This window comes from Chryseobacterium sp. PMSZPI (assembly GCF_002835665.1).
In the GTDB taxonomy this organism is placed as follows: Bacteria; Bacteroidota; Bacteroidia; order Flavobacteriales; family Weeksellaceae; genus Chryseobacterium.
The window spans coordinates 115,343-173,013 of sequence record NZ_PIZV01000002.1; the positions used below are offsets into that span (position 1 = coordinate 115,343).

Consider the following 57,671-nt stretch of genomic DNA (forward strand, 5'->3'; position numbering starts at 1 on the left):
TTTTTTAAGAATTATTTTGTAAAATCAGTGAGAAAGGGTTTCAATAGAAATGGATTTCAACTCGTTTTCATAAAACACCACCCCCATTGGGTTTTAGTCAAAATCAAAACTTAAAATTTCCGCGATAAACTTATCCTCACACTTTGTCATCCCGTAGGAATCCAGGTAGCATTATCGACACTTTGATCTTTCAAATTAAATATAAATTTTGTGTATATTGTTCTTTATCCATTTAGATCCTTTCAGGATGACAGCTATCTGGCTATATCAATAAATACTCATGAAAATAATAAATGGAATCGGTTTTATAATTATAAACGGTAAATAATAATAGCTACATCAACATTCAATAGGAATGGACTTTAGTCCATTTATCAAAAGATTAAATTCAGATTGGCTTTAGCCAAAACCTAAAATAAAATTTATAGTAAAAACCGGACAATTTCCTTGAGTTATGAAATTAGAATATTAAAAAAGGTTGTTTCAATTTGAAACAACCTTTCTCGTTTTTATGCATTCTGCTTAATTCGCTTAGCAGACATATTCAGAAATCGTTTGACAAGGAAAACAGCAGATACTGTCAGTCCCAGCCCCAAGGCAATCCACATTCCAAACGCTCCCATTCCTAATGTTACACAGAAAAAATATCCTAAAGGAATAGTAATTACCCAGTAGGCAATAAAAGTGTAAATAGACGGTATTTTAACGTCCTGTAGACCTCTCAACATTCCCAGAGCAGTTACCTGGATTCCATCAGAAAGCTGGAATAACGCTGCAATAATCATCAGTTTTGAGGCCAGAGTAATCACTTCTATTTCTTCTTTTTTTGTGAAGAAAGTTGGCAGTATATTTCTACCCAAAATAAATACCAGTCCACAAATACACATGAAGATAAATGCTATTTTTAAATTGTTGATTCCTACTTTTCTGAGTTCAACAAAGTTTTGCTCACCCAATTTTCTTCCGATCATTACAGTAGACGCTACACTGAACCCAACACACAAGTTGAAAGTAAATGAAGCCATACTTAATGCGATTTGGTGAGACGCAATATCGTGAGCAGAAATCAGTCCGCAGATAAATGCTGCCCCTGCAAAAGCCGTTACTTCAAAAAACATTTGTAAAGCGGTAGGTAGTCCCAATCTTACCATTTTATCGAACATTTTCTTTGAGAAAACCTGAATCTTCAATGAAAAGTCTTTGATATAACGTCTGGTTCTTTCTTCTTTAAGCAATACAAAATAAAGGAAAACTACCATGAATATTCTGGAAATCAGGGTTGCTAAAGCAGATCCTTTTACTCCCATAGGAGGAATTCCCCAAAGTCCTTTAATAAATACATAGTTTAAGGCTATATTGATGATATTGGCAATAATCGTAGCCTTAGTTACTCCAATGGTGTAAGATAATCCTTCCGAAACCTCACGAAGTGTCTGAAAAGCCATAAACGGTATCATACTGACTACCATGATGCTTAAAAAGCTTACCGTATCCGGAATAATCTTAGCCGGCTGCCCGGAATGATAGAGCAGAGGCATTCCCAAAAGTAAAATAACCATAAGAAGAACTCCCACTGTCATATTGATGACAAAGCCATGACTGAAGACTGAGTTAATAGTCGCATGATCTTGTTTTGAGTGGGCTTCCGAAACCAAAGGAGGTATCGCAAATGAAAACCCCAATGCTAACACGAAGATTGAGAAAAACACGGCATTACCTAATGAAACGGATGCTAAAGCATCAGCACCCAGAAGTTTTCCGACAATAATATTATCGAATAAATTTACTGAAACTTGCCCCACCTGGGTTAACATCACAGGTAGAGCCAAAGTCAGGCATTCTTTTGTATACTGTTTGTTTAAAAAATTCATAATATTTTAAGATTCATATAGTTTATAATTCAAAATAGATCAAAAAAAAATTTGCAGTGGGTACTGCAAATTTTTTATAGTATTGTCAATAATAGCTTTATTATTTCCTTACAAAACTTGCAACGTCACTTTCAGAAACAGAATTTCCACCAAGAATGATCAATCTTTCCACAACATTCCTTAATTCTCTGATATTTCCGGTCCATGAAAGTGCTTTTAAAGCATCAATAGCTTTATCGTCAAACTTTTTCACAGCGGTACCGTGTTCATCGGCAATCATTCCGGAAAAATGTTCAACTAACAACTTAATATCATCTTTTCTGTCATCCAATGGCGGAACATAGATTTCAATAACAGAAAGTCTGTGATAAAGGTCTTCTCTGAACTTTCCTTCTTCAATTTCTTTCTGCATATTTTTATTGGTTGCCGCAATAACTCTTACGTCAACTTTTATTTCTTTATCGCTTCCTACAGGAGAAACCTTGCTTTCCTGAAGTGCTCTTAGTACTTTAGCCTGAGCGATAAGGCTCATATCACCAATCTCATCCAGAAAGATCGTTCCTCCGTTAGCCTGTTCAAATTTTCCTTGCTTGTCCTTGATAGCTCCGGTAAAAGATCCTTTTACGTGCCCGAAAAGTTCAGATTCAATAAGTTCAGATGGAATAGCGGCACAGTTTACTTCTACCATTGGGCCTCTTGCACGTTCACTTTGATTGTGAATGGCATGAGCTACCAATTCCTTTCCGGCACCATTAGGACCTGTAATCAAAACTCTTGCATCAGAAACAGCTACCTTTTCGATCATATCCTGAATTTTCTGTAATGCAGGAGAAGTACCAATCATTTGGTATTTTTTATTGACCTTTTTCTTTAGGGTTTTGTTTTCAGTCTGAAGATTTTTGTTTTCTTTCTTTAATGTTTCTTTAGCCAAAGCATTTTTCACACTGGTGATCAGTCTGTTGATATCAATTGGCTTGGAAATAAAATCATATGCACCCTCTTTCAAGCAGGAAACGGCAGAATCTATGTCTGCGTGACCGGAGATCATAATAAAAGTAGTTTCAGGTTTCAATGCAAGACTTTGCTTTAAAAGCTCAGTTCCTGAAAGTTTAGGCATTTTAATATCAGAAATCACCAATGCGAAATCTTCTTTTTCTACCTGTTTGTAACCTTCCAGGCCGTCTTCGGCGATTACAAATTCATAATCTGTGAGTTCATCAGAAAGAATACTGTGAAGTACTCCAGAGATTGCTTTTTCGTCTTCTACTATAAGGATTTTTTGCATAGTTGCAAATTTAAATTTTTTGTTTCAATTATTAGCAAAAACCATACCTAAATATTCTATTTTGAGTAGTCTCTTCTCCCAAAAATTGCGGATCCAACTCTCACGGAATTAGCGCCACACTCAATAGCTAATGGGAAATCATCACTCATTCCCATTGATAAGGTTTTTATCGTTTTAAGTTGATTTAATTCATCAAAAAGACCTTTTAATGTTAAAAATTCTTTTTTGACTTGTTCTTCATCATCTGTAAAAGTGGCCATTCCCATTAAACCGGTGATTTCAACATTGGGAAACTTTCCTTCTCTATACTCCTGAAACAGATTTTTAGCTTCCGAAATTTCAAGACCAAACTTAGTATCTTCTGCTGCAATCTTTACTTGTAGCAAAACCTTAATTGTCCTGTTGTTTTTGCCTGCTTCCTTGTTGATGTCTGCCAATAATTTTTCGGAATCTACACTTTGGATCGTGTCTATAAAAGGAGCGATATATTTGACTTTGTTGGTTTGTAAATGCCCGATCAAATGCCATTGGATATCCTGAGGAAGGATAGGGGATTTCTCCATCAATTCCTGCACCTTATTTTCTCCAAATACTTTTTGTCCTAAATCATAGACTTCCTGTATTGCCGGAGCCGGATGTGTCTTTGAAACGGCTACGAGCTGTACTCCTTCAGGAAGTTGATTCTTTATAGATTGATAATTTTCTTGAATGCTCATAAATGCAAATTTCCGAAATTTAGTTTAAGGTTCAAAGTTTAAAATTTAAAGTTATTGAAATAGAAATTTTAATCTTTTACACCCAGTCCTTATTTTCTTTATCTTATATTCCTGAATTAATTCAGCACCTCATTGATTTTCGGATATTGAGAAATCTTCTTAAAAACAAACTTATTGCTTTTCTGCAGTTTCTCTATAAACAAGTCCAATTCGTTGATAGAGTCTGCATCCCTAAGATATTGGTCGTGAGTAAGAAAGACAAGGTGTCTTGAAGTTTTCTCAAGATCATTTAAAAAGATACTATCCACTTTTTTCAACATGAGTTCATGACTTCCTTTTAAAGTCATTTTGTGAGTAGGGCGCCATTCCAGATCCCAGCCGATCACTTTATATCCTGCATTTTTAAGACCATTTGCTGCAGCTGTGGAACTCTTAATATCGGTTATGTTAATATTGTTAAGTCTCCAGATATTTCTGCCTGGAGTTCTGGCGATCTTATCAGTAAGTTTCAGGCTGTCTTTTGCAACATCAAAATCACGTACCACAGCATCTGCATTTTTATAAAAATCTGTGTATTTATTGTGAGCATGAGTGAAGCTATGATTGGCCAATTCAATTAAAGGATTTTGTTTCAGAAGCTCTAAGTCGTCTTTTTGTTTTTTACTTCCATAGGCATGCTTACCTACTAAAAAAGCTGTTGCGCATACATTCCTTTTGTCTAAGATTTTTAAAAGATTTTCCGTACCCTGGTTAGGGCCATCATCAAAAGTAAGGTAGATCACTCTTTTATCCGTGTCTACGCTTTCATCGTCCATCTTGGGGACTCTTTCTGCGGCAGGATGTTCTTGTGAACTGAGTTTATCGTTCACTTCATTCTTGAAATTACAGCTGTTCAATAAAACTGAGGTTGCACTCACCAATGCAAACATCCCGAGAAAAGTCTTATTTTGTGACTTTCCCGCAAAAATTTTTCTCATAAAGATAAGGGGAATTTAATTTGTTAAAAACCGTTAAAAATATCAATTGAATGTTAACAAATTACATGCCATGTTTTAATATGTTTTTTGTTTTTAAGATTATTTTAAGAAGTTTATTTTAAAGCTATTTTTTGTGTATGATTGGATTGTGGTGTTATGTTTTTGTTTTCTGTAATTTTTAACATTTATAAATGTGAAAACGATAGTTTTTCTCTATTCTCTTTGAGATTGGGATATTCTTCCTTTAATTGGGAATTATTTTATTTTTAACAAATTAAAAAAAATGCTGAACTTGAAATTGGAAATAGTGCTGCTATTTTAATATTTTCTTTAAATACATTGCGTTTTTAATGGCAGCGATTCCCCAGGTATTATTAAAAAAGATAAAACTGGTCCTTTGGGCGCTCTTAATTTTTTCAGCAAGTTGATCTAAAAAGTCCGGATTGTATTCTGACTTGTAAAGAACAGGCTTACCATGTAGTCTGTAATAAAGTATTTGAGGATGATTGATGATCATATCTTCCGGAAGGTCGCCGGGAAAGTTTACTCCTGAAAAAACAATATTTAAATCTTCCAATATTTTAAAAATTTCTTTTTGCCACCATGATTCGTGGCGGAATTCTATAACATTAAGAAAATTGAAATCTAAATTTTGGGTAATCAGTTTTAAGTTTTCCGGAGTGTTTTTAAAAGAAAGGGGAAGCTGGTATAAAAAACCTGAAAGTTTATGTTGAAGATGATTTTGAATGTGCTGACAAAATAGGCTAATGTCTTCTTTAGAATCTGTAAGACGTTTTTGGTGGGTAATGGCTTTTGGTATTTTAATGAAAAACCTGAAAGAATCGGGAGTTTCATCATGCCATTTTGAAAGTGTTCTAGCGGTAGGAATTCTATAAAATGTAGAATTGATTTCTACAGCATTGAAGGTATCAGCGTATAGAGAAAGAAAATCTTTACTTTGGGCATTCTCAGGATATAAAGACCCTTTCCAGTCATTATTGTAAAATCCCGAACATCCTATGTAAAGATTTTCTTTTTTCATATTGCTATTATATATCCAGATCTACAGAGTTTAATCTTAATGAATTCAGAATGACCGATAATGAACTTACGCTCATAGCGGCGGCGGCAATCATTGGAGATAAGAGAATTCCAAAAAACGGATACAATAATCCTGCCGCAACCGGAATTCCCAATACATTATATATAAAAGCAAAGAATAGGTTTTCTTTAATGTTTCCAAGAAGTTTTTCACTTAATAGTTTGGCTTTTGCTACTCCTAAAATATCTCCTTTTAGCAGAGTGATTTCAGCACTTTCAATAGCGACATCCGTACCGGTTCCCATGGCAATTCCGATATCTGATTGAGCGAGAGCAGGAGAGTCGTTGATTCCATCTCCGGTCATTGCTACAATCTTACCTTGTTGTTGGAGTTTTTTTACCTCGTTCAATTTATCTTCAGGAAGACAATTGGCTTTAAAATGTTTGATTCCCAACTCATCGGCTACGGCTTTAGCGGTATGCTCGTTATCTCCGGTCATCATTACAATATCAATGCCTTCACTCATTAGTCGTTCCACTGCTTTTTTAGAACTTTCTTTAATTTTATCTGTAAAACTGATGAAGCCAAGTACATTTTGATCCTCTGCAATATAGGAAATCGTATGAGCTTTTGATTGTACTTCTATGGCTTTCTGTTTCAACGTATCCGGAATTTGAATTTGATGAGAAGTCAATAAACTTTCATTGCCCAGATAAGCTGTTTTACCATTGATATTTCCTTTTACTCCTTTTCCTGAAATGTTCTCAAACTGATCTACTTTTTCGGCCGGAATATTCTCCTCTTTGGCTCTTTTGATAACAGCGTTGGATAGAGGGTGTTCAGAATTTTGATTCAATGAAAAAGCTAATTTTAAAATCTGATTCTGATCTTGATTGTTTACTGTTTCTATATGTTCTACAGAGGGTTTCCCTTCTGTTAATGTCCCGGTTTTGTCTGTAATCAGAACATTGATTTTATTCATTTGTTCAAGAGCTTCTGCATTTTTAATCAAAATACCATTTTTGGCACCTTTACCAATTCCTACCATTAGAGACATAGGTGTTGCAAGTCCAAGTGCACAAGGGCAGGCAACAATCAAAACTGCTACAGCATTTACAAAGGCAAATAAACTTCTTTTCCCTTCAGGTCCAAAAAACTGCCATGCAATAAAGGTAAGTACAGCAATAAGAATTACGACCGGAACAAATACTTTAGAGACTTTATCTGTTAGTTTTTGGATAGGAGCTTTGCTTCGGCTGGCCTCATTCACCATTTTAATAATTTGTGAAAGAAGAGTTTCATCACCTACCTTTTCAGCTTTCATGATGAATACCTGATTTCCATTAATGGTTCCTGAGGATACTTTGTCGTCAACATTTTTTTCAACCGGTACGGGTTCACCGGTAATCATGCTTTCATCAACAATAGAATTTCCTTCTGTAATTTTACCATCGACCGGAATTTTCTCACCGGGTTTTACTTTGAGTAAATCACCAATTTTTACCTGGGAAAGCAAAACTCGTTTTTCTTCACCATTTACAATAAGATTGGCTTCGTCAGGGGAAAGGTTCATCAACTCCTTGATGGCATTTCCTGTTTTTTTATGAGCGGCAGCTTCCATCAACTGACCTAAAATGACAAGCGTGAGAATCACACAGACCGCTTCGAAATATAATGGGATTTCGTGATTATGACCGCGAATTTCATGGGGAATAATATCCGGAAAGGCTAGCGCTACAATGCTAAAAATAAAAGCGGCGGCTACTCCTAATGCAATAAGACTGAACATATTGAGGTTCCATGTTTTGAAAGATATCCAGCCTCTTTTTAATAAAAACCAGCCGGAATAAAACATAACCGGAAGGGTTAAAGCAAGCTCTATGAATCCTTGAATCTGATGTGAAAAAGGAAAATCAATAAACATTCCTCCCATTGAAAGAATAAAAACAGGAATGGTAAATGCTAAAGAGATAAAAAACTTCCTTTTTAAAATAGTATAGGTTTCATCTTCCTCATCGTCACCACTGTCGGGCATTCTTACGAGATCCATTCCGCAAATTGGGCAACTTCCCGGTTCATCACGAATGATTTCCGGATGCATCGGGCATGTGTATTTTGCCGTTTTCTTTTCAGGGTATTTTACAAGGTCCATTCCGCAGACCGGACAACCAACATTAGAGTCATACGTTTTATCTCCTTCACAATACATTGGGCAATAATATTTGCCTGCCATTTCATCGGTTACTTTAGGAGCTTCATGATGATGGTGATTATGACTATGTGAGTGTGAATGATTATGATGATGAGAATGACTGTTTTTTACAAGGTCTTCGGTAATCTTTTCCAGATGCATATGGCAAACCGGGCAATCGCCTTTTTCGTTATAAACCTTGTCACCTTCACAAAACATGGGGCAATAGTATTTTCCGAGACTATTTTTAAAGCTTTCAGGAAGGTTGGTGGCTGAATAGGCAGGTTTGTGGTTAGGATCTTTTGCCAGTTTCTCTTCAATTGGAACTAAGTACATATTGCATACAGGGCATCTTTCACCTTGTTTGAAATATACTTTATCGTCTTCGCACTCCATGGGGCAATAATATACGGAAGATGGAGATACCCGATCCTGAGGTTTTACAAAAGCTTTTTCAGGGCTATTGGGATCTTCGAGTTTATATTTTCCTATTTCTGCTAAGGCATCATTTAGAACAGAAAGTTGTACTTCATGATCAGAAGTAATCGTTGCTGTATTATTTTCCAGATTGACATCGGCCGTAACTCCGTGAACACTGTTTAGTTTTTCCGAAATTTTTTTCTGACAACCTGAACAAGTCATGCCAAGTATTTTATACTGTTGTTCCATGATTCTTAAATTTATACTACAAATTTCCAAAATGGAATGCTAAGGTTGTTATAAATTTAAGGATAATAGTTATAGAATTTGGGTGGGAGGGTTTGAGAGTGTTAGAGTGGCGGGGTTATAAGATTTTGCTATACTATAAAAATCTTTCGCTCAAACACTCAAACTCTCCAATTTAACTATAGGCTGTCTAATGATTTTCTATTATGGTCTTTCAGTTTTTTAAACTCGGTAGGAGTGAATCCTGTAGTATTGCGGAATTGAGTAGATAGATGTTGAACACTTTTATAGCCCAGTTTTCCTGCGATTTCGGTAAGATTGAATTCGTTATACAAAAGAAGTTCTTTTACTTTTTCAATTTTTTGAAGAATGAAGAATTGTTCCAGAGTAATGTTCTCATTCTGGGAAAACGTCTTTGAAAGTGAACTGTAATCTTTATGAAGTTTTGAACTTAAAAATTCAGAAACGAGAAAGTCTTCATCAATATCAAGTTCTCTGATTTTAACAATAATCAGATTTTTTATTTTTTCAACAAGCTGATGGGTGGAGTCCATAATTCTTTCGAAGCCGGTATCCAATAATTGCTTTTCTATCGATCCCATTTTTTCGGGAGCTACTTCGGATTCTGTTTCAACTTCACCTAGTATAACAGACTTTATTTTGACATCAGCTCTGTTAAAAATATCTTCAACTGCAGCAATACATCTACTGCAGACCATATTTTTTATGAAAATTTTCATAGTTCGCTGTTTAGTCTGTCTTTTACAAATTCAATTTTGGTTTTTCCGTGTGGAGCAGGGTTTCCATCGGCATCCAGATTTACCATTACGATTCTTTCAACAGTAATAATAGTTTGGTGAGTCATTTTATTTCGCACATCACATCTTAACGTAATGGAAGAAGATCCAAATTGAATGGCCTCAATTCCGATTTCTATAATATCTCCTTGTTTGGCTGAACTTACGAAATTGATTTCTGAAATAAATTTAGTTACCACTTTTGTGTTTTCCAATTGGATAATAGCATATAAAGCTGCTTCTTCATCAATCCACTGCAACAATCTTCCTCCAAAAAGTGAATGATTAGGATTCAAATCTTCGGGTTTTACCCATTTTCTAGTATGATAGTTCATATTTTAATAATTTGCAGTACAAATTTAATGTTAAATACTGGTGTAATCAAGAAAATCATATTCATTGATCCAAAAAGAAGTATTCATTTTCTCAATCATTTTCTTTTGGAGCGCATTGCTTTTGTTTTATCAACCGAAGGATCATTTAAAAATTGTTGATATTCCTTACTTTCTATGGGAAATAAAGCAACCTTACCTTCCGAATTATGATGAAACCCGAATCCGTATCTTTTGGCTAATGGGGAAGAGCGAAGGCATGCTTGGCCTTTGGAAAAGAACTTTTCTCTTTCTTCCTGTTTTTCATTTTCAGAAATATCATTTTTTATGGCATAACAATCAAAAATAATATCATCTGAAGAGTACTGATAAGGATTCTTACTGATTTTTTCATACTGAAGTGTAGCTATTGTTTTTTCTTTCTTTTCAGGAGGTATTTGTGCCTGAGAAGCAGGGCAGTCCTCTGCGACTTCAATGAGTGTGTTGGTGTAATTGGTAGTATGTTGTTTCATATTAATAGAGTTGGGTTATAAAAAAATCTGAATCACAAAGATCCAGATTTTTGAAGTAGGTTTTATTCTTTATATTCTAAAATTTCTCCCGGTTGACAATCCAGCGCTTTGCAGATGGCTTCAAGAGTACTGAAACGGATTGCTTTTGCTTTGCCTGTCTTTAATATGGAAAGATTGGAGAGCGTAAGGTCCACTTTTTCGGAGAGTTCATTCAATGACATTTTTCTTTTTGCCATAATCACATCTAAATTTACTATAATAGGCATGGCTTATATTGTTAATTCATTTTCAGATTGTATTTCTATTCCTCTTTTAAATACCTGGGCAATAATAAAAATTATACCTCCAAAAAACAAATATTCCGATCCGGAACCTATAAAATCATATACATTGTCTAATGTAACTTCCTTTTTTAGAAAATCTTCGCTATAAGAAATAGTTAATAAAGAAATAATACCGATGGCTAATGAGGAATAACTGATTTTCGTGATGAGTTTCATGATAGCTTTGCTGAAAGGAGCTTCCAAATTAAGTTTCTGGAAAATCCGGATGACAAGATAAGCCAGATAAGCTTTGTATCCTGCCAGGAAAATAATAAAAAACATCATCAGTTTATATGAATATATATTGTATTGATAAAGCTCATATAAATTAAGTCCTTCATAAAGGTTTTGGGCTCCTTCAGGGTTAATAATTGTCATTATGAATGTGAAGGTCAGGGCGCCGGCTTTAATGCATGAGCCAATAAATATTATCCAGGTGATAACGTTCAAAATAGAAAGAATTTTTTTAGTTTTCATATTGATTGTATTTTTATTTAAATACAAATATCAATAAAAATTTATTGAAAAACAATAAATTTTTATTCTTTTTCAATTATGTCGAATAGAGGGACTCAACATAATGTGAGAAATACTTAAAAAAAGCTTTGATTTGAAATTTTTAATTGTATCTTGCATACGTTTATATTTGGAATCAATATTTGTTCATTAATTTATGTTGTTTTTCTTTTATATACCAAATTTTTATTAATTTTTTAATTTATTTAAAATGAACATTTTTGTTTCAAACATCAATTACGCAACTAAAGAGTATGAGTTGCACGATCTATTCGCAGAATTTGGTGATGTATCATCAGCTAAAATTGTAACAGACAGAGAAACTGGTCGTTCCAGAGGTTTTGGTTTCATTGAAATGGGTGATGAAGAAGGAAAGCAGGCTATTGAAGCTCTTAATCAAAAAGAATTCAACGGAAAAACATTAAACGTATCTGAAGCTAAGCCAAGAGAAGAGAAGCCAAGAAGAAGCTTCGACAACAACAGAGGTGGAGGTTATGGTAACAACAACAGAGGTGGTGGTTACGGTAACAACAACCGTGGTGGTAACGGCGGTGGAAATCGTTGGTAAAAATATAAAGCGGCTTTAAAGCCGCTTTTTTTATTATTAATCTTTCTTTTTCTTCTTTTTCTTGTCTTTATCCTTATCCTTGGTTTTACCTTTTTTCTCTTTTTTAGGATTCAGGACTTCTTCAGCATACTCAAACTTAGGCTCTTCCACTTTTACTGCAGGCTTAATTTCAATTTTAAGATCAAAGTATCCTTTTAAATCATCCTGTGAAATTAATTTTTCATTAAATAAAAATTCAAGAATTTCTTTTCCTGAATCATTGAAGAAATTATGGGAAAGTTCTTTTAACAGGAATTTTTTATATTCTTCAAAAGGGACAAGTACTGTATATTTGAAAATCCTTCCTTCTTTTATGGTAGACAAATACCCTTTTTCAACCAGTATTTTCAAATAGGTCGAAACCGTATTTTGGTGTGGTTTAGGCTCCGGGTGCTGCTCCATAACGTCCTTCAGATAGAAAGATTCCATTTTCCAAAACAGCTTCATAAAGTTTTCCTCTGCGGCAGTAAGATGATTTATTTTCATAGAATTTCTTAATGTTGAAATTGAATATTGCAATAAAGATAGATAAAAGATACCAAAAAAGCTATTCCGGCTCCCATAAATACTTCTTTTACGGTGTGTCTCTTCAGAATAATTCTTGTAATTCCCACCAAAAAAGCTACTCCAAGCCATAGGAGACCCATTTTCCAGTCTAACGAAAAAAATAATGCAGCAACAAATATATTAAAGGCTGTATGCATCGAACTTTTAATAAACAGGTTGCTGATCTGAAGTGCAAAAAGAAGGATTAAAATAAAGAGCATGACCAAATCAAGGTATCCATTTCTTATATAATTAAAAATAAGATACAAAATGACACAGACAGCAATAAATATATATAAGGTTTTTCTCTGAACCCTGTTGGAGACATCCATATTGGTATATCTTCCTGTTTTTACATTCCATACCAGCCAGATAACAACAGGAACAATAACCATTAATAATACCGGAATAAAATAAAGCAAAGAGTCTTTAAGGTTATATTCTTTAATGCTCATATATATAAAGAAGATAAGCAGAGAAACTAAGGGATTGAAAAAATCTGAAATGATTTTCGAAACTTTGTGTAGTACTGAAGCCTGTTTTTCTTCCATATTAAAATTTAAAAATCAAATATAAGATTATAAGACCAGACAACATATTAAAAGACTTACAAAATTGTAGGAAGAAATCAGTAAAGCATCTGGTGATTTGGGTAATGAAATTGAAGACGGAATTTTGAAAACTATAGGTTTTTCTCCAAAAAAAGAACTGATAAAATAACCAAAAGGTGTGTTAACAATAATTAAAGATGAAAGAAGAATAGGGATAAAATGCAATGAATTTTTAATATCCCGGTCGTATTTATTATTTCACAGAAGCCACATAAACAGACTCCTTCCTTATATTATGCAGCAATAAAATATTGGGAAAAATGTTACTTTATGACAATTTCTAAGGGTCGAAAATTAAGAATAATCCGTTCGGCCTGCAAATAGATTTTACAGAAAAAACGAAAAGTTACTTATGCATACAATAAAAACAAAGTTTTTTTCATAATTTTGCTCAACTATTTCATCATAAAAAAGCAAGAGCTAACACATGAAAGAATTTTCTAAAGAGGTATACCTGAAGTGGTATGAAGATATGACAATGTGGAGAAGGTTTGAAGACAAATGCCGTTCTCTTTATCTAAAACAAAAGATCAGAGGGTTTTTACATTTGTATAACGGTCAGGAAGCGATCCCTGCCGGATTCACACATGCAATGGATTTAACAAAGGATAGTATGATTACTGCTTACAGATGCCACATCCATCCAATGGCGATGGGAGTAGATCCTAAGAGAATCATGGCAGAACTTTGTGGTAAAGCAACCGGTACATCCGGAGGTATGGGTGGATCTATGCACATTTTCAGTAAAGAACACCGTTTCTATGGAGGACATGGTATCGTTGGTGGACAAATTCCTTTAGGAGCAGGTATTGCTTTTGCAGATAAATATTTCGACAGAAAAGCGGTAAACATCTGTTTCTTTGGAGATGGAGCTGCAAGACAAGGTTCATTACACGAAACATTCAACATGGCCATGAACTGGAAACTTCCTGTAGTATTTGTTGTAGAAAATAACCAATACGCAATGGGAACTTCTGTAAAAAGAACTGCAAACCACGAAGATATCTACAAATTAGGATTAGGATATGAAATGCCTTGCCTTGCTGTAGATGCAATGGATCCTGAAAAAGTGGCTGAAGCTGCTTACGAAGCAATTGAAAGAGCTAGAAGAGGTGATGGACCAACGTTCATCGAAGCAAGAACTTACCGTTACAGAGGACACTCTATGTCTGATGCTGAGCCATATAGATCTAAGGAAGAAGTAGCTGTTCACAAGAATGATGACCCAATCGAATTGGTAAAACACAGAATTCTTGAAAACGGATGGGCTACAGAAGCTGAATTGGAAGCTATGGATAATAAGTCAAGAGACTTTGTGGATGAGTGCATCGAATTTATGGAAAACTCTCCATATCCGGAGGCAGAAAAAATCTATGAGTATGTATATGCTCAGGAAGATTATCCATTCTTAGATAAATTAGAAAACTAAAAAATAAAAATTAATTTGAAATTTGAAGTTTGAAATTTCTGAAATCTCAAATCTCAAATCTCGAATCTCAAATCAATATAAATTATGGCAGAAGTTATTACGATGCCCCGCCTTTCTGATACAATGACGGAAGGGAAAGTGGCGAAATGGCATAAAAAAGTAGGAGATAAAGTAAAAGAAGGAGATATTTTAGCTGAAATTGAAACTGACAAAGCGGTTCAGGATTTCGAATCAGAAGTAGAAGGTACTCTTTTATACGTAGGTGTAGAAGAAGGAGGTGCTGCTGCTGTAGATTCTGTTTTGGCAATTATTGGTAATGAAGGAGAGGATATTTCAGGATTAACAGGTGGAGCTGCTGCTCCTGGTGCTGGTGCTGAAGAAAAAAAATCAGAAGAACCTAAGGCTGAAACACCGGCTGCTGAACCTGCTGCGGCAGAAGTTCCGGCAGGAGTAGAGGTGATTACAATGCCTAGACTTTCTGATACAATGACGGAAGGTAAAGTAGCTAAATGGCATAAAAATATTGGAGATACAGTAAAAGAAGGAGATCTTCTTGCTGAGATCGAAACTGATAAAGCGGTTCAGGATTTCGAATCTGAATTTAATGGAGTATTATTGAAGCAAGGTGTTGAAGAAGGTGGTGCTGCTCCTGTAGATTCTGTATTAGCAATCATTGGTCCTGCAGGAACAGATGTTTCAGCGGTAGGAGCTCCAAAAGCTGCGGCTCAATCATCAGAAAAACCAGCTGAACAAAAAGCTGAAGTTAAGACAGAAGAAAAAGCTGCTCCGGCTGCAAACACTTCATCTTCTGACAGAGTAGCAATTTCTCCATTAGCTAAAAAAATGGCTCAGGATAAAGGTGTTGATATCAATAGTGTTCAAGGTTCCGGAGAAAACGGAAGAATCGTTAAAAAAGATATTGAAAACTATCAACCAAGTGCGAAGCCGACTGCTTCAGCTCCGGCTGCAAGTGCTGCTGCTCAGGTTGCGGTAAGCTTTGTTCAGGGAGAAGATACAGAGACTCCAAACTCACAAGTAAGAAACGTTATCGCGAAACGTCTTTCTGAAAGTAAATTCTCAGCTCCTCACTATTATCTAATGGTTGAAATCAACATGGATAAAGCAATTGAAGCTAGAAAAGAGATCAATTCTATTCCGGATACGAAGATTTCATTCAACGATATGATCATTAAGGCAACAGCTATTGCTTTAAGAAAACATCCACAAGTAAATTCAAGTTGGGCAGGTGATAAGATCATCCACAGAGGAAACATCAACGTTGGAGTGGCAGTAGCTATTCCTGACGGATTAGTAGTTCCTGTACTGAAAAATACAGATCAAATGTCTTACACTCAGATTTCTGCAGCGGTAAAAGATATGGCTTCAAGAGCTAAGAACAAAGGTCTTAAGGCTAACGAAATGGAAGGATCTACATTCTCTATTTCTAACCTTGGAATGTTCGGTATCGAGACATTTACAAGTATCATCAACCAACCCAATTCTGCCATCCTTTCAGTAGGAGCAATCATCGAGAAGCCAATCGTTAAGAATGGTCAGATCGTAGTAGGTAACACGATGAAGCTTTCATTAGCTTGTGACCACAGAGTGGTAGATGGAGCTACAGGTGCTCAATTCTTACAGACGTTAAGAACATATTTAGAAAATCCATTAACTTTGTTACTGTAATTTCTAAAGCATACATACTAAAACCTCCCAACTGGGAGGTTTTTTTGTTTTAATACAAATAATGTTAGTATAATGTGTTGTAAAATCGACAATATGTTACTATTTTTGAATCATGATTAAAGCAAGAAATATCCATAAATCTTATGGAAATTTAGAAGTACTGAAAGGAGTTGATATTCATATCAAAACTGGAGAAGTTGTTTCTATTGTCGGGGAATCGGGAGCAGGGAAATCTACATTATTGCAGATTTTAGGAACTTTGGATCATCCTACGAGCTCATCAAAATATGATACAGAAATTGAAATTGCAGGAGAATCATTTATCAACATGAATGATAAGCAGTTGTCGAAATTCAGAAACCAGAATATTGGTTTTGTATTTCAGTTTCATCAGTTACTACCTGAGTTTACCGCTTTAGAAAATGTTTTGCTTCCCACGAGGATTGCAGGTGCTAATGAGAGAGAAGCTATTGAAAAAGCTTATGCCCTTTTTGAGGATCTTAAAATTGAACAACGACTGAATCATAAACCCAATCAGCTTTCCGGTGGAGAAGCCCAGAGAGTAGCTGTTGCAAGGGCTTTAATCAATTCCCCGAAAATTATCTTTGCCGACGAACCAACAGGTAACCTGGATTCAAAAAATGCGGATGATCTTCACAGGTTGTTTTTTGACCTTAGAGATAAGTATAATCAGACTTTTGTGATTGTAACCCACAATCCGAATCTTGCTGAAATTACCGATCGTAAACTTGTCATGAAGGACGGAATGATTATAGAATAGCCGTGATGAGAGAGGCTGAGACTTATTATTTTCAAAAATTGAATCTGATACGACATGTTTAAAGTTTAGGCTGTCCGATGCTTTCTGAGAATGTTTAAAAAGTCGGCTGAATATATTAATCAATCAGTGCAACCCATTATTTTGTCTGCATTCTATTAATTCATAACTTCCTTCATAATTTATAATTCAATTCCATGCCCATAAAATTTCTTGCCGAAGACGATAGACCGAGAGAAAAATTTTTGCAAAAAGGTAAGAATTCACTTTCTGATTCCGAATTACTGGCTGTCATTATGGGAAGTGGAAGTAAGGACGAAAGTGCGGTAGAACTGGCAAGAAAGATTCTCGCTTCAGTAAATAATAATTGGCATCAATTAAGCTTACTTTCCGTTAAAGATCTAATGAAATTTAAGGGAATTGGTGAAGTGAAAGCTATTTCCATCATGGCGGCACTAGAAATCGGAAGAAGAAGATCAGGGCAGGAGATTCCTGAAAGATCAATAATTGGAAATAGTCATGATGCTTACTTAATTCTCAAAAATCAATTATCAGATTTAAGGACCGAGGAGTTTTGGGCAATTTTTTTGAATAATTCTAATAAAGTCATTCATATTTCACAATTAACGCAAGGGGGAATAAGTCAATCTATTGTTGATGTGAGAATATTATTTAAAATGGCTTTAGATCATTTTTCGACGGGTATTATCATCGCCCATAATCATCCTTCAGGTAGCTTAAAGCCAAGCAGGGAAGATCTAAACATTACTCAAAAAATAAAGGAGGCAGGGAAAACTTTAAGCATTCAGCTTTTAGACCATATCATTATTACACAGGAATCATATATAAGTTTCTCGGATACAGGATTGCTATGATTAGAAGATTGAAATATAATGAAATTGATTTTATTAAATATTCTCAATGCTTAGAAAATTCTGAACAAAGAAAATATTCTGCAACCAAAGATTTTCTGGATATTAGTTCGAAAAAGCAATGGGAGATTTTAGTTTATAAAGACTACGAGGCGGTAATGCCTATACCTTTTATTAAAAAGTTTGGAATTAAGTTTGTGATTAATCCTAAATTATGTCAACAACTGGGTATTTTTTCACCCAAAGAAAATAAGGAGCTTAATGATCTTTTTCTACAGTTTTTTCGGGAAAAATATAATATTTGGTATTATGCTTTTAATGATGAGAATAAGTTTACTGAAGAATTAAAGAGTAAAAAAAATTTTTTAATGTATCCGGAAAAATATGAGGTTGTACGTCAACGATATTCTCCTAAAAGAAAAAGAAAATTAAGGCTTGATGATGAAGTTTTACTCGATTCTCAAGTGAAGGAAGTAAGGATGGCAGATGCCCAAGGTTTTATTTCCGAAAGTCTTATTGGAGCAAAGGATGATGGGGATAAAAAAAGCTTTTTGGAAATTTTTAATGCTTTGGAGAATTCAGGACGCCTTAAGGTGATGGCTTTTATCTATAAAAGTAAGATCATCAATGTGATCGCAATGTATTTTGACGAAAGAACAGTTGCTCTTTTAGGATCATTTAATGATAAAGACTATGTGAAGTTATCCGGAGCATCAGTATTAATAGATAATATGATCAAAGAGACGATTGAAACTCATATTTTTGACTTTGAAGGAGGGGATTTACCCAATATGGACGAATTTTTCAGAGGATTTCGTCCGGAATTAAAGCCTTATACAGTGATTCAAAATTCTAAAAAGGATCTTTTAAAGCATCTTAGATTCTTTTAAATCCATAATATATCTGTTTGCTTATTTTGTTGTAAAATCTAAGTATTTGATAAAATATTTATTGCAAAACCTGTTATAGAAGGCATTATCTCAAAATAGTTTTTTTACATTTGCCTTTTTATAATTGTATATGAAAAAACGGGAAAATATTATAGTTTTTATTTTTTCAATTTATGTAGGCTTCATGTCATACTTTCTCTATACCCATCAATATTATAACGTTGATATGGAGGCTTATATGGGACTGATCTATAAAGCAGAGTTTCCCGATATGAAGATTGAAGAGATTCATCAAAAAGTTTATAGTGAACTGAAAGGTAAAAATCCTGGTTTTTCCGCAGAGGCTCCCGTAGATCCCAATATTGAGGAAGTGGCGAAAGGTGAAAGTACCTACTATAAAACCCTGGCAGAAAATCCCAAAGCGTATGAAGAGGAACTGCAACTATTTGTAGTAAAACCTTTCTATAATTTTATCAACTGGTGTTTTTTCAAGCTCGGTTTTCAAGCTTCTACATCCACATTTTTGATTTCAATTATTTCGTATGCTGCGATTCTTATGTTGGTTCTATGCTTTCTCATGAGAATTTTAAAAAATAATACACTTGCTGTTATTATAACGCTTTTGTTTTCATTATTTAAGCCTCTTTTAGAAGCAAGCAGACATGCATCTGCAGACTCTTTATCGTGTTTGTTACTTCTTCTAAGCTTTTATGCATTTACAATAAGAAAAAGTTTTTTTGGGGCAACAATCTTTGCCATGCTCTGTGTTTTGGCAAGGCCAGAGTATTTTATTTTTTATTCTTTGCTATATGCCTTCATCTTTTTATATAAAGCTAAGCTTCACATTAAGACACCACTATTAATTTTATCCTACGGATACATATTTTCGTCTTTCTTTTTAGTACAGTATTTTAATCAGATTGCATGGTCCACATTGTTTATGAACCAGTTTACACAAGTTCAGATTTATCCTGTGTCACAACCCGATGCATTTGACTTTTCTGCTTATTTACATTATATTAAAAGTAAAATTCTGTTTGAGTTTAATTCTTCTTATTTTCCAATTTTATTGCTGTTTTTAGTGATGCTGCTGGCCAATAACTTCTCTTTAACTAATAAAAAGAACCAGGCACAATATTTATTTTTTGCCATAATTTATGGTTCTGTCTTTTTAAGATTTTTGGTTTTTCCGTCATTGGTAAATAGAATGATGATCGGTTTTTATCTGTTAATTATCCTTGCGATGATTTATATCCAGAACTCTAAAGTGGATATCTTCAAAAACTCTTTAGAAGACGGAAAATAATTAGTAATTTTGCAACCTAAAATTATGGCGAATTTTTCAGAATATCTACCGTATGCCTTTGCATTGATTATTGCAATTCCTTTTTTGGTTTTGCTGAGACAATTTGTACATTCATATATTACGCTTAAAAATCAAGAAATCAAATTGCTTACGGTAAAATCAAATTCAGAGAATAAAGCACATTCTTATGAAAGAATGACCTTGTTTCTTGAAAGGATAAAACCATCCAACCTTATTCAGAAATTTGATAAAAAACTGGAAGTTCATGAATTTATTTTTCTTACAGAAAAGACAATTAATGAAGAGTTTGAATACAATTCTTCACAACAGCTTTATCTGACGAAAAATGCATGGAAAAATATAGTAGATTCAAAAAACGCTGTAATAGAATTGCTTCACAAAACATATGAAGGTATAAATGGTCATACTGATCTGGATGAGTTCAAGACCATTTTTATCATGAATTATATGGAGGGCGATGATTACATTGCGATCACGATTGAAGATTTAAGAAAAGAAATTTTAATTATAACTTAAAAAATAACAGATAAAATAATGATTCCAAATTTTAAAGCACATCCATGGCATGGAATTTCTGCAGGAGAGGATGCACCCAATGTTGTTAACGTATTTGTGGAAATTGTTCCTTCAGATACGATCAAATATGAAGTTGATAAAGAAACTGGATATTTAAAGGTAGACAGACCACAGAAGTTTTCTAACATTATTCCGGCTTTATATGGTTTTGTTCCTAGAACATACTGTCATAATGAAGTAATGAAACTTGCGATTGAAGCAGGTGCTGATGACGTAACAATGGGAGATCATGATCCACTTGATATTTGTGTATTAAGCTCTCACAATATTCACGCTGGTGGTTTATTGATGGAAGCTATTCCAATCGGAGGATTTAAAATGATTGACGGAGGAGAAGCTGATGATAAAATCGTTGCTGTAATGATTAATGATCACGCGTTTGGACACTTCAGAGATATTTCTGAATTACCGGAAGCTGAAGTAAAAAGACTAATGCACTACTTCTTAACGTATAAAAATTTACCGGATGAGCCTGCAAAATGTAGAATTCAGGAGGTATACGGTGCTGAGCATGCTAGAAAAGTGATTAAAGCTTCTCAGGCAGATTACGCTGAAAAATTCGGAGGATAAAATTCTTCCCACACATACAATAAAAAAGGATAAGCAGGTTTTTGCTTATCCTTTTTTATTAATTAAGCTTTATAACTCCATTTTCCGGCTTCAAACCTTATACTAAACCCATCCTATATTTCTGATTCTTTTGAGAATAAACATGGAACTGTCAATTTTTTTAATGCTTTGCTGGTAATTATTTATTATATTTAATTTTCTATTACCAAAAAAATATTAAACTATGGATCTATTTGTGTTAGTACCAATTTTTGGTGTTGTGGCTTTACTTTACACCTTTCTTCAAAGCAATTGGGTTAGTAAACAAAATGCCGGAAATGAAAAAATGAAAATCATCAGCGGTCATATTGCTGATGGTGCAATGGCTTTTTTAAAAGCAGAATACAAAATTTTAACCTACTTTGTTATTGTTGTTGCGATCTTGTTGGCTGTCATGGGATCTACTAACGCCAACTCCCATTGGAGCATAGGGATTGCTTTTGTTATGGGAGCGATATTTTCGGCATCAGCCGGCTTTATTGGGATGAAAATTGCTACCAAAGCGAATGTAAGAACAGCAGAAGCAGCAAGAACTTCACTTTCAAAAGCACTTAAAGTTTCTTTTACAGGAGGTTCTGTAATGGGAATGGGAGTTGCCGGGCTGGCTGTTTTGGGGCTTGGAGCATTGTTTTTGATTATTAAACAGATTTTTGCACCCGATGCAACTGTTGATTCCCATGAAATGGAAAGAACCATCGAAATTCTTACAGGATTTTCGTTAGGAGCGGAATCTATTGCCCTTTTTGCGAGAGTAGGTGGTGGTATTTACACAAAAGCAGCAGATGTGGGTGCTGACTTAGTCGGGAAAGTAGAGGCAGGAATTCCTGAAGACGACCCGAGAAATCCTGCAACTATTGCAGATAATGTGGGAGACAATGTAGGAGATGTAGCGGGAATGGGAGCAGACCTGTTTGGTTCTTATGTAGCAACTGTTTTGGCAACGATGGTATTGGGAAGAGAAACCATTTCGGATGACTCTTTTGGAGGCTTTGCTCCGATACTTTTGCCCATGCTGATTGCAGGAACAGGAATTATTTTTTCAATTGTAGGAACCTTATTTGTAAGGATTAATGATAATGATGGTGCATCAACTTCCAGTGTACAGAATGCCTTAAATTTAGGAAACTGGGGAAGCATTATTATTACAGCCATAGCCTCTTATTTTTTGGTGACTTATATTCTTCCTGAAACTATGGTGCTCAGAGGGCATGAGTTTACGAAAATGGGCGTGTTTGGAGCAATTATGGTAGGATTGGTTGTGGGAACCTTAATGAGCATCATTACAGAGTATTATACGGCTATGGGAAAAAGACCGGTTTCAAGTATTGTAAGACAATCTTCCACCGGACATGCTACCAATATTATTGGTGGACTTTCTGTTGGTATGGAATCTACTTTACTTCCGATTATAGTATTGGCAGGTGGGATTTACGGATCTTATTTGTGTGCCGGATTATATGGAGTTGCTATTGCAGCAGCAGGGATGATGGCTACTACAGCCATGCAACTGGCCATTGACGCATTCGGTCCTATTGCAGATAATGCAGGTGGTATTGCGGAAATGAGTGAACTTCCTAAAGAAGTTCGTGAAAAAACAGATATTTTAGATGCCGTAGGAAATACAACAGCGGCTACCGGAAAAGGATTTGCTATTGCATCGGCTGCTTTAACGGCATTGGCTCTTTTTGCTGCCTTTGTGGGGATTGCAGGGATTGATGGTATAGATATTTACCGGGCAGATGTCTTAGCGGGACTATTTGTAGGAGGAATGATCCCATTTATATTTTCTTCATTAGCGATTACAGCTGTTGGACAAGCTGCCATGGCAATGGTAGAAGAAGTAAGGAGACAATTTCGGGAAATTCCCGGTATTCTGGAAGGAAAAGCTCAACCGGAATATGAAAAATGTGTGGCAATTTCTACAGATGCTTCTATTAAAAAGATGATGCTTCCGGGCGCTATTGCTATTATCTCGCCATTGCTTATCGGATTTATTTTTGGTCCTGAAGTATTAGGTGGATTTCTAGCAGGAGCTACAGTAAGCGGTGTTTTAATGGGGATGTTTCAGAATAATGCAGGTGGAGCCTGGGATAACGCCAAAAAGTCATTTGAAAAAGGAGTTGATATTAACGGCCAGACGTATTACAAAGGTTCTGAACCTCATAAAGCTTCCGTAACAGGAGATACGGTAGGAGATCCATTTAAAGATACTTCCGGACCATCTATGAATATTCTCATCAAACTAATGTCAATTGTTTCATTAGTGATTGCTCCCACGTTAGCTGTTTTGCATAAAGATAAAATTGAAGCTAACAGAAAAGCTAAATTAGAAAGTTTGATGAGAGCTTCCGGCGGAGATTCTTCTGCGAATGTCGATCTTAAAACCGTTCCGTCAGGTCCAAAAGAAATCAAAGGACATTTGAATGAAAGTGGAGACTTTGTCTATGAAACAGGAAATATTCAGAAAATAAAATTAAATGGAGGCAAAACAGTTGCCTTGGGAGAGAATAGTCAGATCTATCAGCTGTATACAGGAATTAAACAAAAAGATCAATCTATTTTAGATCCTAATAAATGGTATACTATTGAAAACCTTTATTTTGAAACAGGTTCCAGTGACTTGAAAGCAGGCTACGAAATGCAATTGAATAATCTGGCAGAAATCTTAAATGCATATCCTGGTTTAAGGATAAAATTAGGAGGTTATACAGACAATACCGGTAATGAAGAAAGTAATCAGCAACTTTCCAACTTAAGAGCACAAACAGCCAAGTTAAAGTTATTAGAGTTGGGAGTATCCGCAGATAGGATTGAAGCAGAAGGGTATGGCTCTCAACACCCTATCTGTGAAGCTAATGATACAGATGAATGTAAAGCAAAAAACAGAAGGATTGATGTAAGAGTTTTGGCTCTGTAAAAGATCGATTTAATATAATCTAAAGCACTGCATTGGCGGTGCTTTTTTGCTTTGTTGGAAGAATGCAATGTGAAATAGAAATATTGAAATTATGTTTTTAAGGCGAAAAGACATTATCTATAGTAAAATTGATTATGCATATTTATTGCCACTAATTCACGAATGAAATTTTTGATGTAGAGTATCATTGGGATTCCTGCTGAATGAAAAATTGCATGAAGACGCAAAGATTTTTTCCTATAGATTGTAAATGGTTTTAATCATCATATCATTCTTTTTTTGAGACTCTCGCTGATCTGGCGGATTATGCAGATTCAAATATGGCTTCAAACCAAAAATGAGACAAAATGTTCATTTTAATCCATAATTAATTAATATTTAATGAGTTAATATTAATCATGTCGAATGGTGGTTTTTCAATATCAATTACAAAATCATACTTCCCATGCATATTAACATGCTACCAAGTCATTATAGAGCTATTTTTCATTAATTCTATATTCTCTTGTATCTTCTCTTTCTGTTCAATTTCGGAAAGTTTATTTGAGATAAAAAATATTATGTTTGCCAATAGAAAATAGTTTATATCAATATAGCTTAGACGTTAGTCATAGCTATAAAAATACCATAAGAATATGATTGACGCTAGTAAGACACATGAAAAAATTATAGTCGAAATTTTGACTGAAAGTTTCGAGAATGTTATGATTGATAATTCAATCAACTTTATTGTAGGTTTTGGAAAAAACAGGAAAAAAAAATTAAAAGGGCTTTTCACATACCAATTCAGAATGGCTTTAATGTTTGGAAAAGCATTTACTAATAATGACATAAATTCTGTTATACTATTTATCCATTCTAAAAAATTTACATTTAAAAGGCTGCTTTTAGAAATTCAATTAGCTTTTAATGTTATTGGAATAATGAATATTTTAAAAGTTTTAAAAAGAGAAAAGGTATTAAGAATGAACCATAGCAGTTCTGATTATATTCACTTATGGTTGATGGGGACAAGACCCTCGCAACAGGGCAAAGGAACTGGAACTGCATTATTGAGAGAAACTTTAGAATATTATAAAGAAAAAACAATCATACTAGAAACTACTGCCCGGGAAAACGTTATATTTTATCAAAAATCTGGATTCGAGCTTTTTGAAGAGAATCACGTTCTTAATTATCCACTTTATTTTATGAGACATGTTTAAGACACAAATTTCATTTTACTATACATTGTAACAGAAGAATTAAATATAAGTCGGTTAATACTTTTATCTTTATTTCTAGTATTTCTCTTCTTATTTTTATTTTATATTGCCAACAAAAAAATTAATACAATATTAAATGAAAAGCAATCTTTTCTGAGGTTACATGCTATTAATGGAGCTCAAGCTTACTATTCAAAAATCTTAATAATCTTAATGGTGAAACTTATTCATAAGAAAAAAATGGCAAATTAATTCTTAAAATTTAAACAGCCTCTTAGAACTTTACTTGTGCATAGTGTTAAGTGCTATCCTAGTTGAAAATCTCTGATTTTCTTGCGCCTTAAAAGCAGTATGTTTTCTTTTAATTCTTTGTGACTTCCAATCTAATAAAAACATATTATCATTATAGATTCTTTCTCAGATGCTCCAATGCCTGAATAATTATTTCATCTTTCTTAGCAAAACTAAATCTGATGTAATCTGAATTTTGCTTGGAGTTATAAAATGCGGAAAGCGGTAAACAGGCGACTTTTTTCTCAATAGTCAGCCATTTTGAAAATTCTGTATCAGACATTGTTTTGGAAATATTTCTGAAATTGACGACTTGAAAAACACTACCTTCTGCCTGTTGTTCTATGTATAAAGGTGTTTCCTTAAGCAGTTCATTAAAGATATTTCTTTTTCTTTGCATCATATTTTGATTGATACTCGGATCAAATATTTCCAGATATTTTGCTAAAGCATATTGAGCAGGAGCATTTGCACTATAAGAAATATACTGTTGGTGACACTGAAATGATGTTGTAAGTTCCTCTGAAGCGATCATATAGCTCACTTTCCAGCCGGATGTATGAAACATCTTACCAAAAGAGAAAATGCAAAATGTTCTGCTCTTAAGCTCCGGATGAAGAAAAGAGCTGTAATGTTCTGCACCATCATAACAATAAGTATCATAAATCTCTTCCGAAATTAAGTAGATTTCACGATTCTTTATCAATTCATACAACTGATTCCAATCGTCCTTTTTCCATATTTTTCCGGTTGGATTCTGAGGGGAATTAATAATGATTGCTTTAGTTTTTTCAGAAATATGTTTTTTTAAATTTTCCCAATTTACTGCAAAATTATTATCAAGATCATAATAGACAGGGATTCCTCCATTCATTACAACTGAAGGGCCATAGGTGTAATAAGATGGCTGGATGATAATAACTTCATCTCCTTGATTTAAAATTGATTTAAGTGCTGTATATAAAGCAAAGGTTGCACAAGGGACAATCGTAATCTCCTTTTGTTTCAAACGGATGCTATTTTTTCTTTTAAGATTGAAAGAAATAATATTTTCAATCAATAAAGGATTTCCGGCAAGAGGCTCGTATTGATGATGATTCAGCTCTGCAGATTCCTGCAGAAAGGTTTTCAGTCGTTCATCAATATCAAAATCGGGGAGTCCGAGGGACAGGTCAAAGCTTCCATGTTTTGTTGCTAACTCGGACATTTCCGTAAAAAAGGAATAATGAGTAAATCCATAAATTTGATTCATCAATTTTGCATTTATATCAAATATATGAAAAATAACATTTCACTAATGATTAAATAAAATTTGTTATTTTTAAGAAATTTATTTCTATATGAGAAAAATACTGATTCCGCTATTTGCTATTGCTGTAATGACCAGCTGTGGAGCGGTAAAGAATTCTGAAGGAACATCTTCACCATCTATTTCCACCTATCATGATAAAGCATTTTCCGATGCATATGCATCAATTAAAGCAGAGAACTTAAAAAGGAATCTATACGTCATTGCTTCTGATGAAATGGAGGGAAGAGATACAGGAAGCCCGGGGCAAAAAAAAGCGGGAGAGTATATCGTTAATTATTATAAAAATTTAGGAATTTCACATCCAAAAGCATTAGGGTCTTATTATCAAAAGGTTCCGTCTGACTTTATGAAAAAAAGAGGGGGAGGAAACCTTCCTGATTCTGAAAATATTCTGGCTTTTATTGAAGGAAGTGAAAAACCGGAAGAAATTGTTGTGATTTCCGGACATTACGATCACGTAGGAACAAAGAATGGTGTTGTTTATAATGGGGCAGATGATGATGGAAGCGGGACTGTTGCCGTAATGGAGATTGCGAAAGCTTTCCAGGAGGCAAAAAAAGCCGGGAAAGGCCCTAAAAGGTCAATTTTGTTTCTTCATGTGACGGGAGAAGAACATGGTTTATTTGGTTCTGAATTTTATTCCGACAATCCTGTTTTCCCATTGGCCAATACCGTAGTTGATCTTAATATTGATATGATTGGTCGCGATGATCCTGCCAACAGAGGTAAACAATATGTGTATGTGATTGGATCGGATATGTTGAGTTCTCAGCTGAAAGTAATTAATGAAGCTGCCAATAAGAAAACCAATAATCTGGAATTAAATTATAAATATGACGATCTTAATGATCCTGAACAACTTTATTATCGTTCCGACCATTATAATTTTGCAAAACATAATATTCCGGTTGCATTTTTCTTTGACGGAATTCATGAAGATTATCACAAGCCAACAGATAAACCTGATAAAATTGATTATCCGCTTTTACAAAAAAGGGCACAGCTTATTTTTACCACAGCATGGGATATTGCCAACAGGGCAGAAAGAATTATCGTTGATAAAAAATAGTGTGAACCGTAAAGTATCCATTCTTAGAAATGGATAATCCAATAAAAAAATTGCCACAAATACATACTTAACAGTGTTTTCGTGGCAATTTTTTATGAATGTATAAAATGAAAATTCAACAACAAATTTCTTTTATTTTTGTGAATAGGTTGTCGTTTTTGATTTTTTAATTTGAAATATTTACTTGTATTGAATGGATGCATTAGGCTAATCATTATTTTTACTTTAGAATGATAATTTGTTCTTTGTAAATAAGGGAAGCTTTTAAACGAAAAGTAATTTTTAATGTATTATTTTATAATATGTAAAGGAGTAGGGATAATTTATTAGATTTAGAAAAAATATTTTGTATGAAAAAATTACTTACTCCGTTATTATTTCTGGCTCTGATGGCTGGCTGTGGCACATCTGATAATTCTGATGAAACTTCATCTTCCGCAAACGACAATGGATTTGCAAATGCTTATAAAATGATCAGAGCAGAAGATTTAAAGAAAAACCTGTATATTATTGCTTCTGATGAGATGGAAGGAAGAAATACAGGAAGTAAAGGCCAGAAAAAAGCAGGTGAATATATCATTAACTACTATAAAAATTTAGGAATTTCATATCCTAAATCTTTAGGTTCTTATTATCAAAAAGTGCCGGCAGCGTTTCTGAATCAAAATGGCGGAAATCTTCCTGATTCTGAAAATATTATGGCATTCATTGAAGGAAACGAAAAACCGAATGAAATTGTGGTGGTGTCTGCTCACTATGACCATGTGGGGATCATAAATGGAGTAATATATAATGGTGCAGATGATGACGGAAGTGGAACTGTTGCTGTTATGGAGATGGCAAAAGCATTTCAGGAAGCTAAGAATAAAGGAAAAGGCCCTAAAAGATCCGTATTGTTTCTTCATGTAACAGGAGAAGAATATGGTTTGTTTGGTTCCCTGTATTATACTAAGAATCCTGTCTTTCCATTGGCTAATACTGTGGTAGACCTTAATATCGATATGATTGGTCGTGATGACCCTGCTAACAAAGGAAAGCAATATGTGTATGTAATTGGATCGGACATGTTGAGCTCCCAGCTTAAAGTGATCAATGAAGCTGCTAATAAGAAAACCAATAATCTGGAATTGAATTATAAATATGACGATCTTAATGATCCTGAGAAACTTTATTACCGTTCCGATCATTATAATTTTGCTAAAAATAATATTCCGATTGCGTTTTTCTTTGACGGAATTCATGAGGATTATCACAAACCAACAGATAAACCGGATAAAATTGATTATCCGCTCTTAGAAAAAAGAACCCAGCTTATTTTTACCACAGCATGGGATATTGCTAATAGAGCAGAGAGAATTATCGTTGACAAAAAATAATAATGGTAATTATATACAATTTTAGACTAATGCAGTTATTTTAGTATTATGAACCTGTCATTCTGAATGTAACGAAGTGAAATGAAGAATCTAAGCCAGATTATGAGATTCTTTTGAACTGCGTTCGCAAGACCTTCAGTCTGTGTCAGAAATCGAAGGTTCGACGTAGTCAATGACAGTGGTGTAAAATTGTATATAGTCACCATAATAATTATTACAATAAACATATTGAGTCTCCTCGGTTGACATCACTGGATGATAAAACTAAGTTTTGTAATATCAAAAAAATAAACAGAAAAATTAACTTAAAGAGATTGTCTCAAACGCCTATGATTAGATTCTTGAGACAATCTCTTTTAATAAATTAATACCATGATTTACGCGTTTGACACCTACTATTATGAAAATTATGCCAATACAGTATGCATAGCCTTCAAAGATTGGAATTCTGCAAACGAAACAGAAATTTTTACGGAACAGACTCCTATAAGCTCAGCATATGAAAGTGGTGCTTTTTATAAAAGAGAATTACCTTGTATCGTAAGTTTATTAAAGAAAATAGTTTTAAAACAAGGAGACATTATTCTTGTTGATGGATATGTTAGTCTTGATGATAATGGTAAAATGGGATTGGGTGGATATCTTTATGAAGCTTTAAACAGGCAATATCCTGTTGTTGGTGTTGCGAAAAATGAATTTACAGCTCCTGATGCTCAAAGAAGAAAAGTCTATCGGGGAGAAAGCAAAACACCATTATTTCTTACTGCGAAAGGGGTAGATGTTGATGAGATAAAGCATAATGTTGAACAAATGTATGGGGAATTCAGAATACCTGCACTATTGAAAAAACTGGATCAATTAAGCAGGATATAAAGTTCATAAACAAAAAGTTCAGTTTAGAAATTTGACACTGTCATATTGATTGCATATTAGTTGAAAGTTATTTTCAATTTATTTTTTAATGAAGCTGTTTAAACTTTTATATTGATTATTTTCAACCATTTAAGTTTTTTTAAAACTAGTTAAACAAACTTACCTAAGTGAAATAAAGTGTTTTAAAAATGAAAACTTCTGTGGTTTATAAAGTTTAAACAACTTTAATGTATTGATCAGTAAATATTAATAAACTGATAAATATCACTACATTCTTATTTTTATTAATTCTAAATAAATATAAATTTGTCTCAACAAAAAAATAACTACTCTGTTGGTGAAAGCACTAAAAACACACATTTAATCATATCCATATCAATTTTTGTTTTTTTAAACCGGCAGACTACTATCTGTCGGTTTTTGTTTGAACATATATATTGTATCTGGTTGTGCTATGTTTTTAATTATCAAGTATTTCAAGAAGATCTTGTTTTGACAGTCCTTGGAATTTTTTACCATCTGTTGTGAGAAGGTTTTGTGCTAAATGTTTTTTCTTTTGCTGAAGTGTTACTATTTTCTCCTCTACGGTATCTGAACAAATCATCCGAACGGCAATAACATTTTTAGTTTGTCCTATACGGTAACTTCTGTCAATCGCCTGATTTTCGATAGCAGGATTCCACCATGGATCAATCAGGTATATGTAATCGGCCTGAGTAAGGTTGAGTCCTACACCTCCTGCTTTTAAGCTGATGAGAAATACCCGGATCTCATCATTATTCTGGAAACTATGAACTCTTTCACCTCTGTCTTTGGTTTGGCCTGTAAGGTATTCAAATGGAATTCCATGGTGCTCCAGTTTTGCCTTTACAAGTTCTAGCATTCCGACAAATTGTGAGAAAACCAGTATTTTATGGTCTTTGGATTTTCCTAAAATTTGTTCCATCAGAATCTCAATTTTTACAGCATGCTCTCCTGAATATCCTTCCTTTAAAAGAATGGGCGAGTTACAGATCTGCCTGAGTCTGGTGAGACCGGTAAGAACATGCATACTGTTTTTGTTGAGATCATCATCGTCATTTGCTGCAATGAATTCACGAAGTTCCGTTTCATAGGCATCGTATATTTTTCGCTGTTCAGCATTCATTTCACAGTAAATGACAGTTTCTGTTTTTTCAGGAAGTTCTTTAGCGACTTGTTTCTTGGTTCTTCTCAGAATGAAAGGTTTTATTTTCTGCTGAAGTTCTATAGCCCTTTTACTGTATTCAAATTTATCGATAGGGATAGCATAAATATCCTTGAAATATTGTTTACTTCCTAATAATCCCGGGCAGGCAAATGAAAGCTGGCTGTAGAGATCAAAAGTGTTATTTTCAATTGGGGTACCTGTTAATACAACTCTGTTTCTAGACTGGAGCAGTCTTGCGGCCTTATACCTTTCAGAATTCGGATTTTTAATAGTTTGGGATTCATCAAGAAAAATATAATTAAAACAAAAGGTTTTCAGAAATCGGATATCGGAAAGTAGCATACCATAGCTGGTAAGTACAATCTCATGATCAGAGAAATGCATAGCAGATTTTTGCCTGTCTGCTCCATAATGAACGAATACTTTTATAGAAGGCGCAAACTTTTCGATTTCTTCCTGCCAATTAAAAAGTAGGGATGTGGGTACCACAACAAGATTGGTTGTGTGCCCTCGTTTTTCTCTTTGTGATAGAATAAAAGCAAGAACCTGAAGGGTTTTTCCAAGTCCCATATCATCTGCCAGGCAACCACCAAAATTAAAATCGTCAAGAAAATTAAGCCAATTTAAGCCATCGTGTTGATAGTCTCTCAATTCAGCCTTTAATTCGGATGGAACCTTGATTTTGGGAATATTTTTGTTAGTATAAAACTTCGATGAATAAGAATTGATTTCGTCTTTAACTTCTTCACTTAAAATCTCTTTTTCAAAAAGAGAAGATATCTCAGTAAAATTGATTTTTGGAATTTTTAATAGCTCTTCATCAATTTCTCCGGCTTGAAAATAGGCCGCCATTTTATTCATCCATTCTTCCGGAAGAATTCCCAACGTACCATCATCCAGTTGAACGAATTTGCTTTTATTCCTGATTGTCCTGTGAAGCTGTTTTAAAGAAGCTTCTTTTTGTCCGAATCTTACTTTTAATTTAGCATTGAACCAATCCAGCCCACTGGTGATCTGGATGTTGATTTTGGCTCGATGTGGGTTCAGGTGATTGTTTTTCAGTTCATTAAATCCTAGGATACTTACCCCTTCATTTCTCCAGATTTCAAAAGCATTAAGGAACCAATTGTTTTCCAGAAACTTATCTCTGTGAAGATAGAAATATTGATATCCATCCATTTGCTCTTCGAAATCAGGATGTTGTTGCATCACTAAAGAGGTAAAGCGGGCTTCGAGAGCATCATTTCTTTCAACTTTGAATAGATTCCCATTTTGATCGGTGTCGAAAAGCTGCTTTCTTGAATAGACCGGAACTTCCAGTTCTCCATACCTGATCACTGGGGTAATGCCGATATAATTTTCCTGTTGACGTAGATAAATAATTTTTTCGACAGTAAAATCCTTGGCTTCAAGTTGTACTTCCGTTGCGGATTGTATATAGCTGTAATTTATGTGAATACGTTCTTCGAGAGAAGATAAAATAGAGGTCATAAAATCTTCATATTTGGAAGAATGTATTAATAATATCTCATGATTGGTTTTAAAATATTTAATGACCCGAAGCATATCCGGATCACTTATGAAGCTGAAAGTGTTTTCGTTAAATACAAAATATTCATTCCGAAGGATGATGTTTTTAAAAGGAATGGAACGATCATTACACAGGAGTTCTCCGGTGATTTCATAAAACGGATCTTTCTTAAATACAGAAAGTTGAACCTTAGCATCTAAAGTATTAAGTGTAATAGGTACAAGGGATTTGTTTGAGATGGTTTCCGCAATTTCACGATCGTGATAAAAGACTTCCAGGCCCAGAGGATTCTGTACAATTAATTTTAAAGCTTCGAGTTCTGCAGGATTATAATCTTCGTTATAATTATTTTGAAATGCTGAGATAGCAGTATAAAATTTAATCTCTAACGGTTTTTCTGCTTTCCAAATCAGTTGCATGGTATCCACAGGATTTACCGGATTTTTAATTTTACCGGTTTGGGTCATTTCTGATTCCATCAATGAAAAAATCAGATGATTGTAATAGCGATGTTTGCTGATGACCAATATTTGTTTTTTCCCTGTTTCCGATAAAGAAAGCTCTTCCAATGGAGAGGTCTGCTGGGGAAGTAAATCTCTTTTAAGCGTTAGCTCATCTATCTGGAGCATTTCTTTGATCTTGGGTGAAATTTCAATTTTTCCATCAACATATTCAGGCTGAAAATAAACATCAAGATCCGGCTCGTTTTCCAGACCGTAACCCTTAGCCTTGATCATTAATGTTTTTTTGCGAAGTAATTCATCAAAAAAAATACGATAATTCCTTTCTTCTAAAATACAATGGATAATTTCAGCGCGATGTATACAAAGTTTATCCTGATGGTCACAAGTACAGGAGCAGAGTAGTGAATTTCCAATTTTGCTTATGGTAACATATGGAAATTCCTGTAGAGATGATTTGGTAAATACTCCGGTATTATTTTCAATACTAATGGGGTATATGCTATGAAAATCTTTAGTCTCTATAAAAGAACTTTCTGTAGTATGTTTTAAAAGATCATATACGGAAAGGGTACCGATATTAATGTTTTCAAGAATATATTCTGCCATAACAATTGATGGAACAAACTTACGAAAAAACAAGGGAACAGAATAAGAAGATTATAGGAGGAGCTTTGACAGGTTGGAGAAAAATTACTGCTTAATTTTTAAAAACCAAGATAATATGTAAATATTGCTACACCCCGAATTGTCTTAAATGATGATCCATATGTTTATAAGCAGCAATTCCCCATTCGTTAGTTGAAATATTGCCAAAAGCAGGATGAGTAAGAGTTAAAGGACGAGTATTGGTTGGGAACTGTTGAATTAAATGAATAAATTCATTTTTTTGGTTTTCAAAATCAATGCTGTCGACTTTTCCTTTTGTTTCGTGTCTGGCTTCCCCCTTAATGTTCTTTTTAAAATCAGAAGCGATATAGAGTGCCAGAATTCTTAACAAATATTCTTTTAAAGTAGTTCTGTGGTTTTCCCTGCTTTCTTTCAAAATCTGCTTGTTGCATGAATTACAATGTAAAAGCATTTCGCTGGCTGTCATTTCTCCCCATTGCGGTTGATGAGTAGCCGATAAATTATTGATTCTTGCAATAATTGAAGTTGAGGCTTCTTTTGTTAAAAGATTTTTTTTCATGGAGATTATCTTGTGGTGAAAATAAAATTAAGCTATAAATCTTTCATCAAGGTTTTTTTCTCTGCAATTTGGGTTTCAATTTTGTTTTTGGCAGCAGTCCATTCATCATCTAGAATGCTATAATATGCTGCATTTCTCGTAGTACCGTCATTTTGAATACGGTCTTTTCTTAAAATTCCTTCAAACACACCTCCAATTTTCTCAATGGCTTTTCTGGATCTGAAATTAGTGTCTTTGGTTTTTAATTGTACTCTGTTGGCCTTTAACGTTTCAAAACAAAACCTGAGCAGCAGTAGTTTACATTCTAAATTAATTGTTGTTCCCCAAAATTCTTTAGTTATCCATGTCCATCCGATTTCCAGTTTTTTATCTGAAGGATAGATCTCGAAAAATCTTGTAGATCCTATGAGTTTTTGGGTTTCTTTATGTAGGATGGCAAAGGGATATTGTTTCCCGGATTCTCTTTCTGATAATGCCAGTTCATAATTTTTATCAAAAAGCACTTTTTCTGAACAGTCGGTAGGAATTAGCTCCCAAAGTTCTTTATCAGATGCCGCAATATATAATTCTTCAAAATGTTCTTTTTCCAGAGGAATCAAATCAATTGTAGTTCCTTTTAAAATAGTGGGATGTGAAATCCATTTTTCAATCATAATGAATACTTTTTGATAACAAATTTAATGAAAAATAGAAAATAATAGAATATTGTTGCATGACAAACCTTAATAAAGTGGTTTAAACTTTATAAACAATAGAAGCTTTCATTTTAAAAACACTTTAGTTCACTTAAGTAAGTTGATTTACAACGATTCCGTAGAAAAGTCCACATCAGATGAAAATCAACGATTTTCACAAAGCTTAGGTGTCCTTATTACACATAAGGCACGGCAGTAAAAAAAACTTAAGTGGTTTATTTTTTTATCTTATAGTTTTCTCTGTAAGTATTTGCTGTAATACCTGTACAACGTCTGAAATATCTGCAAAAAAGAGAAGGGTCCACAAATTGAAGATGATTACTGATTTCTTTAATGGACAAAGATGTTGTTTTAAGCAGCTCCTGTGCATGTTTTATAACTCTGTAACTTATCCATTGTTTAATCGGCTTTCCGGTTTCTTTTTTTATTAAGCTGCTTAAATATTGAGGGGAAAGATGAAGTTGATCAGAATAGAATAAAACACTTCTTTGTAAATGGCCATGCTCATTTAGCAATTTAAAAAAATATTCTAAAATGTCCTGACTTCTTGATTGTAAAAGGCTGTTATTTTTAATGACGGGTAAATAAAGTTTGGAAATAAGTTCAAATAAAGCATACAATAAATACTGAACAGCCTCTACTGTACTTTCTTCTGTTGTTTTAGAATGGTAATCCCTGATAAGTTTTACAGTAGACCATATCAGTTTTCCGGCAGGGGCTTCCGTTTCCATGACCGGATTAAACTTGATTTCATCACTGGCAAGAAGTACGGTCAAAAAGCTATAAGTACTGATAAAGTCCAGGGAAATAAAGAATACTACAAAATCTAGCTCGTTATTAGAGGAAACATTTATGATATCTGTATCCGGTAGTAGCATTATTACAGAGTTCTTTTTACTATGAAATAGAAATTCGTTACTTTGAATACTCATTTCACCTTTTGATACGAAGCAAAGTAAAAGCTTATTGACTCTATTGGCATTTTTTCGGAATTCAATAATATTGCTTGCTTTATATTTTTCAATACATAACCCTTCGAAATTTGGTTTAATATCTATCATTGTATCAGTTAATTATTGATTGGGATGAAACGGTTTCTAAGGATATTATATTACTAAGATGAACCTATGGACAAATGTAAGCAGTTAATTTTTCTTTTTAAAAGCATTGTTTAAAATGGAATATAAAATATCAAAAATGGAATATATTTTATTGGATGGCTGTTGTTAACTTCGCAGTCGGAAATATTAATCAAATACGATATAATGCAAGACACGGAATCTTATAATGCGAAAATGCCAACAGCCTGTTTTTTACTTTTCTTTGCCCATGGGCTTGTTTTTTCTTCATGGGCAAGTAGAATTCCGATTATCAAAAATGCACTTTCAATCAATGAGGCAGAATTGGGTACCCTTTTACTTTTGATGCCGATTGGGCAGCTTTCTACGATGGTGTTGTCCGGAAAGTTAATTAGTAAATACGGAAGCAGTTGGATTATTAAAAAATGTTTTCTTCTATATTCCGTCTTTCTTTTGTTGATTGCTATTTCACCTTCTTACTGGACCTTAGCTGTTGTTTTGTTTTTCTTTGGGGTTTCCGGAAACTTATGCAATATTGCAATCAATACACAGGCTATTGAGGTTGAGTCTATTACTAAAAGGGAGCTTTTGGCATCTTATCATGGTGCATGGTGTTTCGCTGGATTGGCAGGTGCTTTGATTGGATTGTTCATGATCAATATGGAAATAGATACTCTTTATCATTTCATATTTACTTTCATTCTTGTAGTATCACTCTGGTTCTATAGTAAAAATCATCTTACCAATAAAATTCATAAGGTTGAACCACAAAAACAATCTATTTTTAAATCAGTTAATCCCACATTGATAGGTTTAGGAATCATTGGATTTCTAAGCATGGCTATTGAAGGCGCGATGTTTGATTGGAGCGGAGTATACTTCCAAAACATTGTAAAAGCTCCGGAAAAATTTGTTATACTGGGGTATACCAGTTTTATTTTGATGATGACTTTAGGGAGATTTTTAGGAAATCGTGTTATTGAAAAATATGGAAAAAAAATAATTTTACAAGGTTGTGGAGTTTTGATGAGTGGTGGTTTATTCATAAGTGTTTTCTTTCCTCAGTTATGGGTGTGCATCATCGCTTTTATGATCATTGGTCTTGGTAGTTCTTTAAGTGTTCCTTCTGTCTACAGTACAGTAGGTAAAGTAAGTAAAGTAGCACCGAGTATTGCATTGTCTTTTGTGTCCAGCATTTCGTTTCTCGGATTTTTAATAGGGCCACCTCTTATCGGATATATTGCTGAAGGGTTTGATCTCAGGTATTCTTACGGACTTTTTGCATGTTTTGGAATTGTATTAACGATTATCGTCGGACAAATGGAGATATTTAGAGATAAAGGCTTATAATTTTCTGTATTATATCTTATTGTATTGTTTTTTAGCTTTTTTAATTTGTTTTATTGATTGTTTTTTAATTAATATGTATTTTTTTGTTAAAATGATATTATTTTTTATTCACGATGTGCAGAGTTAATGTTTGAGTTCGTAAATTAGGGGAAACAAAAACACAACCATGATTCTTAAAAAAACATTTTGTATTCTTCTTTTCTTTTGTTTAAAATTTTATGCTCAAGATAAAGTTTTTTCGAAAGAATCTCTGGAAATCGACAACCTGATAAAAAAAGACAAATGGGATCTTGTACATCTTAAGCTGAATAATGAGAATATAAACTTTCAGCGGGTTTCTAAGTACGATCTTAAATATCATTTATTAATCAAATTAGACTCTGCATCCGTTTTGTACAGAAAAGGGAAGTATGAAGAGTCAAAGCAAGCTGTATTGACTACACTGGATGAAATTCAGCATTATAAAAATAAGTTGGGTCTGACTTATTATGAAGGGCTTAAACAGATGGGTATCGCCCGATTATTTTATATTGAAAAAAGATCGGGAAATATTGTACAAGCCGTGAAATATCTCAATTCTTTCTCACAAGGAATGAGCCCTATTTACAGAAAAAAGCAAACAATATTTTATGCCGTAGCTTATATGGAATTGGGGAATTACGAAAAAGGGATAGAGATGTTAAATGCCCGCTTGAAAAATTTTCATGAAGATCAAGGCAATCACCTATACAATTCTTTTATCAAAAAGCAGGAAGTAGCAGCTACTTATAATACCAAAGGAGAGGCTTTTATCAAATGGTATAAGGATACGGGGAATAAAGGGCTCTTAGATTCTGCCCAGAATAATTTTAATAAAGCATATGGTATTGTAAAAGATTCATCCTATTCCAAATCATTGAATCTTTGCTGGCAAGCAGAGATTGTTTTATTAAGAAAACAATATCATCATTCGCAAGTATTATTTAATCGATGTGAAAAAGATGCAGTATTAATGTCTAGGAATTTTTCCAGAGAGGCTGTTTGGTTGGGAAAAGCAGAGATTTATACTTTTACGAAAAAAACAGATTCGGCTTTCCATTATATTAATAAATTATATGATGAAAATTCCTTTGCCAAAAACACTTCCGAAAACAAGCTGAAAATATATTATTTGCTCAGTATCAACTATGAAAATCTGGATGATAGCAAAAATGCCTATAAATTTGCTAAGCTGAGTTTATCTGAAATGGAGAAAAAGAAACAGCAAAATATCTCTAGCAGAAAGGTTCTAGGGCTATATGAACAACAGGAAATAAAGTCGTCAGCAAAAGAAATGATTCAGGAAGATCACCGTCAGATATTCTTATGGATAGGCCTCATTCTTATCATAGGTCTGATGAGTTCCGCGGCGTTCTTTATATATTTCAAAAGAAAGAAAAAAACAGGTGTTGAGCAGCACGCAGTGATAATTGAAACTAAGGAAGAATTGCTTTCTGAAAAAAATAACGGGACAACAGCTCTGGATAATGAACTTGTTGCCCGTATTTTAAGAAAATTAGAAGGAATGGAAGTCTCCGAAAAGTTTCTCTCTAATAACTTTAAATTAGCTAACGTAACAAAGCAGCTTAACACAAATACCGCCTATCTGTCTCAGATTATCAACCAATATAAAGGTGTGTCATTTTCAGAATATGTAAATAATCTGAGAATTCATTATGTACTTACACAACTCAAAGAAAGTCCGAAATTTAGAAGATATACGATAAGGACTATGGCTGAAGAAGTGGGATATAAAAGCTCAACAACCTTCATTAAAGCATTTAAAGATAGACTTAAAATGACTCCTTCAGACTATATTAAGCAGTTAGAAAATGATCCGGTAAAACCGAATGAACAGCCATTTTTCGAAACCTTGAAACTAGAGTAGACCAATCATCGATTAGCCGGAATAAAACTATATCCATTTCTCTATGAGATGAAACCATAGTGCTTTTTCTTGAGTAAGAAGAAAGACAGCTGATGATGATCGTTGGTTGGAGACTGTTCCTGTAATCTGTATTTCTGTGAATGTAGCTAAACCATGGTCATTAGAATAATGGATTTCAACATCTTCAATCTGAACACTGCGGTCAGGAAATTGCCCAAATACGGTTGGAAGCCAATCCGAGAACATGGCGAGTGTTATGGAGACTCCATCTCCGTTGAGCATACTAAAGTCAGAGGAAAAGCCAGACATAATAGTCTCATATAATAGTTTCTGGTCTTGTGTTTCACCTCGGAACCATTTTTCAATGTTCCTGCAAAAATTTTCTAATTCTTTACTGATTTTTTCTTTGTTGTTCATCTTTTTAATATGTAAAGGTTTATGTTTTAATGTTAATTTGAGATAGGATTTTAAATTTAAATAGGTTTGAAGTTGGGAGTTATAAAAAATCAAGAATAACGATTATCTGTAATTTTAACTGAAAGTAACCTCCAGCTTCCAACTTCAAGCCTTTTATACTAAATTCCTTACTCCGAATTCAGGTCATTTTAGATGAAGTCATATATTTTTTTAGTTTGCTGTTCATCCATATTCCTATAATCTGAAAGACTCCAATCATTAAAATGGATAGGGCAAAGGCCTTGGTAAACCCCAGACTAGGGATTACATTGAAAAATAAGGTGCCAATAACCGCTCCTCCAACTACGCCACCTACCTGCATTCCTATACTTACAAGTCCTGAGGCTTGTCCGGCTTTATCTTTCGTTGTAAAAGTGATGGCGGTTCTCATGACGACAGGCATAATGGTCCCGTGGCCCAATCCTGCTAAAAACAATGTAATATTCGTTATAAAAGAAGGTTTTTCCTGAAGATAAAAAACGAGTGCACTACAAATGAAACCTGTCATTAATAATGCTAAACCTATGTAAATCATTTTATAAGTTACCAGTTTCGTTTTAGGAATCAAAAATGGTCCCAGGAAAAAAGCGATTCCGTATGGAACAATAGCCAGCCCTGTCTGCATAGAACTTTGATGGAGGAATTGCTGCAAATAATATGGATAGCAAATAAATAATCCCGAAGTGAAGTTATAAAAGAATAGAATGACTAAAGATAAAGCAAAAGGTTTATTTTGTAATAGAGTAGGATCAATCAGGATTGGTTTCTGTTTTTGTTGAAGATAGAGTTCGTATTTAAAAAAAGCAATCAATAAAGCTATACCTGCCAATAAAATCCCAAATATCCACCATATCCAATGGTATTTCTGTCCAAAAATAAGAGGACATATAAGCAGTAGCAGAGCAAGAATCAATAGTGCTGATCCTATAAAGTCGATTCCTGATTTTTCATTTTGTTGATTGCTGTCCATCGTGAAATGTATTCCTACGATACAGACGATGGTCACCGGGACATTAACAAGGAATACAAGTTCCCAGGAAAAACTTCCCCAATGCATACTTAGTAATATTCCTCCAAGCAATTGCCCAATTACAGAAGCTAATCCAAATACCGAGCTGAAAAGACTTACCGCTTTAGGCTGTTCATGACTGTCAAATAAAACTTTTACTGAAGCCAATACTTGAGGGGCTAATAGTGATGCACCAATCCCCTGAAATAATCTTGAGATAATGAGCCATGTAATGTCTGATGAAAAGGCACAAGCAACAGATGAGAATAAAAAAGTATACAGTCCCAGTATGAAAATCTTTTTGCGACCATAGATATCTCCCAAACGACCTCCGCAAACAACAAGAGCAGCATAAGTAAGTCCATAAATGGCTACTACCATCTGCAATTGATGATCGCTGGCCCTAAAAGCATTTTTTATAGAGGGGAGTGCCATATTGACAATAAAATAATCCAAAGGAGAAAGAAAAGCTCCGGCAATCAGAAAATTTAAGGCTTGCCATCGCTTTGGATGAATGTTCATATTTTTTTTATGCAAAAATACCCTCTTAATATTATAAGAAAATTGTACTTTTAAAGGAAAAAATAGTGTGTAATAATGAAAGGCTTACCTCTTGAAGGCATTAACGTTAAAGAAGTCCAATTGAAAGATGAAGAGATTGTTGTAGCAACCAAAGTTTCTCTTTCATTTATTTATATCGTAAATGGAGATGGACATTTTATGTATGATGAGCGCAATATAGATTTTACAGGAGGTAAACTGTTTATTATCCCTCAACAGCAAGTTTATCGTTTTAAAAGTAAAAAAGCGAAACTTATTGTAATACAATGTCCGATAGAATTTATTGATAAAATCCGTTTGGAGGCAGATCGCATTGAAAGTTGTGAAAATCTATATAAGTTGCAATATATCAGCAACAATTATCATGCAAGGGCAGGATGTATATTCAGAAATGAAAATGATGAACATTTTGCAGAAACCATTATCCTTCAGATTGCCAATGAATTTAAAAATAAAACGGAAGATTATCTGATTATCAGAAATTGTATTTCCATATTACTCAATCTGATTGCGCGAAATATCATTAGCAGTGAAACTTCTGATCTACAGGAAAACCGGAAAGCTTTCTCAATCATGAAAATTATCACTTACATTCAGCAGAATATAAAGGACAGAGAGAAAACAGGAATTCAGGTTATTGCTGATCACTTTGGTATTTCCGGCAACTATTTTGGTGAATATTTTAAGCAACAAACAGGGACTTCATATCAAGACTATTTATTAGATTATCGACTTAAACTGGTAGAAACCTATTTAAAGTACAGCAGTGTACGACTGAGTGAGATTGCTTATGAACTTCAGTTTAGCGATGAAAGCCATCTTTCCAAACTTTTTAAAAAGTATAGGGGAATGACGCCAGGGGAATATCGGAAAAAGCAAAAATGATCTACTTGTTGTACATTTTGATATTTTAACATTAATTCGGAATAATCAGTTTTGAAGCCGGAAGTGGTGAAGGTTATAAAGGATAACGATTCATCTTTTTTATTAATCTTAAGGCAAAAAGGTTTTCAGTCATTATAACTGAAAGTAACTTCCAGCTTCCTTCTTCCAGCCTTTATACTTAACTTAATTTAATCCAAATTACAAAACCTGCAGGTCATTAAACAATTCAATAATTGCTGCAATAAGCCCCTTTTCAATAGCCGGATTCGAAGAAGCATCGGGAACAAGAGCGCGTAAATTACCTTCATCATCCCGTTCAAAAATAACTTCCTGCCCATTAATATCAACATAGAGCTTATATCCATAGGTAAATGTAGCAAGTCTTCCGTTGAGAATAAGTTCTTTACCTTTATAAGTCACAGGTAATTCTAAATTATGTTCCATTCGCTTTAGCTTCTATGCATTTAAAATATGAGGCAAAGTTCGGAAATCTTATTCTAATTTATGCATATATCGATCGTAGAAATAAAACAAGATTTGCATTGACTGCAAGTTTTTGCTAAAGAAGATATGATTTCTTTATTGACACGTAATTCTATATTCAAATTCTAGATTAGTGTAAGTTCCGGCATTGATATTTGTTGATAAACCTGTAGAACCCTTTCTGCCTACACTGCCGTTTCTACCACAATCATCATTATCAAATTTCTCTTCATTTCCGGTTTTTTGCCATTCTGTAGCAGAAATCAACTTCGGAGGTGTAGGAGGAATAACACTGGTATCAACAATGGTGTAAGTTGCTTTCCTTTCCCATTTTTGTTGTGTACATTCACAATCTTTACCACTGCATCCAATTAAGAATATTCCGGAAACGATAATTATTATTTTTTTCATGATTATTTTTTTGCAAAGAAATAAAAAAAATAGACACTAATTGGTGTTTTGTTTTAATTATTTTTTCTTTTAAGTTTTAGGCTCCACAAATTTTATCCTTTATCCCTATAAACCAATAAAATTGAATCAATACGATGGAATAAAATAAAAAATTGAAAGATCAGATTATCAATAATTTGTAATTTTAATACCTCAAAGGCCTCATAGTTCAATGGATAGAATAAAAGTTTCCTAAACTTTAGATCCAGGTTCGATCCCTGGTGGGGCTACAAATTTCCATTTAAACAATAGGTATTACAAAGATCACATTTAAAAAAAATCGAATATTGTTACAAAAAGAGGCTTTGCTTATGCATTAGAATATTAATCTTTAAATTTCACACCAAGAATTTCTATTATCTGGTGTTGTATTTTAGGAAGCAAACGCTGAATCAATTGTATTGTTTCTTTCCAAGCGAACGTATATCCACATTGCTAAATAGAAGGAAGTTCCGGAGTATTTAAAATTATTTAACTAAAAGAACCCGCTCTTTAGGAGCGAGTTCAGTAGATAAAACATCTCATTTTTTTAATTAGACAACAATAAAAAGCACAGCCGACAATGCTGTGCTTAAATTTTTATTTCAAATTTAATTGCAATTTCAAGGATAAGAAAAGCAAAAAAAGTTTCCACTTCGATTTGTATTACATAGTAAATGTACTAATATTTTTAATACGAAATATGAATTTAATGTTAAAATTCACAAGTTATCCACATTTTATTGTGAGGAAGCTGAGATTACTTTTCATTAAGGTATGTTAAAATAAAGTCATTCAAAGCTTTTTTCTCATCATCATTGCCTTTATCATCCATATGACCATGGTTAATTGAAGTAGATTGTATAATTATATGGTATTTTTTCTGTTCTTCTTCAGTAGGCAAAACACCTTCGTCGGCGGGGTAATCATTAGAACGTAGTGAATAGATTTTAGGAATGGAAGTTCTCGGGAGAAACATTCTTCTGTTATCCATTGTAATGATTTTATAGACCAAATTAGGATGTTGATTACCAAATAGAGCGACCATATCGCCACCGTTAGAGTGTCCGATTAAAGTAAGATGTTTATAATCAAGATTAGGATGGGTCTTTTTTAATTCATTCAAAACAAACAAAATATTTTCAGAGCCGTTCTGCCAAAAAGGTCTTCTGACAATCTGAGGCTTTCCTTCCACAGGTATTAAAGCATCTGTAGGAAGTTCATGTTGAATGCTTACTGTAAAATATCCTTTTGATGCCAGTTTTTTAGTTAAATAAGAGTAAATAAAATAATCACCGCCTTTATTCATACCATAACCATGGTTGAAAATCACAAGTTGTTGATTGGGAATAGGTTTTTCGGTTTTTGGACTATAGAATGCCACCGGTATTTTGCGATGTCTGTTCGCATCAAATAAAGTTAAAGTGTCTAATTTTACTTCAGCATGGTCAGTCGCTACATTAGGCTTTACTGAACACTGTATTAAAAATAAAAAAAGCGTGGAAAAGGGAATGATCTTATATTTCATGGTTGATATTTATAACCACAAAAATGCAAAAAACTTCAGAAAAAAAAATCATAGGATCTTCACACTGATAAAAGCTTGAAAATCCTATGAAAATTATAAAAAGAATTCGATTTCGTAAGGAGTCACAAAATTGTAATGTTAACCTAAGACAGTTACTCCTTTTTCGATCATTTCGTAAATTGCATCCCTTCCATTATCCGGTTTTACGTTGACAGCACGTGTTCCGTTGAAGTGAAGGCAAGTAATATATCCATTCGCTACCGCATCCAATGCTGTGAATTTTACACAATAATCCATTGCCAGACCTACGATCTCTACAAGTTGGATATCGTGGTATTTTAAGAAATCATCCAATCCGGTTTTCACAAAGTGGTTGTTATCTTGAAAACCACTGTAGCTGTCGATTTCGATATTTTTCCCTTTTTGAATAATATGAGTTACTTTATTTTGATTGAGATCCTTATGGAATTCTGCTCCAAAAGTTCCCTGTACACAATGATCCGGCCACATAAATTGTGGAATACCATTTAAAATAATACTTTCTCCAACATTTCTACCATTGCTGCTTGCAAAACTTTTATGCCCGGCAGGGTGCCAGTCTTGTGTTAAGACGATCTGGTCATATTCGTTTTCTTCCATTAGGAGATTGATGTAGGGAATAATCTCATTAGATCCGGGAACTGCAAGTGCTCCACCTTCACAAAAATCATTCTGGACATCGACTATTATTAACGCTTTTTTCATATTTAGATTTCTCGAATTTTTGATAAATTTACAAAACTAATCCACAAAAATTTGTCCAAAACTGAATTATCGGACAAATCGGCAATATTTAAAAATTAAAACCCTGAAGAATGAGTGATTTAGAGAACAAAAAATTTCCAATAGGACAGTTTGAAGCACCGGAACATATCAATGACACTACCTTGGATGCTTATATTAAAGTGATCAAAGATTTTCCCGGGAGACTAAAGAATCTCATTGAACACTTTACGGATGAACAATTGGATACTCCTTACAGAGAAGGTGGATGGACAGTAAGACAGCTTGTTAATCACTTATCAGATAGCCATATGAATAGTTTTATTCGATTTAAATTAGCGCTTACAGAAGATAATCCAACAATAAAGCCTTATGACGAAGCCAAATGGGCAGAACTTCAGGATAGTTTTCATATGCCTGTAAAACCTGCTATGAGAATGCTGAAGGGGACTCACCAGAGATGGGTGACTCTTCTTAAAAGTCTTACGAATAAACAATTTGAAAGAACTTTCCATCATCCTGAGCATAATAAAAATTATAATTTAAGAGACAGTCTGGCCCTGTATGTCTGGCATTGTAACCACCATTTTGCCCATATTGAAAATCTGAAGAAAGAGAAAGGTTGGTAAGAAAAATTCTTAATGATCCGATATATTATAAGGAAATTGTAGACAGAATTTCCGGACTTTCTGAAAACTCCTCAGGAAAATGGGGATGTATGAATGTCTGTCAAATGCTAAAACACTGCGATCTTGTACTTCAGGTAGCCTTGAAAAAAATAGAACTTCCACACATTAATGTCCTCTTTAGGACGATAGGAGCCATTACTAAAGTAGAAATGTATGTTTTCAATAACGGAATTCCAAGAAACATGCCTACTTTTCAAAAACTAATTGTTAATTTTGAGTGTGATTTTGATGAATCAAAAACCAATCTGCTGAAAACGCTGGAGGAATTTCGGATAACTTGTGAAAACAAAAAATTGCCGGAGAACCACAGATTATTCGGAAACATGACTGAAAAAGACTGGACATTTTTAGAATATAAACATCTTGATCATCATTTAAAACAATTTAATGTATGAGTTTTTTTGATAAAATATTTGGCGGAAAAAATGAGGCCCCTGATCAAAAACATTTTTGGAAAAAAATAGAATCTGAAGAAGACCTGGCAAAAGCTATAGAGCATTCTTATGAACATAAAATAGCAGTGTTCAAACATTCAACAAGCTGCTTTATCAGCAGAACTGTATTGAAGAACTTTGAAAAAGAAGTTGAACATTCGGATCAGCCGGTAGAGGTATATTATCTGGATTTATTGGCCTATAGACCAATTTCGAATAAAATTGCCGAAGACCTTGGAATAAGACATGAAAGTCCACAACTGATTGTCATTGAAAACGGAAAACCTGTTAATAGCGCGTCACACCAGGATATCTCTTTAAGCCAGATTGTATAATGAAGAATATTAATAATTATTTAGCCAAAGTATTGAATGTTCCTCTTCAAAATGTGAACACATGTAGCCTGCATTATGAAGTAAAGAAAATTCCTAAAAACCAGTTTCTTCTTCAATATGGTGAGATCTGCAGGCATATCTTTTTTGTTGAAAAAGGGCTTCTCAAGATGTATTCTATAGATAAAAACGGAAAAGAACATATTATACAATTTGCTCCTGAAAGTTGGTTGATTTCGGACCGTAGCAGTCTTTATTTTAACGAAAAATCAAACTATTATATAGAAGCTGTGGAGGATTCGGAAGTATTATTTCTTCACCCTGACTTTTTTAATAAGCTGGTAGAACAATTCCCCAATAGTATTGAAAGAAGTGATTTTCTTTTACAGAAGCATATCAGAAGCCTTCAGAACAGAATAAATTCTTTATTGGGTGAGACGGCGGAAGAAAGGTATATGAAATTCATTAAAATGTATCCTGATTTACTATTGCGAGTTCCCCAGTGGATGATTGCATCTTATCTGGGTATTACGCCTGAAAGTTTGAGTAGGGTAAGAAAAGAATTGGCAAGGAAAAATTTCGTTCCGGATAAAAAATAAAAAGGTTGGAAGATGGGAGATGGAGGCTAAAAGTTCTATTACACATAAAACAACTGATGTCTTTATTATCTCAATAAGAACTCACTAAAGATATCCTTAAGACTACTATAACTTCCATCTTCCTTACTTCAAATCGATCCTTTTGGCAAGCTGGCCAACTTCTTTAAGCCTGGTCTGTGTTTCTTCCGACCATGGGAGTCCAAAGCATAGCCTCATACAATTTTCAAACTGGTCCTGAAAAGTAAACATTCTTCCGGGAGCAAGACTTATATTTTGCTTGATTGCTAAATCATAAAGCTCGGTAGTGCGAATGTTTTTATCAAATTCTACCCATAATGATAAACCACCTTGTGGTCGACTGGTTTTTGTTCCTTCCGGAAAAGATTCAGCTATAGTCTGTACATAGTTTTGAAAATTACTTTGCAATGTTTTACGAAGTTGCTGAAGGTGTTTTTCATATTTACCCGATTTCATAAAATTGGCAACGGCTTCATTCACAATCGAAATAGATGAAGTGGAATGCAAAAGTTTAAGCTTTAAAATTTTATCTTTATATTTTCCGGGAGCAATCCAGCCTACACGGTATCCGGGAGCCAGTGTTTTAGAAATGGAATTGCAATACAATACGTTGCCGTCTTTATCAAAGGACTTACAACATTTTGGGCGAGTTGCCCCAAAATAAAGATCACCATAAACATCATCTTCAATCAATGGGATATTATTTTCCGACAATATTTTCACAATTTCTTTTTTGTTTTCATCAGGCATACAGCTTCCCAAGGGTGAATTAAAGTTAGGAATCAACAGACATAAGTTTATTTGAGGAATTACTTTTTTTAAAGCTTCAATTTCAATTCCGGTAGTGGGGTGTGTCGGAATTTCCAGCACTTTTAAACCTAATCCGTTGGCTAATTGTAAAATTCCGGGATAACATGGGCTTTCAATAGCAATGGTATCACCAGGTTTTCCTAAAGCCATTAAGCAGAATGATAGAGCATTCATCCCACCATTAGTGGTTACGATGTCATTTTCATTGAGATTTCCGCCCCATTGTAATGAGCGTATGGCAATCATTCTTCTTAATTTCAAATTTCCCTGAAGTTCTTCATATTCTGTTCCGCCTTCCTTTAATTCGCGAATGGCATGTACAATTTCTTTTTTTAGTTTAGCTTGTGGTAAAAGATCTCCTGATGGAATTCCGATAGAGAAAAAAGTAAGATCTTTTCGACCCATATTCTCATAGACTTTACTGATCAACTCATTGGGTTCATCATTATTTGCGATTAAAGAAGGATTGCTTACTTCTGGAAGTGGAAGTTTAACAGATAATAACTGACTTACAAAATAACCGGATTGTGGTTTCGATTCCACCAAAGATTGAGATTCGAGTTCGAGGAAAACACGTTTGGCTGTATTCATGCTTACCTGGTGCTCCTGGCACAACATTCTTACTGAAGGAAGCTTGTCTCCAGCTTTTAAAATTCCATTCCTGATCTGACCGGCAATGCCTTCGGCTATCTCTGTGTATAAAAATTCTTTACTCATATTTTTTTAACTGTGCTCATGCAAATATACAAAACTGATACTGTGTTTATTTATTTTTCCTTTCTAATTTTGCTCCATAGAATTAAAACTTAAAAAAATGATGACAAATACAATTACGAAAGATCAGGCAGTAAGCGGATGGATCAATGGTTTCATAGGAGTATTGCTTTTTAGTGGTTCAATGCCTGCAACAAAGCTGGCTGTAATGGAAATGGATCCTATATTTGTAACCATTGCCCGTGCTGTGATTGCAGGAGTATTAGCACTTTCGGTCTTATTGATATATAAAGAAAAACGTCCTGCTAAAAATCAAATATTTTCATTGGCTTTGGTGGCTATCGGATGTGTTATTGGATTTCCATTGCTTTCTTCTTTAGCATTGCAGTACCTTACTTCAGCACATTCCATTGTATTTTTGGGAATGCTTCCTCTGGCAACTGCTGTTTTTGGTGTATTCCGTGGAGGAGAAAGACCACATCCTGTATTTTGGTTCTTTTCAATTATCGGAAGTCTTTTGGTAATCGGATATGCAGTTTCACAAGGAATCTCTGCGTCTCCGATAGGAGATATTCTAATGCTTTTAGCCGTAATCCTTTGTGGACTTGGGTATGCAGAAGGTGCTAAGCTTTCTAAAACATTAGGGGGATGGCAGGTAATTTCCTGGGCATTAGTTTTATCTTTACCTATTATGCTACCGCTGTTTTTTATTTATTTTCCAACGAATCTGGAAACTGTAAGCTTTAAGGGATGGTTTGGATTAGGATATATTTCCTTATTCAGTATGTTTATAGGATTTATATTTTGGTATAAAGGATTAGCTCAGGGCGGAATCACTTCTGTAGGACAACTTCAGTTATTACAGCCATTTTTTGGATTAGCATTGGCTGCTTATCTCCTTCATGAGCCGGTAAGCATTGGAATGCTCGGTATTACCGTAGGTGTGATTTTGTGTGTTGTAGGAACGAAAAAATTTGCGAAATAATTAAAAATAAAGCATTATGACTTAAATCATAAACATTTGGTTTCATAATAGTCTACTTTTGAATTATCACTGCAAAATAGATTATTATGAAACTTACCATGTCATTAATGTTTATAGGAGTTTTTGTCCTTAGCTGTAAAAAAGAAGTACGTACTGAGCGATCGGTCACTACAGATAGTATCATTATGGATACTGTAAGGACGGATACCACAACCCATGCTGCTCCTATGCCTTCTCCGGCCCGATCAGATACAATGCATAGAAAAGATAGTATTTCTTCTAAAAAACAGAAAGATACTATTAAAATATCCAAAAATAAAAAAAATAAAAAATAAAGTTTATCCATCATATCTGCAAAAAAAACCTGTTTTCGCTTTATGGAAAACAGGTTTTTTTATCTTTTAAGGTATTCTGTTGATGATAATGTAATTTATTATTAAAAATTATTAAAAATAAAATAATTTTGATAAAAAAATAATACTTATAAAATGAAAACTATTTAAAATTGATAAAAAAATTAACCATATTTAACTTTTTAAATAATAATCAAGGCTCGGTATTTGCATGTTATAGAAAGCATCCCAATGATATTTTTACTAAGACTAAGAAGAAGAAAACAACACCAAGAACAATTATTATGGTTATCAATGAAAATATTTTACGTTCAGCGGGAGCAGAAACGAGAGATTATAAACCTACAGAAAACCTTTTCTGCGAAGGAGATTCCCCCCATTATTACTACCAGATTATTACAGGGGAAGTAAAACTAAACAATTATAATGAAGACGGAAAAGAGTTTATTCAAAATTTGCTATTTGAAGGACAAAGCTGTGGCGAATCTGTTCTTTTTATAGACAAACCTTATCCGATGAATGCTGAAGCAATTACAGAATGTAGTGTTTTAAGACTTCATAAATCTAATTTTTTAAAATTATTGAAAGAATCGCCGGAATTATACATGAAGGTCAGTAGTTTTTTATCTGAACGCCTTTATTATAAATTTGTAATGATGTTGAATATTTCTTCCCAGCACCCTTTTACAAGACTAAAAGGTCTTATGGATTATCTTAAAAGTTTTCAGGAAGATGTAGATCCATATTCTTTTACGGTTCCATTAACGAGGCAACAGATGGCTAGTCTTACAGGTATTTGTGTGGAAACGGTTATAAGGACCATTAAACATATGGAAAGAGATAAAATTGTCAGAATTGAGAATCGTAAAATTTTATATTAATCCATCCGTTGTACATGTTGAGGTAAAATCACCTGAGCTCTGGGTAAGGAAGTATGGTAAATAGGTTGGAAGCTGGGATTTACTTTCAGTTGTAAAGACTGACAGCCTATTACATCATTACTTTTTGCCTGAGAATTAATAAAAGAAATGAATAGTTATTCTTTATGGCCTTCATCACTTCCAGCTCCCGGCTTCAAAACCACTTTACTTCAAGCTGGCGTTAAAATATCAAAATGCACAACAGGTATTAAGCCAGTTTTAAATATTGAATTTTACGGTTTTTTCTATTAAAAAGAACAACGTTTATGAAAACGATAAGCTGCATGAATATCGACGTAAATCTTCTGTACTCATTGGGTGCAGAAGATAAAATGTATAAAAAGAAAGAAATGATTTTTAAAGAAGGAGATTATGCATTTTATTATTTTCAGATCGTTAGAGGAAAAGTTAAGCTTAATAATTATAATGAAGACGGAAAAGAGTTTATCCACAATATTTTAGGAAAAAATCAAAGTTTTGGCGATCCGCTTATTTTTCTGAATCAGCCTTATCCTATGAATGCTATATGTCTTGAAGCTTCGGAAATTATAAGATTGCCAAAAGACCATTTTATAAAAATGCTTGAAGAGCATCCTCATATTTCTTTGGAAATGAATGCCTGTTTTTCGCAACAAGTCTATTATAAATTGATGATGATGCAAAGTATGGCTTCACAAAATCCGATTTTGCGTTTGAAAGCACTTCTTGACTATCTTAAAAGTTTTCATGGTGGAGATTGTAATAGCTGCTTCGAATTGGAAATGACAAGGCAACAAATTGCAAATCTGACAGGATTACGTGTTGAAACTGTTATTCGTACTTTAAAAAAAATGGAAAAAGAAGGCAGTATTCAATTAAAAAACAGAAAAATTTTATATTAATATTGATCAACATGACTCAGGTCATAAAAAAGTGAGTTATTCAAAACGTACATTTGAAATATCAATTTTCAAGACAATTCTTTAAACCTTATTAAAAAGGAACGAAAAAAAAGCATTTAGCTTTTAAGCTCAATTTGAAATTACCGACTCCAACCCATTGCCGTCTAATACTAGTCTCGGGCTGCAATACATCACTAAATATTAATAATAAAAAATTCAGTTATGAACACTAGAAATTCAAGAAATCGTAGCTCAAGAGGATATTTACATTCACCAGAAAACCTTGAAGAAATATATCAATTAGGATATGATCATGGTTTTAATGATGCATCAAGAGATGAAGATTATGATGATGACTTCTCAGAATATGAGAATTATTTTGAACATGATGACGATGACGACTATGATGGCGATGATAATTATGATAATTATGATGATGACTACGACGACGATGACTATGATGAAGATTATGACGATGACGACGATTATGATCAAAGGGGGCGTAGTGGCAGAAACTTTGGCGGTGGAAATAGGAACCAGCAAAGAGATAGCCAGGGGAGATTCACTTCCGGAAGAGGTGGCTCTTCTCGTGGAAGTTCTCAGGGAGGATCCCGTGGAAGCTCAGGTTCCAGATCCGGAAACAGAGGAGGGTCATCATCAGGAAACGGAACTTCAAGAAGAGGCTTTGCTTCTATGAGTAAAGCTGATCGTACCAGAATAGCCAGAATGGGTGGACAAGCATCTCATGGAGGCGGAAGAGCATCAGGATTGAACTCAAACAGAGACGGTTCTCGTGGAACTTCAGGTAGCAGAGGGTCATCATCAGGAAATGGTAGTTCAAGAAGAGGTTTTGCTGCAATGAGCAAAGCTGATCGTACCAGAATAGCCAGAATGGGTGGACAAGCTTCCCATGGAGGCGGACGATCTTCCGGACGATCAGGATTCGGAGGCAGACGTAATTCATAATTCTTTTTCCAGGATCGCCCCTTTAGCCAACATAAAAGGGGCAATCTTTTCCAAAAAACAAAATACCATTTCACATCATGGCCAATAAAGTAACAGAAACAAACAGCACTGCATCTGCAGTAAAGAAAACAACGGTAGACAATGCTACTGTGAAAGAAGAAGAAATGAAAAATGCACCACTTCACAAATTTTTTGTAAGTGCACTTAAAGATATTTACTATGCTGAAAATGCAATCCTTGATGCATTGGAAAAAATGCAGGAAGCAGCGACATCAGAAGACTTGAAAGATGCTTTTGAAGATCATCATCTTCAGACTCAAAAACATGTAAAACGTCTTGAAAAAGTTTTCCAACTAATTGATGAAAAACCTGAAAAAAAGGAATGTAAAGCCATAAAAGGAATCATCGAAGAAGGTGAAGAAATTATGAAATCTACCGAAGAAGGAACCTCAACAAGAGATGCAGCATTAATTATTGCTGCCCAAAAAGTAGAGCATTACGAAATTGCTACTTATGGAGGACTTGCCCAGCTTGCTATTACCATGGGACATGATAAAGCAGCAGATCTTCTCGAAAGAACTCTTGTGGAAGAAGAAGACACAGACTATCATCTTACTGAAATTGCAGAAACATCCATCAATTTTGATGCAGATCAGGAAGAAAACTAAACCAGCTATCCAATAAGCCGTATAGCTTGTTCTGTATGGCTTATTTTTTTAACCATGAACTCAACAATAATATGGATTGTCAAAAAATAATAAAAACCCTGAAACACAAAGACTTTATAAAAGTTACCAATGAAGGGAAATGGTTTGAAAACGGAGCGGCGATCTATGCTAAAGAGATAAAAGATAATATCTTCTTATTATTTGTCATCCTGAAAAATATAGATGTTGAGAATATTCAGGCACTCATTGCCCATTTTGATTGTTTCAATAGTATTGGATTGAAAGAGCCTGAACAAATCATGTTTTATCTATCCATCAAAGACAAAAATGACCTCCATTATTTTGAGCAATATTTAAAAGTACCTCATAACTAATAACCTTATAAAATATGATTTTTGAAAATGAAACTTTACAACATTCCGGATTGAATGATAAAAATAATGCAATAGAAAATGAATCTTTATTTCCGGTTATTATCAATTCATATGGAGTTATGGCTTTTTTAATCAAGTCATTAGAAAAGATTAAAAACAATGCAAAATGTGAGGTTCTTAAAGGAGTGGTAGATACTTATATGCAAGAATACCTCCTCAATATCCGTGAGTTTCATACTCAACACACCAAAGAAATTAATACCATGGATACTGAAATACGATATGAATCACCTTCATTTACTTTATACGCCAAAACTGCTTATTATAAAGTTTTAAAAGAAGAGGAATATATCATGAAACTCCTTGATGTTCTTGAGAATGCCAAGACAGATTAATTTCTGTATCGAACCTTTATAAACTGCTTTTCCATACACCAACCACCAAAAGATTATGAATATGAACACCAACGAACAAAACAACAAAAAAGCAGACCAACTTAAATTTCATACTACTTCTAACGAGGATGAAAAGCTAACCACCAATCAGGGACTGAAAATTAATAACAATCAGGATTCCTTAAAAGCGGGAGAAAGAGGCCTCTCATTGTTGGAAGATTTTATTCTGAGAGAAAAAATTACTCATTTTGATCATGAAAGAATTCCTGAAAGAGTAGTACACGCACGAGGTTCCGGAGCGCACGGTATTTTTAAACTCACCAAAAGTCTTGCAGAATACTCCAAAGCGAAATTTTTAACAGAATTAGGAAAAGAAACTCCTGTTTTTGTAAGATTCTCTACAGTTGCCGGAAGTAAAGGCAGTACCGATCTGGCAAGAGATATAAGAGGGTTTGCAGTAAAGTTTTATACTGAAGAAGGGAATTATGACCTGGTAGCGAACAATATACCTGTATTTTTTATTCAGGATGCTATTAAATTCCCGGATCTTATTCATGCTGTAAAACCGGAGCCTGATAATGAGATTCCACAAGCTGCTTCTGCCCACGATACATTCTGGGATTTTATTTCTCTGATGCCTGAAAGTATGCACGTTATCATGTGGCTGATGAGTGACAGAGCAATTCCGAGAAGTTTAAGAATGATGGAAGGATTTGGAGTACACTCTTTTAAATTCGTGAATGAAGAAGGAAAGGTTCATTTTGTGAAATTTCATTTTAAACCGAGACTAGGAGTACATTCTGTTGCCTGGAACGAGGCTCAGATTATTTCCGGAGTAGATTCTGATTTTCATAAAAGAGATCTTTGGGAAGCTATTGAAAATGGCGACTATCCGGAATGGGATTTCGGGGTACAGTTAATTCCGGAAGAAGATGAGCATAAGTTTGATTTTGACCTTCTCGATCCTACCAAGCTGGTTCCCGAAGAAGAAGTTCCTGTAGAAATTGTTGGAACGCTAACGCTGAACAAAAACCCGGATAACTTCTTTGCTGAAACGGAACAGATTGCTTTCCATCCCGGACATATTATCCCCGGAATAGATTTTACCAACGATCCGCTGTTGCAAGGACGATTATTTTCATATACGGATACTCAATTATCAAGGTTAGGTTCTCCAAATTTTCACGAAATCCCAATTAACAGATCGATTAATACCGTTCATAATAATCAGCGGGATGGGCATATGAGACAGCAGATTGTAAAAGGGAAAAGCAGTTATGATCCTAATTCTACGGGTGGCGGATGTCCTTTTCAGGCAATGATGTCTGAAGGAGGTTTTACATCACAGCAAGAAAGAGTTTCAGGAGCTAAAATCAGAGAAAGAAGCAACAGCTTTGTCGATCATTATTCTCAGGCAAAACTATTCTACAATAGCCAGTCACTTCCGGAAAAAGAACATCTTCAGAATGCCTTTATTTTTGAATTATCCAAAGTGACATTACCTGAAGTGAGGGAAAGATTGGTAGGACAACTGGCATATATAGATAGGTCTCTGGCATGGAAAGTAGCACAGAAATTAGGCGTTGAAGTGAAAAAACTGGAATGGCCCAACCAGAGCTTACCTGCAGACAGTAATATTGTAGAGCTGCAAAGTGAAGAAAAAGAACCGAAAACAAAGATTTCCGAAGCATTAAGTATGCGGAATACTGTTAAAAATACTATTAAAAGCAGAAAAATAGGATTCATTGTAGCCAATGGAGTTGATGCAGGTGTTGTAAATGACCTGAAAGAAGCTCTTGAAAAGGAAGGAGCAAGAATAGAGTTTATTGCACCAAATCTGGCTAAGGTAAAAACTAATGACGGTTCAGAATTGACTCCCAAACATTCTCTGACAAGCACTGCCAGCGTATGTTTTGATGCCTTTTTTATTGCTTCCGGAGAAGAATCTGCAAAAGAGCTGATGATACCGGAGAACAAACATCTTGTATTGCATTTTATTAATGAGGCTTACAAACATTGTAAAGCGATTTACTTTGGGACAGATACCGAAGTCCTTTATCAAAATAGCAATGTTGCTTCTAAAAGGCATGAAGATCCGGCTATTATTACATGGGAAGATAGAACTCCAATGCAAAAATTCATTCAGGCGATTGAAAAGCATAGAGTCTGGGAATTGGAAACAGAAAGAAATATGCAAAATTAATGTAGCCTTCACACCACACATTATATTCAATGAAAGCTGCTGTTTGTATTTCATTCGGCAGCTTTTTTTTCAGTCTGGGATTTCAAGAGTTACCCGTTAAACAATTTAAAGAAAGTATTATGGAATTTCAAAAGAATCTTCTCGACTATATAAGTCAATCCCTGATGACGACAGATGAAACCATTTCAATAGCAGAAAGTGTCACATCAGGATGTTTACAATTGGCATTTTCGCAAATGCAGAATGCTTCAATGTTCTATAAAGGAGGTATGACAGCTTATACATTACCGGAAAAAGTGAAATTATTGAAGGTTAATAAACAAGAAGCTGAAGAATGCGATTGTGTCTCTGAAAATATAGCTGAAACAATGGCATTAAGTATTGCCAGATTATATGAATCTGATTGGTCTATTGCTACTACAGGTTATTGTACTCCAATCCGAAATTCAGATTATAAAATTTTTGCCTATTTCTCATTTTCATACAAAGGCGAAATCATCCTTACCAAAAAACTGGAATTGCATCCCAAAACACAAGCCCTGAATGCTCAGCTTTATTATACGGAATTTATTTTAGGATGCTTTAAAAGTGAGCTCAACAGACTTTTAATCTTAA

General features: G+C 34.2%; 56 protein-coding genes and 1 tRNA gene (1 of these 57 cut by a window edge). 32 read left to right on the top strand and 25 right to left on the bottom strand.

Translation table 11 applies throughout. From position 1 onward, the window contains the following. Positions 1-509: 509 nt before the first annotated feature. The 11 genes from CW752_RS00735 to CW752_RS00785 all read right to left on the bottom strand — a co-directional run bounded on the left by CW752_RS00735 (position 510) and on the right by CW752_RS00785 (position 11,189). A complete protein-coding gene (locus tag CW752_RS00735; protein ID WP_101237889.1) occupies positions 510-1,871 on the bottom strand; it encodes an MATE family efflux transporter in 1,362 nt (453 codons plus the stop codon). A gap of 100 nt (positions 1,872-1,971) precedes the next feature. Then, on the bottom strand, positions 1,972-3,156 hold the full coding sequence (locus CW752_RS00740) for a sigma-54-dependent transcriptional regulator (RefSeq protein WP_101237890.1): 1,185 nt from the start codon (positions 3,154-3,156) through the stop codon (positions 1,972-1,974). Positions 3,157-3,212: 56 nt separating this feature from the next. Beyond that, positions 3,213-3,872 (bottom strand): YggS family pyridoxal phosphate-dependent enzyme, encoded by a 660-nt coding sequence (locus CW752_RS00745; RefSeq protein ID WP_101237891.1) that lies wholly within the window; start codon positions 3,870-3,872, stop codon positions 3,213-3,215. A 116-nt stretch (positions 3,873-3,988) separates the two neighbouring features. Next, on the bottom strand, positions 3,989-4,849 hold the full coding sequence (locus CW752_RS00750; RefSeq protein ID WP_101237892.1) for a polysaccharide deacetylase family protein: 861 nt from the start codon (positions 4,847-4,849) through the stop codon (positions 3,989-3,991). 313 nt (positions 4,850-5,162) lie between these two features. After that, positions 5,163-5,891: a DUF72 domain-containing protein gene (locus tag CW752_RS00755; RefSeq protein ID WP_101237893.1), complete on the bottom strand. Its 729-nt coding sequence runs from the start codon at positions 5,889-5,891 to the stop codon at positions 5,163-5,165. Positions 5,892-5,898: 7 nt separating this feature from the next. After that, a complete protein-coding gene (locus CW752_RS00760) occupies positions 5,899-8,751 on the bottom strand; it encodes a heavy metal translocating P-type ATPase (protein WP_101237894.1) in 2,853 nt (950 codons plus the stop codon). 176 nt (positions 8,752-8,927) lie between these two features. After that, positions 8,928-9,488, bottom strand: a complete 561-nt coding sequence (locus tag CW752_RS00765) for a helix-turn-helix domain-containing protein (protein ID WP_101237895.1) — start codon at positions 9,486-9,488, stop codon at positions 8,928-8,930. Then, the gene (locus CW752_RS00770) at positions 9,485-9,880 is read right to left on the bottom strand and encodes an acyl-CoA thioesterase (RefSeq protein ID WP_101237896.1); all 396 of its coding nucleotides are present in this window, start codon (positions 9,878-9,880) and stop codon (positions 9,485-9,487) included. The genes CW752_RS00765 and CW752_RS00770 overlap by 4 nt, the downstream gene beginning before the upstream one ends. Positions 9,881-9,975: 95 nt before the next feature. Then, positions 9,976-10,389: a DUF6157 family protein gene (locus CW752_RS00775; protein WP_101237897.1), complete on the bottom strand. Its 414-nt coding sequence runs from the start codon at positions 10,387-10,389 to the stop codon at positions 9,976-9,978. Between the two features lie 62 nt (positions 10,390-10,451). Next, positions 10,452-10,655, bottom strand: a complete 204-nt coding sequence (locus CW752_RS00780; RefSeq protein WP_101237898.1) for a helix-turn-helix domain-containing protein — start codon at positions 10,653-10,655, stop codon at positions 10,452-10,454. 3 nt (positions 10,656-10,658) lie between these two features. Next, complete coding sequence (locus tag CW752_RS00785; RefSeq protein WP_101237899.1) at positions 10,659-11,189, bottom strand: DUF2975 domain-containing protein; 531 nt, start codon at positions 11,187-11,189, stop codon at positions 10,659-10,661. A gap of 250 nt (positions 11,190-11,439) precedes the next feature. On the opposite strand from CW752_RS00785, the gene CW752_RS00790 reads away from it, so the two are divergent. After that, a complete protein-coding gene (locus CW752_RS00790; protein WP_066699719.1) occupies positions 11,440-11,796 on the top strand; it encodes an RNA recognition motif domain-containing protein in 357 nt (118 codons plus the stop codon). A 36-nt stretch (positions 11,797-11,832) separates the two neighbouring features. Here CW752_RS00790 and CW752_RS00795 read toward each other — a convergent pair whose 3' ends face one another. Both CW752_RS00795 and CW752_RS00800 read right to left on the bottom strand, forming a co-directional pair. Beyond that, on the bottom strand, positions 11,833-12,321 hold the full coding sequence (locus CW752_RS00795; protein WP_101237900.1) for a BlaI/MecI/CopY family transcriptional regulator: 489 nt from the start codon (positions 12,319-12,321) through the stop codon (positions 11,833-11,835). A gap of 8 nt (positions 12,322-12,329) precedes the next feature. Beyond that, positions 12,330-12,932 carry a phosphatase PAP2 family protein gene (locus CW752_RS00800; protein WP_101237901.1) on the bottom strand — a complete coding sequence of 201 codons (603 nt, stop codon included), beginning with the start codon at positions 12,930-12,932 and terminating at the stop codon, positions 12,330-12,332. 487 nt (positions 12,933-13,419) lie between these two features. Here CW752_RS00800 and pdhA point away from each other — a divergent pair, with 487 nt between their 5' ends. The 10 genes from pdhA to CW752_RS00850 all read left to right on the top strand — a co-directional run bounded on the left by pdhA (position 13,420) and on the right by CW752_RS00850 (position 25,281). Next, the gene (gene pdhA / locus CW752_RS00805; RefSeq protein ID WP_101237902.1) at positions 13,420-14,421 is read left to right on the top strand and encodes a pyruvate dehydrogenase (acetyl-transferring) E1 component subunit alpha; all 1,002 of its coding nucleotides are present in this window, start codon (positions 13,420-13,422) and stop codon (positions 14,419-14,421) included. A gap of 84 nt (positions 14,422-14,505) precedes the next feature. Further along, complete coding sequence (locus CW752_RS00810; RefSeq protein WP_101237903.1) at positions 14,506-16,107, top strand: 2-oxo acid dehydrogenase subunit E2; 1,602 nt, start codon at positions 14,506-14,508, stop codon at positions 16,105-16,107. A gap of 112 nt (positions 16,108-16,219) precedes the next feature. Beyond that, positions 16,220-16,888, top strand: coding sequence for an ABC transporter ATP-binding protein (locus CW752_RS00815; protein WP_101237904.1), 669 nt, complete (start codon positions 16,220-16,222; stop codon positions 16,886-16,888). A gap of 194 nt (positions 16,889-17,082) precedes the next feature. After that, complete coding sequence (gene radC, locus CW752_RS00820; RefSeq protein ID WP_101237905.1) at positions 17,083-17,760, top strand: RadC family protein; 678 nt, start codon at positions 17,083-17,085, stop codon at positions 17,758-17,760. Continuing rightward, positions 17,757-18,647 carry a hypothetical protein gene (locus CW752_RS00825; protein WP_101237906.1) on the top strand — a complete coding sequence of 297 codons (891 nt, stop codon included), beginning with the start codon at positions 17,757-17,759 and terminating at the stop codon, positions 18,645-18,647. The genes radC and CW752_RS00825 overlap by 4 nt, the downstream gene beginning before the upstream one ends. A 184-nt stretch (positions 18,648-18,831) precedes the next feature. Beyond that, a complete protein-coding gene (locus CW752_RS00830) occupies positions 18,832-19,953 on the top strand; it encodes a hypothetical protein (protein WP_133121631.1) in 1,122 nt (373 codons plus the stop codon). 24 nt (positions 19,954-19,977) lie between these two features. Then, entirely contained in the window at positions 19,978-20,490 is a 513-nt protein-coding gene (locus CW752_RS00835; protein WP_101237908.1) for a hypothetical protein, read from the top strand. Between the two features lie 18 nt (positions 20,491-20,508). Next, the gene (locus CW752_RS00840; RefSeq protein WP_047495607.1) at positions 20,509-21,120 is read left to right on the top strand and encodes an inorganic pyrophosphatase; all 612 of its coding nucleotides are present in this window, start codon (positions 20,509-20,511) and stop codon (positions 21,118-21,120) included. A 223-nt stretch (positions 21,121-21,343) separates the two neighbouring features. Beyond that, complete coding sequence (locus CW752_RS00845) at positions 21,344-24,076, top strand: sodium-translocating pyrophosphatase (protein WP_101237909.1); 2,733 nt, start codon at positions 21,344-21,346, stop codon at positions 24,074-24,076. Positions 24,077-24,711: 635 nt separating this feature from the next. Continuing rightward, positions 24,712-25,281: a GNAT family N-acetyltransferase gene (locus CW752_RS00850; protein ID WP_101237910.1), complete on the top strand. Its 570-nt coding sequence runs from the start codon at positions 24,712-24,714 to the stop codon at positions 25,279-25,281. Between the two features lie 403 nt (positions 25,282-25,684). Here CW752_RS00850 and CW752_RS00855 read toward each other — a convergent pair whose 3' ends face one another. Continuing rightward, positions 25,685-26,824: an aminotransferase class I/II-fold pyridoxal phosphate-dependent enzyme gene (locus CW752_RS00855; RefSeq protein WP_101237911.1), complete on the bottom strand. Its 1,140-nt coding sequence runs from the start codon at positions 26,822-26,824 to the stop codon at positions 25,685-25,687. Positions 26,825-26,912: 88 nt separating this feature from the next. Between CW752_RS00855 and CW752_RS00860 the strand changes: the two genes are divergently transcribed. The 3 genes from CW752_RS00860 to CW752_RS00870 all read left to right on the top strand — a co-directional run bounded on the left by CW752_RS00860 (position 26,913) and on the right by CW752_RS00870 (position 30,202). Continuing rightward, on the top strand, positions 26,913-27,953 hold the full coding sequence (locus CW752_RS00860) for a M28 family metallopeptidase (RefSeq protein ID WP_101237912.1): 1,041 nt from the start codon (positions 26,913-26,915) through the stop codon (positions 27,951-27,953). A gap of 350 nt (positions 27,954-28,303) precedes the next feature. Further along, on the top strand, positions 28,304-29,329 hold the full coding sequence (locus CW752_RS00865) for a M28 family metallopeptidase (RefSeq protein ID WP_101237913.1): 1,026 nt from the start codon (positions 28,304-28,306) through the stop codon (positions 29,327-29,329). A gap of 372 nt (positions 29,330-29,701) precedes the next feature. Beyond that, on the top strand, positions 29,702-30,202 hold the full coding sequence (locus CW752_RS00870) for an endonuclease V (RefSeq protein WP_101237914.1): 501 nt from the start codon (positions 29,702-29,704) through the stop codon (positions 30,200-30,202). Between the two features lie 460 nt (positions 30,203-30,662). On the opposite strand, the gene CW752_RS00875 is transcribed toward CW752_RS00870, so the two are convergent. The 4 genes from CW752_RS00875 to CW752_RS00890 form a co-directional block, all read right to left on the bottom strand. Next, positions 30,663-33,992, bottom strand: coding sequence for a DEAD/DEAH box helicase (locus CW752_RS00875; protein ID WP_101237915.1), 3,330 nt, complete (start codon positions 33,990-33,992; stop codon positions 30,663-30,665). Between the two features lie 127 nt (positions 33,993-34,119). Further along, positions 34,120-34,572 carry a DUF1569 domain-containing protein gene (locus CW752_RS00880; protein WP_101237916.1) on the bottom strand — a complete coding sequence of 151 codons (453 nt, stop codon included), beginning with the start codon at positions 34,570-34,572 and terminating at the stop codon, positions 34,120-34,122. 32 nt (positions 34,573-34,604) lie between these two features. After that, positions 34,605-35,225 carry a GNAT family N-acetyltransferase gene (locus tag CW752_RS00885; RefSeq protein ID WP_101237917.1) on the bottom strand — a complete coding sequence of 207 codons (621 nt, stop codon included), beginning with the start codon at positions 35,223-35,225 and terminating at the stop codon, positions 34,605-34,607. 257 nt (positions 35,226-35,482) lie between these two features. Next, positions 35,483-36,328 (bottom strand): helix-turn-helix domain-containing protein, encoded by an 846-nt coding sequence (locus CW752_RS00890; RefSeq protein ID WP_228401550.1) that lies wholly within the window; start codon positions 36,326-36,328, stop codon positions 35,483-35,485. A gap of 204 nt (positions 36,329-36,532) precedes the next feature. Between CW752_RS00890 and CW752_RS00895 the strand changes: the two genes are divergently transcribed. Both CW752_RS00895 and CW752_RS00900 read left to right on the top strand, forming a co-directional pair. Then, complete coding sequence (locus CW752_RS00895; protein ID WP_101237918.1) at positions 36,533-37,696, top strand: MFS transporter; 1,164 nt, start codon at positions 36,533-36,535, stop codon at positions 37,694-37,696. Positions 37,697-37,862: 166 nt separating this feature from the next. Beyond that, complete coding sequence (locus CW752_RS00900) at positions 37,863-39,602, top strand: helix-turn-helix domain-containing protein (RefSeq protein ID WP_101237919.1); 1,740 nt, start codon at positions 37,863-37,865, stop codon at positions 39,600-39,602. 27 nt (positions 39,603-39,629) lie between these two features. Here CW752_RS00900 and CW752_RS00905 read toward each other — a convergent pair whose 3' ends face one another. Together CW752_RS00905 and CW752_RS00910 are read right to left on the bottom strand one after the other, a co-directional pair. Beyond that, entirely contained in the window at positions 39,630-39,911 is a 282-nt protein-coding gene (locus CW752_RS00905; protein WP_228401551.1) for a hypothetical protein, read from the bottom strand. Positions 39,912-40,197: 286 nt separating this feature from the next. After that, positions 40,198-41,589, bottom strand: a complete 1,392-nt coding sequence (locus CW752_RS00910) for an MFS transporter (protein ID WP_101237921.1) — start codon at positions 41,587-41,589, stop codon at positions 40,198-40,200. Between the two features lie 75 nt (positions 41,590-41,664). On the opposite strand from CW752_RS00910, the gene CW752_RS00915 reads away from it, so the two are divergent. After that, a complete protein-coding gene (locus CW752_RS00915; protein ID WP_101237922.1) occupies positions 41,665-42,513 on the top strand; it encodes an AraC family transcriptional regulator in 849 nt (282 codons plus the stop codon). 198 nt (positions 42,514-42,711) lie between these two features. Here CW752_RS00915 and CW752_RS00920 read toward each other — a convergent pair whose 3' ends face one another. Beyond that, positions 42,712-42,957: a hypothetical protein gene (locus CW752_RS00920; protein WP_101237923.1), complete on the bottom strand. Its 246-nt coding sequence runs from the start codon at positions 42,955-42,957 to the stop codon at positions 42,712-42,714. A 135-nt stretch (positions 42,958-43,092) separates the two neighbouring features. Then, positions 43,093-43,407 (bottom strand): hypothetical protein, encoded by a 315-nt coding sequence (locus CW752_RS00925; protein ID WP_101237924.1) that lies wholly within the window; start codon positions 43,405-43,407, stop codon positions 43,093-43,095. Between the two features lie 197 nt (positions 43,408-43,604). Here CW752_RS00925 and CW752_RS00930 point away from each other — a divergent pair. After that, positions 43,605-43,676, top strand: a tRNA-Arg gene (locus CW752_RS00930). 509 nt (positions 43,677-44,185) lie between these two features. Here the strand turns inward: CW752_RS00930 and CW752_RS00935 are convergent. Next, positions 44,186-44,953: an alpha/beta hydrolase gene (locus tag CW752_RS00935; protein WP_101237925.1), complete on the bottom strand. Its 768-nt coding sequence runs from the start codon at positions 44,951-44,953 to the stop codon at positions 44,186-44,188. Positions 44,954-45,091: 138 nt separating this feature from the next. Further along, entirely contained in the window at positions 45,092-45,697 is a 606-nt protein-coding gene (gene pncA / locus CW752_RS00940) for a bifunctional nicotinamidase/pyrazinamidase (RefSeq protein ID WP_101237926.1), read from the bottom strand. A 110-nt stretch (positions 45,698-45,807) separates the two neighbouring features. On the opposite strand from pncA, the gene CW752_RS00945 reads away from it, so the two are divergent. Genes CW752_RS00945 through CW752_RS00960 form a run of 4 tightly spaced genes read left to right on the top strand, consistent with a single transcriptional unit; the run spans position 45,808 to position 47,769 of the window. Further along, positions 45,808-46,344, top strand: a complete 537-nt coding sequence (locus tag CW752_RS00945; RefSeq protein ID WP_101237927.1) for a YfiT family bacillithiol transferase — start codon at positions 45,808-45,810, stop codon at positions 46,342-46,344. Then, on the top strand, positions 46,338-46,799 hold the full coding sequence (locus tag CW752_RS00950; protein WP_228401552.1) for a DUF1569 domain-containing protein: 462 nt from the start codon (positions 46,338-46,340) through the stop codon (positions 46,797-46,799). Before CW752_RS00945 ends, CW752_RS00950 begins: the two co-directional genes overlap by 7 nt. Next, positions 46,796-47,173 (top strand): bacillithiol system redox-active protein YtxJ, encoded by a 378-nt coding sequence (ytxJ, locus tag CW752_RS00955; protein WP_101237928.1) that lies wholly within the window; start codon positions 46,796-46,798, stop codon positions 47,171-47,173. The genes CW752_RS00950 and ytxJ overlap by 4 nt, the downstream gene beginning before the upstream one ends. Then, entirely contained in the window at positions 47,173-47,769 is a 597-nt protein-coding gene (locus CW752_RS00960) for a Crp/Fnr family transcriptional regulator (protein WP_027372258.1), read from the top strand. Before ytxJ ends, CW752_RS00960 begins: the two co-directional genes overlap by 1 nt. 123 nt (positions 47,770-47,892) lie before the next feature. Here the strand turns inward: CW752_RS00960 and CW752_RS00965 are convergent, their stop codons facing one another. Further along, complete coding sequence (locus tag CW752_RS00965; protein ID WP_101237929.1) at positions 47,893-49,314, bottom strand: PLP-dependent aminotransferase family protein; 1,422 nt, start codon at positions 49,312-49,314, stop codon at positions 47,893-47,895. A 97-nt stretch (positions 49,315-49,411) separates the two neighbouring features. Between CW752_RS00965 and CW752_RS00970 the strand changes: the two genes are divergently transcribed. The 10 genes from CW752_RS00970 to CW752_RS01015 form a co-directional block, all read left to right on the top strand. After that, complete coding sequence (locus tag CW752_RS00970; RefSeq protein WP_101237930.1) at positions 49,412-50,296, top strand: DMT family transporter; 885 nt, start codon at positions 49,412-49,414, stop codon at positions 50,294-50,296. Positions 50,297-50,382: 86 nt separating this feature from the next. Continuing rightward, positions 50,383-50,631, top strand: a complete 249-nt coding sequence (locus CW752_RS00975) for a hypothetical protein (protein WP_101237931.1) — start codon at positions 50,383-50,385, stop codon at positions 50,629-50,631. Positions 50,632-50,801: 170 nt separating this feature from the next. After that, positions 50,802-51,530, top strand: a complete 729-nt coding sequence (locus CW752_RS00980; protein WP_228401553.1) for a Crp/Fnr family transcriptional regulator — start codon at positions 50,802-50,804, stop codon at positions 51,528-51,530. Positions 51,531-51,835: 305 nt separating this feature from the next. After that, positions 51,836-52,450 (top strand): Crp/Fnr family transcriptional regulator, encoded by a 615-nt coding sequence (locus tag CW752_RS00985; RefSeq protein WP_228401555.1) that lies wholly within the window; start codon positions 51,836-51,838, stop codon positions 52,448-52,450. 222 nt (positions 52,451-52,672) lie between these two features. Next, positions 52,673-53,416, top strand: a complete 744-nt coding sequence (locus CW752_RS00990) for a KGG domain-containing protein (RefSeq protein ID WP_101237933.1) — start codon at positions 52,673-52,675, stop codon at positions 53,414-53,416. Positions 53,417-53,493: 77 nt separating this feature from the next. Further along, positions 53,494-54,084 carry a ferritin-like domain-containing protein gene (locus CW752_RS00995; RefSeq protein WP_101237934.1) on the top strand — a complete coding sequence of 197 codons (591 nt, stop codon included), beginning with the start codon at positions 53,494-53,496 and terminating at the stop codon, positions 54,082-54,084. Positions 54,085-54,155: 71 nt separating this feature from the next. Further along, positions 54,156-54,458 carry a hypothetical protein gene (locus CW752_RS01000; protein ID WP_101237935.1) on the top strand — a complete coding sequence of 101 codons (303 nt, stop codon included), beginning with the start codon at positions 54,156-54,158 and terminating at the stop codon, positions 54,456-54,458. Positions 54,459-54,472: 14 nt separating this feature from the next. Next, complete coding sequence (locus CW752_RS01005) at positions 54,473-54,853, top strand: hypothetical protein (protein ID WP_101237936.1); 381 nt, start codon at positions 54,473-54,475, stop codon at positions 54,851-54,853. Between the two features lie 55 nt (positions 54,854-54,908). Then, entirely contained in the window at positions 54,909-57,056 is a 2,148-nt protein-coding gene (locus CW752_RS01010) for a catalase (RefSeq protein ID WP_101237937.1), read from the top strand. A gap of 119 nt (positions 57,057-57,175) precedes the next feature. Then, on the top strand, positions 57,176-57,671 hold the 5' portion of the coding sequence (locus CW752_RS01015) for a CinA family protein (RefSeq protein WP_101237952.1). 5 nt of this gene lie beyond the right edge of the window; the window shows 496 of its 501 coding nt (coding positions 1-496); its start codon is at positions 57,176-57,178; its stop codon lies beyond the right edge, outside the window.

Excerpts from the sequence above, each read along its gene's own strand:
- CW752_RS00735 (WP_101237889.1), bottom strand. The coding sequence starts at position 1,871 with ATGAATTTTTTAAACAAACAGTATACAAAAGAATGCCTGACTTTGGCT.
- CW752_RS00740 (WP_101237890.1), bottom strand. The coding sequence starts at position 3,156 with ATGCAAAAAATCCTTATAGTAGAAGACGAAAAAGCAATCTCTGGAGTA.
- CW752_RS00745 (WP_101237891.1), bottom strand. The coding sequence starts at position 3,872 with ATGAGCATTCAAGAAAATTATCAATCTATAAAGAATCAACTTCCTGAA.
- CW752_RS00750 (WP_101237892.1), bottom strand. The coding sequence starts at position 4,849 with ATGAGAAAAATTTTTGCGGGAAAGTCACAAAATAAGACTTTTCTCGGG.
- CW752_RS00755 (WP_101237893.1), bottom strand. The coding sequence starts at position 5,891 with ATGAAAAAAGAAAATCTTTACATAGGATGTTCGGGATTTTACAATAAT.
- CW752_RS00760 (WP_101237894.1), bottom strand. The coding sequence starts at position 8,751 with ATGGAACAACAGTATAAAATACTTGGCATGACTTGTTCAGGTTGTCAG.
- CW752_RS00765 (WP_101237895.1), bottom strand. The coding sequence starts at position 9,488 with ATGAAAATTTTCATAAAAAATATGGTCTGCAGTAGATGTATTGCTGCA.
- CW752_RS00770 (WP_101237896.1), bottom strand. The coding sequence starts at position 9,880 with ATGAACTATCATACTAGAAAATGGGTAAAACCCGAAGATTTGAATCCT.
- CW752_RS00775 (WP_101237897.1), bottom strand. The coding sequence starts at position 10,389 with ATGAAACAACATACTACCAATTACACCAACACACTCATTGAAGTCGCA.
- CW752_RS00780 (WP_101237898.1), bottom strand. The coding sequence starts at position 10,655 with ATGCCTATTATAGTAAATTTAGATGTGATTATGGCAAAAAGAAAAATG.
- CW752_RS00785 (WP_101237899.1), bottom strand. The coding sequence starts at position 11,189 with ATGAAAACTAAAAAAATTCTTTCTATTTTGAACGTTATCACCTGGATA.
- CW752_RS00790 (WP_066699719.1), top strand. The coding sequence starts at position 11,440 with ATGAACATTTTTGTTTCAAACATCAATTACGCAACTAAAGAGTATGAG.
- CW752_RS00795 (WP_101237900.1), bottom strand. The coding sequence starts at position 12,321 with ATGAAAATAAATCATCTTACTGCCGCAGAGGAAAACTTTATGAAGCTG.
- CW752_RS00800 (WP_101237901.1), bottom strand. The coding sequence starts at position 12,932 with ATGGAAGAAAAACAGGCTTCAGTACTACACAAAGTTTCGAAAATCATT.
- pdhA (WP_101237902.1), top strand. The coding sequence starts at position 13,420 with ATGAAAGAATTTTCTAAAGAGGTATACCTGAAGTGGTATGAAGATATG.
- CW752_RS00810 (WP_101237903.1), top strand. The coding sequence starts at position 14,506 with ATGGCAGAAGTTATTACGATGCCCCGCCTTTCTGATACAATGACGGAA.
- CW752_RS00815 (WP_101237904.1), top strand. The coding sequence starts at position 16,220 with ATGATTAAAGCAAGAAATATCCATAAATCTTATGGAAATTTAGAAGTA.
- radC (WP_101237905.1), top strand. The coding sequence starts at position 17,083 with ATGCCCATAAAATTTCTTGCCGAAGACGATAGACCGAGAGAAAAATTT.
- CW752_RS00825 (WP_101237906.1), top strand. The coding sequence starts at position 17,757 with ATGATTAGAAGATTGAAATATAATGAAATTGATTTTATTAAATATTCT.
- CW752_RS00830 (WP_133121631.1), top strand. The coding sequence starts at position 18,832 with ATGTCATACTTTCTCTATACCCATCAATATTATAACGTTGATATGGAG.
- CW752_RS00835 (WP_101237908.1), top strand. The coding sequence starts at position 19,978 with ATGGCGAATTTTTCAGAATATCTACCGTATGCCTTTGCATTGATTATT.
- CW752_RS00840 (WP_047495607.1), top strand. The coding sequence starts at position 20,509 with ATGATTCCAAATTTTAAAGCACATCCATGGCATGGAATTTCTGCAGGA.
- CW752_RS00845 (WP_101237909.1), top strand. The coding sequence starts at position 21,344 with ATGGATCTATTTGTGTTAGTACCAATTTTTGGTGTTGTGGCTTTACTT.
- CW752_RS00850 (WP_101237910.1), top strand. The coding sequence starts at position 24,712 with ATGATTGACGCTAGTAAGACACATGAAAAAATTATAGTCGAAATTTTG.
- CW752_RS00855 (WP_101237911.1), bottom strand. The coding sequence starts at position 26,824 with ATGAATCAAATTTATGGATTTACTCATTATTCCTTTTTTACGGAAATG.
- CW752_RS00860 (WP_101237912.1), top strand. The coding sequence starts at position 26,913 with ATGAGAAAAATACTGATTCCGCTATTTGCTATTGCTGTAATGACCAGC.
- CW752_RS00865 (WP_101237913.1), top strand. The coding sequence starts at position 28,304 with ATGAAAAAATTACTTACTCCGTTATTATTTCTGGCTCTGATGGCTGGC.
- CW752_RS00870 (WP_101237914.1), top strand. The coding sequence starts at position 29,702 with ATGATTTACGCGTTTGACACCTACTATTATGAAAATTATGCCAATACA.
- CW752_RS00875 (WP_101237915.1), bottom strand. The coding sequence starts at position 33,992 with ATGGCAGAATATATTCTTGAAAACATTAATATCGGTACCCTTTCCGTA.
- CW752_RS00880 (WP_101237916.1), bottom strand. The coding sequence starts at position 34,572 with ATGAAAAAAAATCTTTTAACAAAAGAAGCCTCAACTTCAATTATTGCA.
- CW752_RS00885 (WP_101237917.1), bottom strand. The coding sequence starts at position 35,225 with ATGATTGAAAAATGGATTTCACATCCCACTATTTTAAAAGGAACTACA.
- CW752_RS00890 (WP_228401550.1), bottom strand. The coding sequence starts at position 36,328 with ATGATAGATATTAAACCAAATTTCGAAGGGTTATGTATTGAAAAATAT.
- CW752_RS00895 (WP_101237918.1), top strand. The coding sequence starts at position 36,533 with ATGCAAGACACGGAATCTTATAATGCGAAAATGCCAACAGCCTGTTTT.
- CW752_RS00900 (WP_101237919.1), top strand. The coding sequence starts at position 37,863 with ATGATTCTTAAAAAAACATTTTGTATTCTTCTTTTCTTTTGTTTAAAA.
- CW752_RS00905 (WP_228401551.1), bottom strand. The coding sequence starts at position 39,911 with ATGTCTGGCTTTTCCTCTGACTTTAGTATGCTCAACGGAGATGGAGTC.
- CW752_RS00910 (WP_101237921.1), bottom strand. The coding sequence starts at position 41,589 with ATGAACATTCATCCAAAGCGATGGCAAGCCTTAAATTTTCTGATTGCC.
- CW752_RS00915 (WP_101237922.1), top strand. The coding sequence starts at position 41,665 with ATGAAAGGCTTACCTCTTGAAGGCATTAACGTTAAAGAAGTCCAATTG.
- CW752_RS00920 (WP_101237923.1), bottom strand. The coding sequence starts at position 42,957 with ATGGAACATAATTTAGAATTACCTGTGACTTATAAAGGTAAAGAACTT.
- CW752_RS00925 (WP_101237924.1), bottom strand. The coding sequence starts at position 43,407 with ATGAAAAAAATAATAATTATCGTTTCCGGAATATTCTTAATTGGATGC.
- CW752_RS00935 (WP_101237925.1), bottom strand. The coding sequence starts at position 44,953 with ATGAAATATAAGATCATTCCCTTTTCCACGCTTTTTTTATTTTTAATA.
- pncA (WP_101237926.1), bottom strand. The coding sequence starts at position 45,697 with ATGAAAAAAGCGTTAATAATAGTCGATGTCCAGAATGATTTTTGTGAA.
- CW752_RS00945 (WP_101237927.1), top strand. The coding sequence starts at position 45,808 with ATGAGTGATTTAGAGAACAAAAAATTTCCAATAGGACAGTTTGAAGCA.
- ytxJ (WP_101237928.1), top strand. The coding sequence starts at position 46,796 with ATGAGTTTTTTTGATAAAATATTTGGCGGAAAAAATGAGGCCCCTGAT.
- CW752_RS00960 (WP_027372258.1), top strand. The coding sequence starts at position 47,173 with ATGAAGAATATTAATAATTATTTAGCCAAAGTATTGAATGTTCCTCTT.
- CW752_RS00965 (WP_101237929.1), bottom strand. The coding sequence starts at position 49,314 with ATGAGTAAAGAATTTTTATACACAGAGATAGCCGAAGGCATTGCCGGT.
- CW752_RS00970 (WP_101237930.1), top strand. The coding sequence starts at position 49,412 with ATGATGACAAATACAATTACGAAAGATCAGGCAGTAAGCGGATGGATC.
- CW752_RS00975 (WP_101237931.1), top strand. The coding sequence starts at position 50,383 with ATGAAACTTACCATGTCATTAATGTTTATAGGAGTTTTTGTCCTTAGC.
- CW752_RS00985 (WP_228401555.1), top strand. The coding sequence starts at position 51,836 with ATGAAAACGATAAGCTGCATGAATATCGACGTAAATCTTCTGTACTCA.
- CW752_RS00990 (WP_101237933.1), top strand. The coding sequence starts at position 52,673 with ATGAACACTAGAAATTCAAGAAATCGTAGCTCAAGAGGATATTTACAT.
- CW752_RS00995 (WP_101237934.1), top strand. The coding sequence starts at position 53,494 with ATGGCCAATAAAGTAACAGAAACAAACAGCACTGCATCTGCAGTAAAG.
- CW752_RS01000 (WP_101237935.1), top strand. The coding sequence starts at position 54,156 with ATGGATTGTCAAAAAATAATAAAAACCCTGAAACACAAAGACTTTATA.
- CW752_RS01005 (WP_101237936.1), top strand. The coding sequence starts at position 54,473 with ATGATTTTTGAAAATGAAACTTTACAACATTCCGGATTGAATGATAAA.
- CW752_RS01010 (WP_101237937.1), top strand. The coding sequence starts at position 54,909 with ATGAATATGAACACCAACGAACAAAACAACAAAAAAGCAGACCAACTT.